Origin of the sequence: Arcticibacter eurypsychrophilus, from assembly GCF_001730525.1 — a bacterium.
Taxonomy (GTDB): domain Bacteria; phylum Bacteroidota; class Bacteroidia; order Sphingobacteriales; family Sphingobacteriaceae; genus Arcticibacter; species Arcticibacter eurypsychrophilus.
In genome coordinates, this window is the sequence record NZ_MDFN01000016.1 from 57,672 (window position 1) to 113,967 (window position 56,296).

The 56,296-nt window shown below is 38.8% G+C and carries 48 protein-coding genes and 1 tRNA gene (1 of these 49 running past the window's edge); 23 read left to right on the plus strand and 26 right to left on the minus strand.

Annotated features, from left to right (window positions below; genetic code table 11):
* On the plus strand, positions 1–460 hold the end of the coding sequence (locus BFL47_RS10375; RefSeq protein WP_069659726.1) for an FUSC family protein. The gene continues 1,670 nt to the left of window position 1, outside the view; 460 of the gene's 2,130 nt are visible here — the last part of the coding sequence; the start codon falls outside the window, past its left edge; its stop codon occupies positions 458–460.
* A 225-nt stretch (positions 461–685) separates the two neighbouring features.
* On the opposite strand, the gene bioB is transcribed toward BFL47_RS10375, so the two are convergent.
* The 3 genes from bioB to BFL47_RS10390 are packed head-to-tail and all read right to left on the minus strand — an operon-like array spanning position 686 to position 3,737.
* Positions 686–1,696, minus strand: coding sequence for a biotin synthase BioB (bioB, locus tag BFL47_RS10380; RefSeq protein WP_069659727.1), 1,011 nt, complete (start codon positions 1,694–1,696; stop codon positions 686–688).
* Between the two features lie 38 nt (positions 1,697–1,734).
* Complete coding sequence (gene mgtE / locus BFL47_RS10385; protein ID WP_069659728.1) at positions 1,735–3,084, minus strand: magnesium transporter; 1,350 nt, start codon at positions 3,082–3,084, stop codon at positions 1,735–1,737.
* Positions 3,085–3,128: 44 nt separating this feature from the next.
* Positions 3,129–3,737 (minus strand): WbqC family protein, encoded by a 609-nt coding sequence (locus BFL47_RS10390; protein ID WP_069659729.1) that lies wholly within the window; start codon positions 3,735–3,737, stop codon positions 3,129–3,131.
* Between the two features lie 52 nt (positions 3,738–3,789).
* Between BFL47_RS10390 and BFL47_RS10395 the strand changes: the two genes are divergently transcribed.
* Complete coding sequence (locus BFL47_RS10395; protein ID WP_069659730.1) at positions 3,790–4,665, plus strand: lysophospholipid acyltransferase family protein; 876 nt, start codon at positions 3,790–3,792, stop codon at positions 4,663–4,665.
* The gene (locus BFL47_RS10400; protein WP_069659731.1) at positions 4,665–5,690 is read left to right on the plus strand and encodes a glycosyltransferase family 2 protein; all 1,026 of its coding nucleotides are present in this window, start codon (positions 4,665–4,667) and stop codon (positions 5,688–5,690) included. Before BFL47_RS10395 ends, BFL47_RS10400 begins: the two co-directional genes overlap by 1 nt.
* Here BFL47_RS10400 and cobA read toward each other — a convergent pair.
* Positions 5,665–6,408, minus strand: a complete 744-nt coding sequence (gene cobA / locus BFL47_RS10405) for a uroporphyrinogen-III C-methyltransferase (protein ID WP_069659732.1) — start codon at positions 6,406–6,408, stop codon at positions 5,665–5,667. The genes BFL47_RS10400 and cobA overlap by 26 nt on opposite strands.
* Before the next feature lie 109 nt (positions 6,409–6,517).
* On the opposite strand from cobA, the gene BFL47_RS10410 reads away from it, so the two are divergent.
* The gene (locus BFL47_RS10410) at positions 6,518–7,414 is read left to right on the plus strand and encodes an aldo/keto reductase (RefSeq protein WP_069659733.1); all 897 of its coding nucleotides are present in this window, start codon (positions 6,518–6,520) and stop codon (positions 7,412–7,414) included.
* A 181-nt stretch (positions 7,415–7,595) separates the two neighbouring features.
* Here the strand turns inward: BFL47_RS10410 and BFL47_RS10415 are convergent, their stop codons facing one another.
* The 6 genes from BFL47_RS10415 to BFL47_RS10440 form a co-directional block, all read right to left on the minus strand.
* A complete protein-coding gene (locus BFL47_RS10415) occupies positions 7,596–8,957 on the minus strand; it encodes an NAD-dependent succinate-semialdehyde dehydrogenase (RefSeq protein WP_069659734.1) in 1,362 nt (453 codons plus the stop codon).
* A gap of 99 nt (positions 8,958–9,056) precedes the next feature.
* Positions 9,057–9,368, minus strand: a complete 312-nt coding sequence (locus BFL47_RS10420) for a YgaP family membrane protein (protein WP_069659735.1) — start codon at positions 9,366–9,368, stop codon at positions 9,057–9,059.
* Positions 9,369–9,880: 512 nt separating this feature from the next.
* Entirely contained in the window at positions 9,881–11,974 is a 2,094-nt protein-coding gene (locus tag BFL47_RS10425; RefSeq protein ID WP_069659736.1) for a ComEC/Rec2 family competence protein, read from the minus strand.
* On the minus strand, positions 11,971–14,013 hold the full coding sequence (locus BFL47_RS10430; RefSeq protein ID WP_069659737.1) for a helix-hairpin-helix domain-containing protein: 2,043 nt from the start codon (positions 14,011–14,013) through the stop codon (positions 11,971–11,973). Before BFL47_RS10430 ends, BFL47_RS10425 begins: the two co-directional genes overlap by 4 nt.
* Entirely contained in the window at positions 14,003–14,806 is an 804-nt protein-coding gene (locus BFL47_RS10435) for a PorV/PorQ family protein (protein ID WP_139125806.1), read from the minus strand. The genes BFL47_RS10430 and BFL47_RS10435 overlap by 11 nt, the downstream gene beginning before the upstream one ends.
* Positions 14,807–14,897: 91 nt before the next feature.
* A complete protein-coding gene (locus BFL47_RS10440) occupies positions 14,898–15,671 on the minus strand; it encodes a queuosine precursor transporter (protein ID WP_069659739.1) in 774 nt (257 codons plus the stop codon).
* A gap of 126 nt (positions 15,672–15,797) precedes the next feature.
* Between BFL47_RS10440 and BFL47_RS10445 the strand changes: the two genes are divergently transcribed.
* The 3 genes from BFL47_RS10445 (at position 15,798) to BFL47_RS10455 (ending at position 22,388) form a co-directional block, all read left to right on the plus strand.
* Complete coding sequence (locus tag BFL47_RS10445) at positions 15,798–16,577, plus strand: amidohydrolase (RefSeq protein ID WP_069659740.1); 780 nt, start codon at positions 15,798–15,800, stop codon at positions 16,575–16,577.
* Positions 16,578–16,653: 76 nt separating this feature from the next.
* Entirely contained in the window at positions 16,654–19,098 is a 2,445-nt protein-coding gene (locus BFL47_RS10450; protein WP_069659741.1) for a penicillin-binding protein 1A, read from the plus strand.
* A 47-nt stretch (positions 19,099–19,145) separates the two neighbouring features.
* Positions 19,146–22,388, plus strand: a complete 3,243-nt coding sequence (locus BFL47_RS10455) for a DPP IV N-terminal domain-containing protein (RefSeq protein ID WP_069659742.1) — start codon at positions 19,146–19,148, stop codon at positions 22,386–22,388.
* A 67-nt stretch (positions 22,389–22,455) separates the two neighbouring features.
* On the opposite strand, the gene BFL47_RS10460 is transcribed toward BFL47_RS10455, so the two are convergent.
* Positions 22,456–22,800: a GIY-YIG nuclease family protein gene (locus tag BFL47_RS10460; RefSeq protein ID WP_069659743.1), complete on the minus strand. Its 345-nt coding sequence runs from the start codon at positions 22,798–22,800 to the stop codon at positions 22,456–22,458.
* A 90-nt stretch (positions 22,801–22,890) separates the two neighbouring features.
* On the opposite strand from BFL47_RS10460, the gene BFL47_RS10465 reads away from it, so the two are divergent.
* The 6 genes from BFL47_RS10465 to BFL47_RS10490 all read left to right on the plus strand — a co-directional run bounded on the left by BFL47_RS10465 (position 22,891) and on the right by BFL47_RS10490 (position 28,153).
* Positions 22,891–23,670, plus strand: a complete 780-nt coding sequence (locus BFL47_RS10465; protein ID WP_069659744.1) for an XRE family transcriptional regulator — start codon at positions 22,891–22,893, stop codon at positions 23,668–23,670.
* Positions 23,671–23,729: 59 nt separating this feature from the next.
* Positions 23,730–24,131 carry a Spy/CpxP family protein refolding chaperone gene (locus BFL47_RS10470; RefSeq protein WP_069659745.1) on the plus strand — a complete coding sequence of 134 codons (402 nt, stop codon included), beginning with the start codon at positions 23,730–23,732 and terminating at the stop codon, positions 24,129–24,131.
* 74 nt (positions 24,132–24,205) lie between these two features.
* The gene (locus BFL47_RS10475; protein ID WP_069659768.1) at positions 24,206–25,330 is read left to right on the plus strand and encodes an aminotransferase class I/II-fold pyridoxal phosphate-dependent enzyme; all 1,125 of its coding nucleotides are present in this window, start codon (positions 24,206–24,208) and stop codon (positions 25,328–25,330) included.
* Positions 25,327–25,935, plus strand: a complete 609-nt coding sequence (gene bioD / locus BFL47_RS10480) for a dethiobiotin synthase (protein WP_069659746.1) — start codon at positions 25,327–25,329, stop codon at positions 25,933–25,935. The genes BFL47_RS10475 and bioD overlap by 4 nt, the downstream gene beginning before the upstream one ends.
* 47 nt (positions 25,936–25,982) lie before the next feature.
* Entirely contained in the window at positions 25,983–27,179 is a 1,197-nt protein-coding gene (locus tag BFL47_RS10485) for a pyridoxal phosphate-dependent aminotransferase (protein ID WP_170827304.1), read from the plus strand.
* On the plus strand, positions 27,176–28,153 hold the full coding sequence (locus BFL47_RS10490) for a bifunctional heptose 7-phosphate kinase/heptose 1-phosphate adenyltransferase (protein ID WP_069659747.1): 978 nt from the start codon (positions 27,176–27,178) through the stop codon (positions 28,151–28,153). Before BFL47_RS10485 ends, BFL47_RS10490 begins: the two co-directional genes overlap by 4 nt.
* A 27-nt stretch (positions 28,154–28,180) precedes the next feature.
* Here the strand turns inward: BFL47_RS10490 and BFL47_RS10495 are convergent, their stop codons facing one another.
* On the minus strand, positions 28,181–29,428 hold the full coding sequence (locus BFL47_RS10495; protein ID WP_069659748.1) for an ABC transporter permease: 1,248 nt from the start codon (positions 29,426–29,428) through the stop codon (positions 28,181–28,183).
* A 331-nt stretch (positions 29,429–29,759) separates the two neighbouring features.
* Here BFL47_RS10495 and queA point away from each other — a divergent pair, with 331 nt between their 5' ends.
* Positions 29,760–30,809 carry a tRNA preQ1(34) S-adenosylmethionine ribosyltransferase-isomerase QueA gene (queA, locus tag BFL47_RS10500; RefSeq protein ID WP_016194404.1) on the plus strand — a complete coding sequence of 350 codons (1,050 nt, stop codon included), beginning with the start codon at positions 29,760–29,762 and terminating at the stop codon, positions 30,807–30,809.
* Positions 30,810–31,484: a 2-C-methyl-D-erythritol 4-phosphate cytidylyltransferase gene (locus BFL47_RS10505; protein ID WP_069659749.1), complete on the plus strand. Its 675-nt coding sequence runs from the start codon at positions 30,810–30,812 to the stop codon at positions 31,482–31,484.
* A 53-nt stretch (positions 31,485–31,537) separates the two neighbouring features.
* Here the strand turns inward: BFL47_RS10505 and BFL47_RS19610 are convergent, their stop codons facing one another.
* The 6 genes from BFL47_RS19610 to BFL47_RS10530 form a co-directional block, all read right to left on the minus strand.
* Positions 31,538–31,690, minus strand: coding sequence for a lmo0937 family membrane protein (locus tag BFL47_RS19610; protein ID WP_131676076.1), 153 nt, complete (start codon positions 31,688–31,690; stop codon positions 31,538–31,540).
* Positions 31,691–31,829: 139 nt separating this feature from the next.
* Positions 31,830–32,051 (minus strand): DUF2795 domain-containing protein, encoded by a 222-nt coding sequence (locus BFL47_RS10510; RefSeq protein ID WP_017258669.1) that lies wholly within the window; start codon positions 32,049–32,051, stop codon positions 31,830–31,832.
* An 85-nt stretch (positions 32,052–32,136) separates the two neighbouring features.
* Positions 32,137–32,682 carry a cob(I)yrinic acid a,c-diamide adenosyltransferase gene (locus BFL47_RS10515; RefSeq protein ID WP_069659770.1) on the minus strand — a complete coding sequence of 182 codons (546 nt, stop codon included), beginning with the start codon at positions 32,680–32,682 and terminating at the stop codon, positions 32,137–32,139.
* Between the two features lies 1 nt (position 32,683).
* Complete coding sequence (locus BFL47_RS10520; protein WP_069659750.1) at positions 32,684–33,445, minus strand: ABC transporter ATP-binding protein; 762 nt, start codon at positions 33,443–33,445, stop codon at positions 32,684–32,686.
* 36 nt (positions 33,446–33,481) lie between these two features.
* On the minus strand, positions 33,482–33,775 hold the full coding sequence (gene gatC / locus BFL47_RS10525) for an Asp-tRNA(Asn)/Glu-tRNA(Gln) amidotransferase subunit GatC (protein WP_069659751.1): 294 nt from the start codon (positions 33,773–33,775) through the stop codon (positions 33,482–33,484).
* A 43-nt stretch (positions 33,776–33,818) separates the two neighbouring features.
* Positions 33,819–34,544 (minus strand): lysophospholipid acyltransferase family protein, encoded by a 726-nt coding sequence (locus tag BFL47_RS10530; RefSeq protein WP_069659752.1) that lies wholly within the window; start codon positions 34,542–34,544, stop codon positions 33,819–33,821.
* A gap of 41 nt (positions 34,545–34,585) precedes the next feature.
* On the opposite strand from BFL47_RS10530, the gene trpS reads away from it, so the two are divergent.
* The 4 genes from trpS to BFL47_RS10550 all read left to right on the plus strand — a co-directional run bounded on the left by trpS (position 34,586) and on the right by BFL47_RS10550 (position 38,473).
* Positions 34,586–35,581, plus strand: a complete 996-nt coding sequence (gene trpS, locus BFL47_RS10535; protein ID WP_069659753.1) for a tryptophan--tRNA ligase — start codon at positions 34,586–34,588, stop codon at positions 35,579–35,581.
* Between the two features lie 25 nt (positions 35,582–35,606).
* A complete protein-coding gene (locus BFL47_RS10540) occupies positions 35,607–36,221 on the plus strand; it encodes a deoxynucleoside kinase (RefSeq protein WP_069659754.1) in 615 nt (204 codons plus the stop codon).
* Positions 36,222–36,256: 35 nt separating this feature from the next.
* Positions 36,257–37,027, plus strand: coding sequence for a 3-deoxy-manno-octulosonate cytidylyltransferase (gene kdsB / locus BFL47_RS10545; protein WP_083257116.1), 771 nt, complete (start codon positions 36,257–36,259; stop codon positions 37,025–37,027).
* A 144-nt stretch (positions 37,028–37,171) separates the two neighbouring features.
* The gene (locus BFL47_RS10550) at positions 37,172–38,473 is read left to right on the plus strand and encodes a M23 family metallopeptidase (RefSeq protein WP_069659772.1); all 1,302 of its coding nucleotides are present in this window, start codon (positions 37,172–37,174) and stop codon (positions 38,471–38,473) included.
* A 40-nt stretch (positions 38,474–38,513) separates the two neighbouring features.
* Here BFL47_RS10550 and BFL47_RS10555 read toward each other — a convergent pair whose 3' ends face one another.
* Positions 38,514–38,852, minus strand: a complete 339-nt coding sequence (locus BFL47_RS10555; protein WP_069659755.1) for a hypothetical protein — start codon at positions 38,850–38,852, stop codon at positions 38,514–38,516.
* A 112-nt stretch (positions 38,853–38,964) separates the two neighbouring features.
* Between BFL47_RS10555 and purU the strand changes: the two genes are divergently transcribed.
* Genes purU through BFL47_RS10570 form a run of 3 tightly spaced genes read left to right on the plus strand, consistent with a single transcriptional unit; the run spans position 38,965 to position 43,387 of the window.
* A complete protein-coding gene (gene purU / locus BFL47_RS10560) occupies positions 38,965–39,804 on the plus strand; it encodes a formyltetrahydrofolate deformylase (RefSeq protein WP_069659756.1) in 840 nt (279 codons plus the stop codon).
* An 8-nt stretch (positions 39,805–39,812) separates the two neighbouring features.
* Positions 39,813–40,994 carry a nicotinate phosphoribosyltransferase gene (pncB, locus tag BFL47_RS10565; RefSeq protein WP_069659757.1) on the plus strand — a complete coding sequence of 394 codons (1,182 nt, stop codon included), beginning with the start codon at positions 39,813–39,815 and terminating at the stop codon, positions 40,992–40,994.
* A 41-nt stretch (positions 40,995–41,035) separates the two neighbouring features.
* On the plus strand, positions 41,036–43,387 hold the full coding sequence (locus BFL47_RS10570; RefSeq protein ID WP_069659758.1) for a mechanosensitive ion channel family protein: 2,352 nt from the start codon (positions 41,036–41,038) through the stop codon (positions 43,385–43,387).
* Between the two features lie 275 nt (positions 43,388–43,662).
* Here the strand turns inward: BFL47_RS10570 and BFL47_RS10575 are convergent.
* From BFL47_RS10575 to BFL47_RS10590, 4 genes are all read right to left on the minus strand, one after another.
* Positions 43,663–43,739, minus strand: a tRNA-Ala gene (locus tag BFL47_RS10575).
* A 323-nt stretch (positions 43,740–44,062) separates the two neighbouring features.
* Positions 44,063–45,235, minus strand: coding sequence for a glycoside hydrolase 100 family protein (locus BFL47_RS10580; protein WP_069659759.1), 1,173 nt, complete (start codon positions 45,233–45,235; stop codon positions 44,063–44,065).
* Between the two features lie 10 nt (positions 45,236–45,245).
* Positions 45,246–46,388 (minus strand): glycosyltransferase family 4 protein, encoded by a 1,143-nt coding sequence (locus tag BFL47_RS10585; protein WP_069659760.1) that lies wholly within the window; start codon positions 46,386–46,388, stop codon positions 45,246–45,248.
* Positions 46,366–47,019, minus strand: a complete 654-nt coding sequence (locus tag BFL47_RS10590) for a PIG-L deacetylase family protein (protein ID WP_069659761.1) — start codon at positions 47,017–47,019, stop codon at positions 46,366–46,368. Before BFL47_RS10590 ends, BFL47_RS10585 begins: the two co-directional genes overlap by 23 nt.
* A gap of 331 nt (positions 47,020–47,350) precedes the next feature.
* Between BFL47_RS10590 and BFL47_RS10595 the strand changes: the two genes are divergently transcribed.
* On the plus strand, positions 47,351–51,649 hold the full coding sequence (locus tag BFL47_RS10595) for a hybrid sensor histidine kinase/response regulator (protein WP_083257118.1): 4,299 nt from the start codon (positions 47,351–47,353) through the stop codon (positions 51,647–51,649).
* Positions 51,650–51,733: 84 nt separating this feature from the next.
* Here the strand turns inward: BFL47_RS10595 and BFL47_RS10600 are convergent, their stop codons facing one another.
* From BFL47_RS10600 to BFL47_RS10610, 3 genes are all read right to left on the minus strand, one after another.
* Positions 51,734–52,126 carry a pyridoxamine 5'-phosphate oxidase family protein gene (locus BFL47_RS10600; protein ID WP_245681349.1) on the minus strand — a complete coding sequence of 131 codons (393 nt, stop codon included), beginning with the start codon at positions 52,124–52,126 and terminating at the stop codon, positions 51,734–51,736.
* Between the two features lie 167 nt (positions 52,127–52,293).
* A complete protein-coding gene (locus tag BFL47_RS10605) occupies positions 52,294–54,225 on the minus strand; it encodes a DUF3857 domain-containing protein (protein WP_069659763.1) in 1,932 nt (643 codons plus the stop codon).
* A gap of 2 nt (positions 54,226–54,227) precedes the next feature.
* The gene (locus tag BFL47_RS10610; protein WP_069659764.1) at positions 54,228–56,195 is read right to left on the minus strand and encodes a DUF3857 domain-containing protein; all 1,968 of its coding nucleotides are present in this window, start codon (positions 56,193–56,195) and stop codon (positions 54,228–54,230) included.
* Between the last annotated feature and the right edge of the window lie 101 nt (positions 56,196–56,296).

Below are 56,296 nucleotides of genomic sequence, written 5' to 3' on the forward strand. Positions count from 1 at the left end.
ACTTGCCGGCAAAGAGCTAAATATTACCGAATACAAATTGATCAGGAAAGAGTTATATGTAAGATCGGCCAATCTGGCATCTGCCTATCAGCGCATGTTATCGGAGCCGAAGAGTAAACAGATCAAAGTAAGGGAGGCCAGTAAGTTCATCGTTTTGAATCATATGCTATCTTCATATAATGCTACATTGATAGCGGCTATGCGGAGTGATCGTCCGGTGAAGATCAATAATGGACATGTCAAGTTGATAAAAAGGGCTCTGTATCAGTTATGCGAAGGGATCTCGCAACTTAAAGACAAGGAAGAGGATTTCATGGAAACGGATGTATCGATTCAAGAACCTACGCTACACCCTGATGTGGAAAACAGGGACAGTAAACTAATTACAGAGCAGCTTGGGTTTATTGAAAAGTCAGCTGGTGATATTCTAAAAACGACTAAACGAATTACAGAAAATTAGATATTTATTGAAAGGGGTTGATTCGTAAGCAATTATCATCTTCTATGTGATAAAAATGGACTTACGAATCAACCCCTTATTTTGTTTAAGAACTTTTGCGTTAAGTAAATGAGGCTTAAATGAAACCCTGTTATTACCAGATAATTATCACGTTCTTAATTAGTTGAATCATGCTTAATTCATTCCTGATACAATATTGCTTACCAAGTAAGAACCAATTAGCGCTTAAATAATTGAAGATACAATTTCTTTTTGTTCAGTATTTGCAGGTCTTCCCTTTTTAAATGCCTCACGAGGTTTTAGTCCCAGTATTTCAAACATCTTCATGTCTTCGTTAAACTCAGGATTAGGGGTAGTCAGCAATTTATCACCTGCAAAAATAGAGTTGGCACCGGCCATAAAACACAGCGCCTGATCGGTCATACTCATTTCATTTCTACCGGCTGATAAACGAACCACGCTCTTAGGCATAATAATCCGCGCTGTTGCAATCATACGAACCATATCCCAGATAGGCACTGGCTTCTGATCTTCAAGCGGTGTCCCCTTAATCGCTACAAGCGCATTAATAGGAACGGATTCGGGATGTTTAGCCATATTGGAAAGCGTCCGAAGCATCGAGATCCGGTCGTTGTCTGTTTCGCCCAAACCTATGATTCCACCACTGCAAACAGTTATTTTAGCTTTTCTTACGTTTTCAATAGTTTGAAGACGATCGTCAAAAGTACGGGTAGTGATAATGCGTTTGTAATCGTCTTCTGAAGTATCTATGTTATGATTATAGGCATAAAGCCCCGCATCCGCTAGTTTTTGAGCCTGACTTTCGGTCAGCATACCAAGGGTAGCGCATACTTCCATATCCAATTCGTTCACGGCTTTAACCATCTCTATAACCCTGTCAAAGTCCCGGTTATCGCGTACTTCTCTCCAGGCGGCACCCATACATAAACGGGATGCTCCACCCTCTTTGGCTATTACTGCAGCATTAGTAACCTGGTCTACGGAAAGCATGGCATGAACCTGAACGCCTGTTTGGTAACGCGCAGACTGTGGGCAGTAAGAGCAGTCTTCGGAACATCCTCCTGTTTTGATCGATATCAGACTACTGATTTGAACTTCAGCATAATCCTCATTCAAGCGATGTATAGTACCTGCACGGTATATTAAGTCCAATAAGGGACTGTGATATATTGCTGCAATTTCTTCCTTGGTCCAATCGTTTCTGATCTCAATCATAAAACAAAAGTATACTAATTTATAGAAATTAAAAGACTTTAGAGAAGAAGTTTGGTTGCTAATCCTAATAATAGTAAGAAGCCAAATACATCGGTAAACGTGGTTATGATGATGGAAGAAGCAATTGCAGGGTCTATTCCTATTCGTTTTAACACCAATGGAATTGAAGCCCCTGCTATCCCAGCTATAACGAGGTTACCCGTCATGGCGATAAAAATAACCAATCCCATTAAAGGATTTTTATCATAAAATATAGCGAAGAGTAATACGATTAATCCGATACAGGCACCATTAATCAGTCCGACGGTAAATTCTTTTAATACGGTTCGGTAGGCTTGATTATCGGTCAGGTCAGTTAAAGAAATACGTCTGATAGTCACCGCAAGTGCTTGAGTAGCAGTATTTCCACCCATACCTGCAATCATAGTCATATATCCGGAAAGCAATACCAACTTACTGATAGTGGGTTCAAAATAACGGATTACGGAGGCGGCAAGAAAGGCGGTACCCAGGTTAATGACTAACCAGGGAAGGCGACTTTTAACCGCTTCTTTCCAATTACCAGAGAGCTCTTCATCTTCGGATACCCCGGAGATCTTTAAGATGTCTTCGGTATTTTCTTCTTCCATTACGTCAATCACATCATCAAAAGTGATCCGCCCCAAAAGGTGCATTTCGTCATCTACGACTGGAATACTGGTCAGATTATATTGCGAAATAAGTTTCGCTACCTCCTCCTGATCCGTGTTTGCTTTTACGTAAACGAAATCTTCTTTTATAAGATCATGAATAATAACGGTATTTTTTGATTTGATGATATCCTTGAGCGATACGATTCCCTGAAGATGGTTATGATCATCAACCACGTTGATGGTATAGAACTCCTCCATCTCTTCAGATTGGCGAATAACCTCTTCTAATGCTTCGGTCTTTGTCAGTCTGCTATTAATCTTGAGCACCTGGGTATTCATCAGTCCCCCGGCAGTATCCTCATCATAAGTTAACAGATTACGGATATGACTGGCATTTTCCTCATCCAGATCACTCAGGATCTCATTCTGCCTGTCTTCGGAGAGCTGACTTAATATATCGGTAGCATCATCATAATCGAGCTCTTCCATAATTTCAGAGAGCCGTTCAGGATGAAGATTTTCCAGAATACGTTCTGGGTGAATCTCAGCATCCATTTCTGAAATGACTTCAGAGGCAAGCTCAGAAGGAAGCATGCTGATAATACGATCACGTGATTCCTGAGACAGACTGGAAAACAAGATGGCAATTTCTGTTGCATGGTATTCCAAAAGCAAGGCCTTTAAGGCCTTATCATCACCCTCTAACGCTTGTTTCAGGCGTAGAATATCTGTTTTGTTCAGTTCAAATGATTGCATTGCCTGCTAAAATAATAAATGTATTGCTTATTGTATCCTTAAACTTAAAGATAAGAGGAACTTTGTGGTCCCTGATTAAACAACAGATCAACGACAGTTAAGTTGGGTATAAAACCATTTCTATCATCAAATACTTGAAAATAGGGTTTAAATTCAGGTATCGGGGCTTTTTTGGGATGGATAGAATCTCTGTAATCATCCAGATCATCATAATTATCTTCGTAAGATGCTGAAAATGTATAAGATAAGTTCAACTTCAGATTGCGAATCAGGAAGTCGAGTAATTCGATATTATAATCAAAGAGAAATTCCCATTTCCGGGTATAAAAAACTTTGAAGTCGTCTTCATAAAATTCGAAATAAGCGGAACGGCGATAGGCTGTTTGGATACTTTGCCAGTGCAGTCGTTGCCAATCGAAGTCATAACTAATTTTTACGTCTCTGATGTCCGTTTGAAGATTTGCACCTTTGAGTACGGGAATGATAAGATCAAGTTTGCCTTGTGGCGAATGTATAGTAGCCCTGCTGCGAAAGGTTTGCTTTTTATAATGTTCGCATCCTTCCACTATAATTTGGTCATTATGGGCTTTCAACTGGGAAAAGTATTCTACTGGTGGAAGGTAAAATGAAGAAAATATTGCGCCTTTGTGCATGCTATATACTATGTTTGTACTCAATTGCACGAAATTAACTATAATTATACAGATGAAGAAGGGTCTTAAGAACCTTGCCAGATATCCTTTATATATTCTTTCCTTACTTCCTTTCAGGGTGTTGTATATTATTGCTGACCTGCTTTACTTTGTATTGTATTACATTGTTAAATACAGAAGGAACGTAGTGCATGATAATTTAAGAAATTCTTTTCCTGAAAAGAGCGAAAAGGAATTGCTTAAGATTACGAAGAAGTTTTACTTAAACCTGGTTGATACCATGGTGGAAAGTTTAAAAATGGCATCCATGACAAAGGCTTGTGTTTTAAAGCGACTCGTGATCACAAACACCAGTGAGATTAGAAAATATTACGATAAAGGGCGCCCGGTGATTATTGTAACGGCACATTACGGCAACTGGGAATGGGGAACACCCATAATAGCATCTGTGTATCCTGAGCCAGTAATGGTGGTATATAAACCTGTACAGAATAAAAACTTTGAAGCTATATTAAATGGCTGGCGCTCTCGTTTTGGTGGAATAATGGTTCCCATGAAACAAACCTTACGCGCTATATTATCCTGCAAAGCGAAAACTTTTGCCGTTGCTTTAGTGGGCGATCAAACCCCTGTGAGACATGAAGCGCATTACTTTACTGATTTCCTAAATCAAAGAACAGCCATATTTTTAGGAGTGGAGAAAATTGCGGTAAAAACAAATATGCCGGTTATTTATGCGCATCTGAACCGACTGAAAAGGGGTTATTACGAATGCACGCTCACCACTTTATTCGAACACCCAAAGGACACTAAACCTTATGAAATAACGGAAGGTCATACCCGGTTTTTAGAACAAATTATCAGGAAAAGACCAGAGATGTGGCTATGGTCGCACAGGCGCTGGAAATTCAAGGAGGATGATGTATAATGTCTGATTTTCCAAGTGTAGCTGTTATTATATTAAACTGGAATGGAAAAGATTATCTGGAGAAATTTCTTCCTGGAGTAGTTCGTTCTTCTTATTCGAACTTAAGGGTTATTGTGGCCGATAATGCTTCTACTGATCAATCTGTAGTGTTTTTAAGAACTTCATTTCCAAAGGTTGAAATCATTTTAAATACCAGCAACGAAGGATTTGCCGCCGGATATAATACTGCTCTTGCTCAAATTCAATCTGATTATTTCGTATTGCTTAATTCTGATGTTGAAGTAATTTCTGGATGGATAGAGCCAGTAATTGCCTTGATGGAGCGGGATCCTTTAATTGCGGCTGCACAGCCTAAAATAAAGTCCTATCAGCACAAAGACAGATTTGAACACGCCGGTGCGGCTGGTGGATATATAGATCGATTTGGATATACATTTTGCAGAGGCCGGATTTTTGACACCGTTGAAGAAGACTGTGGGCAATATGAAAGTGCATCAGAGATATTTTGGGCAAGTGGAGCCGCATTTTTTATTAAAAGTACGTACTGGAAGTCCATAGGAGGTTTTGATGCCGATTTTTATGCCCACATGGAAGAAATTGATTTGTGCTGGAGGTTGAAAAACAAAGGATATAAGGTTATGTATTGCCCAGCCTCTACCGTTTATCATATCGGAGGAGGAACCCTACAAACAGAGAGCCCATTTAAAACGTATCTGAACTTCCGTAATAACCTGATCTTACTGACTAAGAATCTGGATCCTCAGAAACGGATATTTATTTTATTTATTCGCTTTTGGCTTGATTTCACCTCTTTATTAAAGTTTGTCGCTGATGGGAAATTTCAACATGCACTGGCCATAAGCAAGGCGCACCGCTCATTCCTGACGAACATTCAAAGAAACTGGTCGAAGGGAACTCCGGATGTATCTTCTTTCAATAACACTGGCTTTTATACTGGAAGTATTGTCTGGCAGTATTTTATTAAAGGTCGAAAATACTTTAAAGATCTGATGCACTGTCCTTAAGAGCAACCACGCCTCCTATAATAATAATTGAAGGATGTGTAAGGTGATTCATTTCGGCAATAGCTGGAAGATCTTTCACTAATCCACTTCCCGATTTTTGTTTAATATGCGTAGCATGCTGAATTATTGCAGCGGGAGTATCTCCTTTCCCTTCCTGGATATAGGTATCCGCTATTTCATGCAACTTTTTCATTCCCATATAAACCACTACGGTTGCATTGCTGTGCATGGCTAAACGAAGATCTGAAGATAGTCCGCCATCTTTTTTTGTTCCGGTAAGAACCCAGATGCCTTCACTTATAGTGCGGTGTGTAAGTGGAATATGGCTAAACCCAGATGCCTGCATACTGGTAATTCCAGGAATATAATAGGTTTTAATTCCTATTTTGCTAGCAAAAAGTACTTCTTCAAAGCCTCTTCCGAATATAAAGGGATCGCCTCCTTTTAACCGGACCACCATACCTTTTTCAAATGCCTTCTCTTTGATCAGTTCATGAATAGCATCTTGCGAGGTGTATTCGCCATAAGGTGTTTTTCCTACGTATATTTTTTCGCAGCTGTCCTGGGCGTAACCAAGCAACTCTTTATTGGCTAAATTGTCATACAAGATAATAGGTGCGCGCTGTAAAACCTTGAGTCCCTTAAGGGTAATAAGTTCCGGATCACCTGGCCCTGCTCCTACTACATACAATTCCGGTGTAAACTTAATCTCCCCCATAGTTATTCTTCAATATAGGGGGAAATTAGTAACACTTTTTGGAATTAACACATAAAATGGCTCAATCGTAAAAATAAACATTATTTTAGAGCATAGATTTAGAGCAGGAATGAAGTATAATCAAATTGGTCAATCGGATATTCAAGTAAGTGAAATAGGGTTTGGTTGTATGTCTTTAGGGATTGATGAACGAAACAATAAGTTTATTATTGACCAGGCACTGGATTATGGAATTAACTTTTTTGATACGGCTGATCTGTATGAGAAAGGATTGAATGAAGAGCAGGTTGGAAAAATACTAAAAGAGAAGAGGTCTGATTGTATCCTGGCAACCAAAGTTGGGAACCAATGGAGAGCAGATGGAAGTGGTTGGGATTGGAACCCGCGGAAGGAATATATTATTAAAGCGATTGAAAGCAGTTTAAAGCGCCTGGATACCGATTATATAGATCTCTACCAATTACATGGGGGAACTCTGGAAGATCCCATTGATGAGGTTATAGAGGCATTCTCGACATTAGTAGATCAAGGGAAGATCAGGCAATACGGCATTTCGTCTATTCGTCCGGAAGTGATAAGAGAATATGTAGAACGTTCAGCCATTGTGAGTGTCATGATGCAATTCAGCTTACTGGATCGCAGGCCTGAAGAAAGCATGATGAAATTGCTGGAAGAAAATGAGATATCAATTATTGCCCGTGGAGGTATTGCTCAAGGTTTATTAGTGAATAAACCAGCACGAGAATACCTCAATTATACCGCTAAGGATGTAGAAGTGGCAGCAAAAGCAGTCAACTTTGTTGCAGGTACAAAAAGAAGTCCTTCGCAAACTGCTCTTCTTTTTGTATTAAAAAAACCTCCGGTAGCGTCTGCTGTTGTAGGAATCCGCACCATTGAACAGCTCAATGACGTAGCTAAAACTGCAAATGTTCCTGATTTAACTGCCGCTGAATATACTTTTTTAGGGGAGTCGGTTAAACCTAATCTCTACGAGAAGTTTAGATAGCTTTTAAAGAATATTCAATTTTAATTATGCTGGACGACACGGTTATTTAAAGATTAGCAAACCCAATGTTGCCCAATGAATTCAGCGGAAAATAAGATCACAATATTTTTGGATAAAAGTGCAATAAATCCATATTATTGATATGTTGGCAAAGACAGAAACACCTTCAATATACTCTGTTTTAAGCGACGTATACAGATTTGATATTTACAAATTCCTTAATTCCATATGCACCAAGCTCCCTTCCATATCCTGATTGTTTGATGCCACCGAAAGGAAGATCCGGACTTGAGCGAACAAAATCATTGATGAAACAGCAACCAGCCTCAATCTGCATGGAGGCTATGTGATTTGCCCTGTCTAAATCAGTTGTAAACAATGCGGAACCTAAACCAAAGGAAGAATCATTGGCTACACGGATAGCTTCATCCTCATCTTTCACCACAATAACGGATGCCACCGGACCGAAGAGTTCTTCATCATAAGCAGGCATTCCTTTCGTTACATCCATTAAAATTGTAGCCGGGTAAAAGGCATGTTCGCCGGCTTCTACCTTGCCCCCCAGAATACATTTTGCTCCCATTTCAATACTCTTCAGAACTTGTTGATGAAGTTCATCGCGAAGAGAGGTTTTTGCCATAGGACCCATTGTGGTATCTGGAAGCATAGGATCACCTGAAAGTTGACTTGCCATCTTCTCCTTAAATAATGCAATAAACTGATCTGCGACTTCTTCTAATACAATAAAACGCTTAGCTGCAATACAGCTCTGTCCGCTATTGATCAATCTGCTTTCTGCACACTTCGAAGCCGCTAGCTCTAGGTCCGCATCCTCAAATATGATATAAGGGTCACTCCCTCCCAATTCAAGTACTGCTTTTTTAATTAGTGAAGCTGCTTGTCCGGCAACTTTCATCCCAGCCTCTGTACTCCCTGTTATGGTTACGGCTTTGACTAATGGATTTGCAATAACCGATTCAATGGAATCACTTGAAACTAGCAAAGTTTGAAATACATGTTCAGGAAATCCTGCTTCCCTTAACAGATCTTCAATAATTAAAGCACAACCGGGAACATTGGAAGCATGCTTTAGGAGAGCTACATTTCCAGCCATTAGTCCAGGGGCTAAAAACCGGAACGTCTGCCAAAAGGGAAAGTTCCAGGGCATCACTGCAAGTACAACTCCCAAAGGTTGAAATGTAATATAGCTATTACTGGCATCGGTCTTCACTACTTCATCTTTTAAAAATTCGGCCCCATGCTCAGCATAGTAGATACAGGCCTTTGCGCATTTTTCAATTTCGGCACTTCCTGCTGTTATTGGCTTCCCCATTTCTTCTGCCATCAATTGAGCGAGCTCCGTTTTTCTCGTTGTTAACGCTTCTGCTAGTTTTTTCAGAAGATCTGCCCGTTGATCAAAACCTACTGTTCTCCATGTTTCAAAGGCCTTTTGAGCGTTATGGATTTTATAAGTGACTTCTTCAGCAGTATGGAGCGTGTATTCTTTAACTAATTTACCATTGTATGGATTCGTAGTGTGCATGCTTGTATAAATTAAAAAGAGGCTGTAATCTTTTTTGATTCAGCCTCTTTAGGTGTAATTCAATATGACTAACCAATCTATTTTATATCGTCAAACTGACTAAGATACAGTGAAGCTTTTAGGAGAACTGATTAGAATTGTTTCGTTTTCTTCTTCTAAATCTTCTTCAAGTGCTGCCTTTAACGGACAGTATCCTGTTAACCCTCTTTGCATTAAAGCACCTCCTGCAACTATTTTCCCTAAAGCAAATACAGGATGAGAGAAAATACTGGTTATACCACTAAATAAAATGAAAGCGCCTGTAGCTAAGGAAATGATTCGCTCTGATTTACTCACATTAGCATTTGGATTATCCTGGAGTAACGGACCCTGAAGAGAATCCTTTAAAGTGTCAATTATTTCGTTATTCATGATAAATTATTTTATTTTTCTAAGCCTTTTATTCAACAACACGATTATTGACACAGTGTTTCCACGAATTTCAAATCATTTTGAGCGTACAATTAGGGTTCTAAACCCTTTATTTTATGGAGGTAATGATAAAAGATTGAAGAAGGGGTCGTAACAACTGTTTTTTTAAAATTTTAACACTTTATAAGGTTGGCAAATTATCAGCCTAACTATCATTAATTAAACTACTAAACTGCTAATTTTCTTAGAGATTTTGCAGGTAACAAGCACTTCTATTGAAACTCAAAAATGACTTAATTTTACGCTTATTTCTATTCAATAATATATTTTCATTTTAGCACAATAAAAGTTTGTTGGTATGAAATTTTACATATATTTGATGGAGCTCATCTGGCAAAATTATAAACCAAGCCCTTATCTTAACCAAGATAAGGGTTTTTCTTTTATCGCATTTCCTAGAGATTAATAAGCCTAATTGTGTTGGGATCAAGACACGGAGAAATTTTCAATTACTACATATTTTCCATATTTAATGCCTTCTGATTTTTCAGTATATAATATGTTAAACCCAGCTGTTCTGCATCTTTGGTCCATTGTTCAATTTTATAATTGGCATTCTTAGATCCGATGATCAGATAGCTGAATTTATAATTTTTCATTAATTCAGCCAGCTTGACAGATGGATTATCATGCAGTAATATCGCATTTACAACCACCGGCAAACGGGATACACCCGGATGATAAGATCGATCATAAATAATGAGCTTCCAGCTTTTAAACTGACAAATATGACCTTTTAAAAAAAAGTCAGTGGTTTTATACGTAGTCGGAAATAGAATAAAACTTTCTAAATTCAGGTTTTGATTGTTTATCAGGGGCATGATCGAATAGCTAGTTAATTGATCATCCTTTTTCAGGTCGCTTAGAACAGTTACCTGACCCCTTCTTATGAAAGCAATTGCCATCTGGTTTCTAAGGGAATAAAAAACAACACTTGTCTTTCCTTTTAGCAATAGATTATTGGTACTATTTACGCTGACTAAAACCAACATGATAACTACTAGCAACCAGACTGTATGTTTAATCTTGCTTTTAAAGGCGACATAGAAACCAATTAAAAAACAATAAAGGAGCAGATAGTACCAGATCCCAAAGTGAAATCCATGGAGATTAGCATAGGGAAGGTTTTCTATGATCCGAAGTCCCCCATTAAGAACCAGGATACTTCTCTCCAATAGTACACCTAAAATGCGTACTGCAAAATCAAATGGAATCAATAGAAAGCAGATTCCTGCGTACATAATGATCACAACAGGAATAAGGATGAACAGGTTGCTGATCAGAAAAAATACCGGGAATTGATTAAAATAGTATAAACTCAAAGGGAAAGTAGCTATTTGAGCGGCAAGTGACACAGCTATGCATGACCAGATTTTGCCCAATAACCAATTCTTTATTTTCACTCTTTTATATATTTCCGGGTAAAGCAGGATAAGTCCCATCACTGCGAGATAAGACAATTGAAAGCCGACATCTAATAACAGCACGGGTTGAATCAATAATTGAAAGAATGCGGACGCTGCAATGCAGTTAAGCATCTTCTGGTCTCTGTTCATCGCTTTGCCAACAATGACAAAGCTAATCATGATGGCTGCCCTACAAGCTGCTGCCGAAAATCCAGAGAGCAAAGTATAGGACCAAACAATCAGGATGAATAACAAAGTTTGAACTATCTTCAGTTTATTTCGGTTCATGAACCCTAAAAGATAGCCTGCCATGGTCATAATCAAGGCGACATGCATTCCCGAAACAGACAATACATGCATGGTGCCGGTCTTACTGTATGTATGGAGTACATCTTTACTTAAATCTGCTTTATATCCAAGTAATAGAGTAGAAACCAGAGCAGAGGCCTCTTGATTAGGTATAAACTTATCCAGCTTTCTCACCATGTTTTTCCTTTGATCAATTAGGAAAGAATTGAAGCTCCAATGTGTTCCCTCAAATTGCACTTGTGCTAAAGTCAAATACGCCTGGTGATAAATCCCATGATTTGCCATGTAGGTTTTGTAATCAAATTCATAAGGATTACGAGGGCCTTCGATCAATTTGTATCTTGCAGGAATCAACAGTATTGCTCCTTCTTTATATGGATCCGTATTTGCAGAGTCCGCTTTTAGCGTTACCAGCATTTTACCACTTACAACTTGTATTTTTTCCCGTTTGATACTTTGCCGAACGGACACTTCAAATCGCAAATGGTTATTCTTCAGTTGTGGCTCTGATGTAATTTCTACTAATAGGGCATCTGAACGATGATGAGCAAAATAATTCTTAGAATATACCTGAAAGTTGAAAAGCGTATATGTTGCAAAAAAACATAGTATGAACAAAAAAACACTTAATCCAGGCATCCAGGCATATAAATACAGTTCATATCGCTTATACTGCATCTGCATTGCAAGCATGAGCAGAAGCAACATTCCAGTAATAAAGGGCAAAATAAAATACAGCCATGTCGAGGCCTGAAAGCTTAAAGCAATGGAAATACCTATTATTAATGGAATAAGCAACCTTATAAAAACGTGCTGGGTGCTGTATTTCATTTTAAGCTGTATCTGACCTGCATTTTAATATCCGATTTATGTCGACCTTCTATTAAATCCAGTCCACTTCCGATATCTTCTCCCGCAGAGTATTGTGTAATTGAATATCTAAGCCAGGCATCTATAGATTTGCTTAAGCGGTATCTGGTGTTCAGGTAAAAGCGATATCCTTTATCCTGATAAGCAGGAATAGAGTAACTGTAGAGCACATCATTTTCAAAAGCATAAATACGCGAATCATAGGCATCACAATGAAAGAATGCAACTCTAAAATTGCCGCTCAGCTTTGAACCCATCGGTTTGTATAAAACATCCTGATAAGCCAATAAACCTATTTGACTGTTTGAAGCTTTTTTATACTGCACAACTTCTACCCTATTTCTAAACTGAAAGTTAGAATTTAGTTTAGTTAAAAAATCCAGCCTATAGTTATCCTTGTTTACCGGTACCAGATAGTTTATGGTATTTTCACCCGCATCATTCTGCTCTTTGACATTGGATTTGTACCGGAAACTCACTTTGGTACTTTTTTTAGGAGACCAGCTTGCCTGGACTAAAATCTCTCTTCCTGAAGATGGTACATCCACACGATAACGGAGCCATGGGAACCTGAAAAAATCGGTATAAAACGACACCTCCGTTTTTGGCGTAAACGCAACAGATAAACCAGAGTAAAAACCACTTTCATTGGAAGCATTACTTCCTTCATTGATCGCTTTATTAAAGAATGAGTAATAATTTTTCTGATAATTTCTATAAAATAGCACCGCCGATACCTTGCTGGAAAGACTACCCATTAAACCACTTATTAAAGCAAAACCACTATTCAGACTATGCGAAACCTCAGCGAAAGAATAAAGGTTATTCCAGGTGTAATTGTAATAAACGGAACTGTTGGTCAGTGTTGAGCCTGCAAATTCAAATTTGTTATACAGGAATTGTCCAGCCTCCAGATTATAATTATATCTAGTTTGATAAAGAATAGCGCCTGAACGCAATGCTTTTCCATTATATTGGATCACCGATCCATATGCGAGCTGACTTGCTGCACCTTTATTATCTAACTCTGATGATGTCCGGTGCAATCCTGTAATGCTTAGGGAGCTGATCTGTGACTGGTTTATTAAGGTATCTGCAGTAAAAACAGAGGCGTCGAGATGATGATAGGATATAAAAGGAGTCAGTTCAAAATGTTTAATAGCTATTGTAGCCGCGACTCCTCTAAAAAACTCGGTTTCGTTAGTAGAAGAATATGGTTTTAATCCTGACTGCAACTTCGCAATGCCCGCAATATTTGCCCCTTTACCAAAACTTAGACCTGACCATAGACTTAAACCTTGTCCAAATTGCAAAGAGTAGTCGCCCAAAGCTAGCTTTTTAACATACCGTCCGTTACGAATAAACAGACTCGCAGAGTAAAAATCAAATCCATAAGGTTTAGCAGATGAGCCAAAAGGTTCGCCTGCATCCTTTTCCATCGTAACTGCTCCGGAAATATTTTTACCAAAATGATATCTATACCGGTTTAAAAGCTTAAAAGGTGAACCTGTATAATGAGAAACCGTATCAGGAACCAGATAACCTTTCTGCTGCTCTAAAGTACGGGAGTAGGTGGTCATCAACTCATGTGTACTTTTTGCCTGACTATTTTTAATTTCCAGCATTCCCGGTTTAGTAATCATGATAAAAGGAATCATATATTGTAGGGTTTCCTCTGTAAATAAATCGATCAGCTGCAGTTCCTGAATTTCAACAAAAGGGCCATTATCACTTCGGTAATCCAAAAAACCAGTTATTTGTAAAGGGCTTAAAAACACCAGATCAGTTAATTGTTCCGGAGTAACTGTATTCAGATCATAAGGATGCTGCTTTATGAAATACAACCTTTCTGAGAGTTCCGAATAGTCTGTTTCCGACTGATTATTTTCAGCAATAGATTCCAGCAAAGTTTCAATGAAGGGATCACTTTCTGTTTGAGCATAGCCTGACTGAAAGCTGATCACTAAGACCAGCAGCAGTAATTGATGTTTAAAACTCATAGGCTAGCGAAATCTGTGGAGAATAACCCAAAGCAGGATGACTACTTATTGCACCGTCAATACATAAATGATCAATAGCATATCCAAAACCTGCGTACTGCTTAAAGGGACGTGTGGAGATGCCCCCACGAAACGCAAGCTGAGGAATAACACTGTATTCTAATCCCGTTCTAAAATCGGCAATTCGCTTTGAGGATACAACAAGAGCAGTACTGATGAGGACCTTATCCGAAAACATGTAAGAAGAACCTGCTTCAGCAAAAACAGGCAACACATCATCAACAGATGTATCATAAGAGCTGGCGGAAGGGTTCACGACATGAGCACCAATAATCAGGTTTTCGGAAGGCTTAAATTGTAATCCTGCCTCTAGGGAATAGGTACCAGCATTCCCATAGCCAGCAATACTCAGCTGATGATAATTAAAATTTAAAGAAGCATAAAGAACATCGTTAAAGTTGCAGGCATATGCGAAACCAAACCGGCGTTCTTTATAAGCAGAAAAGCCAAAACTCTGCATACTCCATCCGAAGGTTTGATGCCGGTAAGGATAGGCAAAAACAATAGACTGCGTACTTATTTCAGTACCTTGAATGCTGCTTAAATAAGATATAGCAGCTATCGGTTTATGCAATGAAGCAAGGCCGGCCTGGTTGGATTGAATAGACCATACCTCCTGCAGGGCCACTCCGGTTTGACCCATAGCGGTAATACGTGCTCCGGCATTCATATTTTGAGCAAACAACCCTTTCGTACTGAGAATTAGAATGACTGAAAGCCATAACATTTTCATACTTAAGAAATAAGCAACCAGGTTTATGCCGGAAATGTAGTGTTTTTTTTCGCTGCAGAAAAAAACTTGTAATTTTTATTAAAATTATTATTTAATCTACTTTTGCGGCCTCCTCCCGTAGGCTTAAGGACAACTCTTTTCCTAAAAAGCGATCTATGATTCCGTGAAGTAAATATAGGATTGGGGTCATTCCTACTGCAACAATAAATTTATAGGTATAATTGACCAGTCCAATTGCAGCCACCATCTTCCAGCTCCAGTGATACTGAGGATTCAAATAAAAAGCGATAAAAATCACTACAAAACTATCTATAAATTGAGAAACCACTGTAGATCCGGTTGCTCTTAACCACAACCTTTTTTCCCCTGTTATTTTTTTTATCCTGTGAAAAATGGCGACATCAACAAATTGTCCAAGTAGAAAAGCAGCAATAGAACCTGCAATGATCCACATACCCTGACCAACAACACCCAAAAATGCACGGTTCATATCGATTACTTCACCCTGAACAGTTTGTTTAACCCAGAAATCTGCGGGACTCAAACCCATTGCAAAAGCAATCACAAGAAAGGCATATGCAATCAGAAAAGCGGTAATCAAAGATAAAAACCGGACTTGCTTCATTCCATAGTATTCATTAATAAGGTCTGTAGTTATAAATACAAGTGGCCATGTCAGCACCCCTGCCGACATGTTGAAAGATAATCCAGGGACACCAAATAAGTCAATATTGAACTTAGGCAGCCCTAAAGAGGCCTCTACGCTAAAAATTTTGACCCCTATTATTTCTGCTAAAATGGTATTAGCAACCATAAATGTTCCCAGAATAAAAAAAAGTCTGCTTTCCTGGCTCTTTAATATCATATAAAAGTATTTTTAGACAGTAAAGCTATTATTTTTCATCATTTTTACACTTTGAAATTTAGATTAGACCAATTATTAGAATACAACGTTTGCATAGTTATTACTTTTACGATCTGATTAGAATTAATGAGTATTTTAAAAATCACCACATTCCAGGCATACTTATTCTGGGAGAACATAGAAAAGAATCTAAAGAACCTTGCTTTAAGGCTTTCTTCAATTCGCGAAAAGACTGATTTGATCATTCTCCCTGAGATGTTCAGCACAAGTTTTACCATGAATGCCGAGATATTGGCTGAAGAGATGAACGGGATTACCATGCAATGGATGCACCAACAAGCGATTCGCTTCAATTGTGTTATTACAGGAAGTCTCGCCATTAAAGAAAACGACAAGTATTATAACCGCCTGATCTGGATGCGTCCTGACGGAACCTTCGAGAAATACGACAAAAGACATCTCTTTAGTCTTGGTAAAGAAGACCATGTATATACGGCCGGTACCAAAAAACTTTTTGTCGAACTAAAGGGTTGGAAAATCTGTCCTGTCATCTGTTATGACCTTCGTTTCCCGGTTTGGCTGCGTAATGTGAATGCAGAATACGACATTTTAATTGTGGTGGCCAACTGGCCTGATAAACGCGCTTCCCATTGGAAAAGCCTTATCCCTGCCCGTGCAGTAGAAAACCAGGCCTTTGTTATTGGTGTTAACCGTGTTGGGCACGATGGAAATGAAGTCTATCATAATGGTGATTCAATGTGTATAGATCCCAATGGAAATACCGTTTATTATAAACCAAATGATGAAGACCTCTATACCTTTTCCATATCGGATGAGGACCTTCATAAGGCTAGAAGAACGCTACCTTTTCTTAAAGACGCAGATAATTTTAACTTTACAGACTAAATTAGGCTGTTCATTATATTCATTTTCATATTACCCTAATTTTTAAATAGAAAGGATAATCTACTCCGACCACTATATGTTTAAAGAGATTAAAAATAAGCCACTACGTTATATTCTAATTTGCATCTATTTTTCTATTATTTTCTTTTGTGCTATTGAAATAAATTTCCTGTGGCTATTCGGTTACTCCCCTACTATCAGAGATATTGAGGCTCCGAACATGCGGATTGCTTCAGAACTCTACACTGCTGATGGTAAATTAATTGGCCGTTATTACAAAGAAAACCGAAGTCCGGTTGAGTTCAACAAAATATCACAGGGAACCATTGATGCACTCGTTGCAACGGAAGATATCCGTTTTTTTAGCCATTCAGGCGTAGATATCAGATCTTTATTCTCCAGTTTAGCCTCCACCGTATCTGGTGATAAAAGAGGAGCCAGTACCATCACACAACAGCTTGCCAAAAATCTGTATCGTACCAGAAATATTAAACAACAAGGTCTGATTAAACATGTGCCCTTATTAAGGACTGTTATTTACAAATTTAAAGAATGGCTAACTGCTTTGAAGATTGAAGGAAAATATTCGAAACAGCAAATCCTTACTATGTACCTGAATACGGTTCCTTTTGGAAGCAATACATATGGCATAAGGACCGCATCCAAATTGTACTTTAATAAGGAACCTGAAAAATTGCAAGTGGAGCAGTCCGCACTGTTAATTGGTATGCTTAAGGCTACTACTACCTATAATCCTGAAAACCACCCTGACAAAGCATTTGAAAGAAGAAATGTGGTGCTTTCACAGATGGAAAAGTATAAATATATAAGCCCACAAGAATATAATACACTTAGCAAGCGTCCTTTAAACATCCGAAAGGGACAAATTACAGAAGAAGAACGAGGTGATTCGTATTTGCGTTCCGCAGTGGAACGGTATTTAAGTAAATGGTCAGAAGATAATGGATATGACTTATATGAATCCGGACTAAAAATTTATACCACAATTGACTCCAAGCTTCAGAACTATGCCGAAGAGGCTGTTAATGAACAAATGAAGTCGTTGCAAAGAAGATTTAAAAATATATGGGGAAATGAAGATCCATGGAGAACCTCCGATGGTAAAGTAATTGAAAACTTTCCTGAAATAGCTTCGCAGCGACTTCCCATCTATGCCATGCTTAAAAAGCAGTACAATGGCAATCAGGATTCTATTGACGCCTACTTCAATAAGCCTAAAAAGATGAAGGTCTTTAGCTGGGATGGAGATAAAGAGGTTGAATTTTCAACCATGGATTCCATAAAGTATTACGCCAGCATATTAAATACAGGAATGATGACTCTTGATCCTTTCAATGGGCACATTAAAGTATGGGTAGGTGGTATTGATTTTAAACACTTTAAATATGACCATGTAAATCAGGCCAAACGACAGGCAGGATCCACATTTAAACCATTTGCCTACCTTGCGGCATTGGAAAGTGGAATGTCTCCTTGCGACAAGTTTACTGACAAACCAGTTCGAATTAAGTATCAGGAAGACGATTCAACCAAATACTGGGAACCTAAAAACTCAGACTATTCCTTTTCAGGGAGAGAAATGAGTATGCGATGGGCAATGGGTAAATCGGTAAACTCAATCACTGCACAGATCACAGAAAAAGTAGGTTGGGACAATGTGGTAAAATATGCACACGAATGTGGTATTGAAAGTCATCTTAAATCTGTTCCCTCAGTAAGTCTCGGTTCCAATGATGTTTCCGTATTTGAAATGGTTAAAGCTTATGGCACCTTTTTAAATAAGGGAGTACGAACAGACCCTATTTTAGTGGAAAGAATTACAGATCATGATGGAAAAATTATTGAGCAGTTTAAAGCTGAACAAAAAAGAACATTAACTGAAGAAATTGCCTGGCTCATGTTATACATGTTCCGTGGAGGTATGGATGAACCCGGAGGTACTTCACAATCTTTATGGGAATGGGACCTTTGGAAAAAAGGAAACCAAATTGGTGGTAAAACAGGAACATCATCCGATTTCGTTGATGGCTGGTACATGGGTATTACCAAAGATCTGGTAACAGGCATATGGGTAGGTTGCGATGAGCAAAGTGTTCATTTCAGGTCATCAGGTACTGGTGAAGGTGCCCATACTGCTTTACCGATATTCGGAAAATTTATGGAAAAAGTTTATCACGACGCATCTTCAGGTTATACTTATGGTCCTTTCCCTGCCCCCGGTGTGGAAATTACCCGTAGTTACAACTGCCCGTCCCCTCGATTTGTTATCGACACCACTAAAGTGGACTCTGTAGATACCGATTCACTGTCTGTTCCTGATACCTTGAATATTGACGATACTAACCTTAGCGATCCTCCCGTACTTGTTCCCGCGGAAAAAGGTGCAGCAGTTTTACCCAAAAGCAGCCAAAATGTAGCTGAGGATAGCCGTGCAGAGAGAAAAAGAAAAAGACAAGAAAAAAGAGAAGAGAAAAAACAAAACAAAGACCAAAACAATTAAATTTGAGTACAATAACTTTTCTGGATATCCGTATATAACCTACATATATGAAAAATTTCTATCTAAACTTGACCACGTTAAAAAAAGGAGTTTTTTATTCACTTCTTTCTTTAACCCTTATTCTAACAGCCAGTCCATCAAAGGCTCAATATTTCGGGCAAAATAAAGTCCGGTATAAAAATCTTAAGTTTCAGGTTAACCAGTCCCCTCATTTTGAGCTGTATTCTTATTTAAAAAATGATTCACTGGTAAAGCGCTTTATGCAGGAAAGTGAGTTGTGGTATGACCTGCATCAACAGGTATTCAGAGATACATTTGCAAAAAAAAATCCAGTAATATTATATAACAATCATTCAGATTTCCAGCAAACAACCGCTATATCAGGGGAAATAGGTATCGGAACAGGAGGTGTAACTGAAGGTTTAAAAAACAGGGTAATCATGCCTGTTATGCAACTTAACCAGCAAACCCGTCATGTTCTTGGTCACGAGCTCGTGCATGCCTTTCAATATCATTCCTTAATTGAAGGAGACTCAACTAACCTGGAAAACATTGGAAACCTTCCCTTATGGATGGTGGAAGGAATGGCCGAATACCTTTCTATTGGAAAGGTCGATCCTTTTACTGCCATGTGGATGCGCGATGCCTATTTGAATAAGGACATCCCTACTTTGAGGGACTTAACGGAGACTAATAAATACTTTCCTTATCGCTATGGACAGGCATTCTGGTCCTACGTTGGCTCAACATATGGGGACACCATAATCGTCCCTTTCTTTAAAGCTACAGCAAAATTGGGCTATCAAAATGCAATCCAGGCTACCTTTGGTTATGATGAGCGCACATTATCCAATTTATGGCGCACAAGCATAGAGAACACCTATAAACCTTTCTTAAAAGACACTTCACAGATCCCTGTAGGACGTCGCTTGATTGACAATAAAAATGGGGGAGACATGAATGTAGCCCCGGCAATTTCACCCGATGGAAAATATGTTGCATTCCTATCCGAAAAAGAACTTTTTAGTATTGATCTTTTTCTGGCAGATGCGCAAACAGGTAAAATAATCCGCAAATTAAGCAGTCGAACGAACAATACCCACATAGACGAATTCAGCTTTATAGAATCTGCAGGTGCATGGTCTCCGGATAGCAAAGAATTCGCATTTACAATTTACAATCAAGGTCAGAATAAACTGATGGTGGTGAACATCGCAAATGGGAAAGTCCTGATGAGCGAAGGTATGGGAGCTGTCAGGGAGTTCAGTAACCTGGCATGGGCACCTAATGGTGATGACATTGCATTTACTGGTTTAAAAGAAGGATTTAGCGACCTTTACATCTACAATACAAAAACGAAAAACCTGACACAGCTTTGCAATGATAAATATTCAGATTACCAACCCAACTTTTCAGCGGATGGGAAATACTTGCTTTTTACCAGTGACCGGACCACGCTTGACAAAAGTTCCCAGACGGCTAATATAACCTACAATCTGGCAATAATGGATTTGGCCACAAAGGCAATCACTAATATTGATGTCTTCAATGGTGCTGATAATCTAAATCCTCAGTTTTCTGCCAATGGGGAACAAATTTATTTTCTATCAGACAGAGATGGGTTTAGAAATTTGTATAGGTATACTTTAAGTACCAGGGTTGTAGAGCAGATGACCGATTATTTCACCGGAATCAGCGGTATTACAGCATACTCACCAGCCTTAAGTTTATCCCGCAACGACGATGTATTATACTCCTATTACAGATCTCAAAAATATACTATCTACAACGCTAAAGCCAGTGAATTTAAACCAGTAGTTGTACAGGGAAACGCCCTAAACTTTGATGCTGCTAATCTTCCACCACGAAAACAAACCGGTGTGGATCTAATTAACGCTAATTTAAGAAACTTCGAACGTTTTGAAACGATTAACAGCAATCAGATAGAGGCAGTCAAATACCGTCCTCAATTCAAACTCGACTACTTGTCAAGTAATGGTGTCGGCGCATCTGTTGGTCGCTTCGGTACAGGTCTTTCAAGTGGAGTTCAAGGTATTTTTAGTGATATTCTAGGTCGAAACCAGATCTTCGCTACTGCTGTAGTCAACGGTGAAATCTATGATTTTGGTGCCCAATTTGCCTATATTAATCAGCAGAGCCGAATTAATTACGGAACTTCTATTTCTCATATCCCTTATTTGTCCGGATTTTATGTAAGTCAGTTACAGGCAGGTGAAAACCCTGGTGGAACGGGCTACAATTATGTAGAAGGAACTGACTTGCTTCGTACGTTTGAAGATAAGGTCGATTTTTTTGGAATATACCCCTTCTCCAGGATCTTTCGTTTTGAAGCAGGTGTAAGTGCTGCTTATTACAGCTACAGAATTGACCGGATGGCTAATTATTATCAGGCCTATGTCACAGAATCTTCAACCGGAGAACTCAGCTATACAGGAAGTGATTATTATCCTTTTGATTCAGACAAACGAAAACTTAAAGGAGATGAATTAGCTGCAGCCTATCCAGGAAGCACCTTCAATGCCTTTACCATTTACCAAACCAACGCTTCTTTTGTTGGCGACAACTCCTTTTCAGGAGTGACTTCCCCATTAAGCGGTTTCAGGTTTAGATTAGGAATAGAAAATTATATTGGCGATTATAATTTCCAGGCTTTTACTGCCGATCTGCGCAAATATGTGCGGCTAAAACCAGTCACTCTTGCAGGAAGGTTCTATAGCTATACCCGTTTCGGAGAAGACCAAAGTGCTTTATATCCTTTATATATTGGGTATCCTTATTTGATCCGCGGTTATGAATCTGCTTCCCTCTATTCAAATAACGGGACTAACAACACAGGAATCACTATTGACCAGCTATCAGGATCAAAAATTGCTGTTGCTAATTTTGAAATCAGGTTGCCATTTACCGGTCCGGAGAAACTCTCTGCTGTCGAATCTAAATTCTTATTCAGTGACCTCAATTTGTTTTTCGATATTGGTATAGCTTATAATCAAAATTCAAAATTAAGGTGGAAAGCTACTGAAGATCAACAGGTCATTGATATTCCCTCTCCTACTCCCATTGGAAACAATGGAAATACGGGTGGTTTTATTGGAGGTACAAACAGTTCATCCTCTATTATAGAACGCATCCCAGCTATGAGTGCGGGTATTTCTCTTCGCGTGAATATGTTTGGCTATTTCGTTCTTGAACCATACTATGCATTTCCATTTCAAAGAAAAGATATCAAAGCAGGCGTATTTGGATTAACCTTCGCTCCCGGCTGGTAAACGAGCTAACTCCATCGTTACGCTCAATTTTTTATCAAGGATCTTATATCAGGAAAAGCGGCCAGTTTTAAGCCGCTTTTCCTATTTTTACAGGTTCCATACGCTCATCCTGCAGCATCATTTCCTCGTAACTTAATCCAATAGCAAGATCTAACCAATCTGGATTTACATCCCGGATTAACTTCTCCTTTTGTGCCCTGGTAAACTTGCAGATCAGGTTAAAACGATGTAAAGCAACCTCTTCAGTGCGGAGCTCCTCGAAATAGATTAACCTGCTTAGCTGACTTGCACTGTCAAAAAACAGGTTAGGCATTTCCTTGTAAAAATTTATTGTCTTTAATAAATCAGAGCTCATGCCCACATGCAATGAAGTCCGGTTTCTGTCTGTAATTACATAAACAAATCTTTTCATGACTTTAATGTTTTATATGTTAAAATTATTTGCTAATTTTATTGGCATAAAGATACTAATAATATTAGTAAAACAAAATATATTTTTAATATGCGCAACATTTCTAATAATTTAAGATATTTAAGAAAGAACAAGAAGCTTACACAGCAGCAATTCGCTGATACAATGGAGATTAAAAGATCCCTTGTTGGAGCTTATGAAGAAGACCGGGCGGAACCAAGATATGATTTGCTAAAAAAATTCGCAGAGTTCTATGAATTAAGCATGGATGAGCTGATCAATGAAACGATCAATGAAAAATGGAAGCCTAAACCTAAACTAGATGCTTCAGGGATCCGGGTGCTGAGTATATCTGTCGATTCTGAAGACCGCGAAAATATAGAACTCGTACCTGTAAAAGCTAGCGCAGGCTACTTAAATGGCTATTCTGACCCTGAATTCATAAGTGAGCTACCCAAATTTCGACTTCCCTTCCTGTCTCAGGGAACCACTTACCGCGCCTTTGAACTAAAAGGAGATTCAATGCTTCCCCTACAGCCCGGCTCCTTAATCATAGGCGAGTATATTGAAAACTGGACCGATGTAAAAATTGGTGATACCTATGTCTTTATTACTAAATCTGATGGTATTGTATATAAAAGAGCAGGGAATAAATACAAAGAGAACAAGACTATAAAGCTTATCTCCGACAACCAGGTATATGAGCCCTACCCGGTGCAAGCCGAAGACATCCTGGAAATCTGGAAAGCAAAGGCCTATATTTCTACATCATTCCCGGAACCTTCACCCGAGCCAACCATGGAAAGCCTCACCCTAATGATGGCCCAAATGCAAAAATCAATTGCACAGATTAACAAACCAAAAAATTAATTAATCGCCTCATTAAACCTGTTGAACTTCCTTGAGTCTTATAAGGAAAAACCAATAAAATGAAAAAGAATTTATTGTTTATCGCACTATTAGCAGGAGCTGCTTCTTTTAGTCAGGCTCAACAAAGACCTCAGAGAAACTCTGGAGAAATGGTACAGGGAAATATTGAAATGCTTGACAAACAACTTTCTCTTACTGCCGAACAAAAAACACAGGTTACTGCTATTATGGTGACTCATAGCAAATCGATGGATAGTCTGAGAAATACTATGGGAGACCAAGCAGACCGAATAGCTATGCGTACCAAGATGCAGGAGTCCCGAAAGGAAAATCAAACAAAGATTATGAGTATCTTAACAGACGACCAGAAAAAGGCTTATAAGAAATACATTGCAGACCGTCAAAGCAGAATGGGAAATGGCCCTGGAGGTAATGGACCAATGGCAAACCCTAATAATTAAAAAAATATTTTCTTATTCCAATAAAAAAGCGGCTTTATTCAGTCGCTTTTTTAATTTTGGGACGGGGAACACCAGTGAATAGCATAACAACATTTTTAGAACAGAAACTTGAGGTTAGAAAACAATCTAATGCTTACAGGAAACTTATAATTAACAAAGGTCTGATTGACTTTTGCTCTAACGATTATCTTGGCTTTGCATCATCTGCAGAGCTTCGAAATATGATTAGTGCAAAAGCACATTTAACCACTCCTCAACCAACAGGCTCCACCGGTTCCCGATTAATATCAGGAAACAACAGAATAGCCGAACAACTGGAGTCGGATATCGCACAGTTCCATTCCGCAGAAAACGCTTTACTTTTCAATTCAGGTTACGACGCCAATATCGGTCTTTTTTCATCCCTTGCACAAAGAGGCGATACCATTATAACAGACGAATTAGCACATGCATCCATCATTGATGGTGCCAGACTAAGTTACGCCACCCGCTTTTCATTTAAACACAACGACCTCGAAAACCTCGAAGCAAAAATTAAAATCTCCAAAGGAAATATTTATATTGCAGTTGAGAGTATCTATTCAATGGACGGAGATGAAGCACCTTTGCAGGCATTAGTGGAATTGGCTGAACAATATGGCGCCGCACTTATCGTCGATGAGGCACATGCAACGGGGATCTACGGACAACATGGAAGTGGTCTCATCTCTCAATATAACTTAGAGAAGCGTGTTTTCGCCCGGGTAATCACCTTCGGAAAAGCCTTAGGCTGCCATGGGGCCGCAGTAGTTGGACCCACGCTTCTAACAAACTACCTGATCAACTTTGCCCGCTCCTTTATATACAGTACAGCTGCACCATCCCACTCTCATCTATCAGTGAGTACGGCTTATCAATTACTTCAAAAAGAAGATTTCCAAAGTAAGATTCAGAAAAAAATTAAGTTCTTTAAAAAAGAGGCAGCAACGATTGCAGATCGGTTTATTCCATCCAACTCGCCCATTCAATCTTTTATGGTACCCGGCAATAATGAAGCAAAACAGCTGGCACTCTTATTAAAAGAGCATCGATTTGACATCAGGCCAATCCTTAGTCCTACTGTTCAGGACGGTAAAGAACGTCTACGGATTTGTCTGCATACCTTCAATTCTGATCAGGACATCAAACATCTCCTCACTCTATTAATCAAATCAGCATGAAACCATTGTTTATTACAGGTATCGACACCGGCATAGGAAAAACCGTTGTGTCGGCTATATTAACCGAAAAACTTCAGGCGGACTATTGGAAACCCATCCAATCTGGCGATCTGGAATCATCTGACACCCTTAAAGTAAAATCATTGGTATCTAATAGTAAAACGGTCTTTCATCCAGAAGCATACCGTTTAACACAACCTTTTTCTCCTCATAAATCCGCAGACCTTGATGGGATACAGATTTCTCTAGATCAGATCAATATACCTGATACCCTTAACCGGCTTATTATAGAGGGTGCGGGCGGACTTCTTGTTCCCTTAAATCAAAACCAATACATGGTTGACCTGATCAAAAAGTTTGACGCCGAAGTGATTCTTGTTGTTAAACATTACCTTGGAAGTATCAATCATACTCTGCTCAGTCTGTCGCTGCTGAACAGCCTAAATATTCCTGTAACCAGAATAATCGTAAATGGACCAAACGATGAATATGCAGAAAAAGCCATAAGAAGTTACTCCAACAACATAATAATTAACACGATAGCACAGACCGATATCCTCGATAACGACTTTATAATCAGTCAGGGCGAACACATTTCCATTTAATTGGCTTACACTTTAGCTTTAAACCACTTTTAATATATATTTGTACTATGAGTATTTTATCTAACCGCATAAACAATCTCGACGAGTCGGCTACTTTAAAGATGTCAAAACTCGGTCGGGAATTGTCAGCAAAAGGCATTGATGTGATCAGCCTGAGTCTTGGAGAAACAGACTTTTACACTCCCGATTTTGTAAAGGATGCAGCGAAAAAGGCAATTGAAGGAAACTTTTCTTACTACACACCCGTACCTGGATATCCTGAATTGAGAAAAGCGATTGCTGAAAAGTTAAAGCGTGAAAATAATCTGGATTATACTTTCGATCAAATTGTGGTATCTACAGGTGCAAAACAATCACTAACCAATATCATACTTAGTCTGGTAAACCCTGGAGATGAAGTTATTATACCAACTCCATACTGGGTATCTTACTCTGAAATTGTGAAGTTAGCAGAGGGGGTATCCGTATTTATTGATACTACTTTAGAATCTGATTTCAAGATTACTCCTGAAGAACTTGAAGCAGCGATAACACCGCAAACCAAGCTCTTCATGTTCTCCTCTCCAAATAACCCTACAGGAACGGTTTATACAAGAGATGAACTTGCCGGTCTGGCTAAAGTATTTGAAAAATACCCCAATATTTACATTATCTCCGATGAGATCTATGAGCACATCAATTTCCTTGGCGAACATGCTTCTATTGCGCAGTTCGCTGAAATTAAAGATCGTGTGATTATCATTAACGGCTTATCTAAAGCCTATGCAATGACCGGATGGAGATTAGGTTTCTCAGCCAGCAACAAAACTATCGCTGTAGCAAATGAAAAGCTCCAAGGTCAAACGACTTCCGGAACCTGTTCCATCTCCCAAAAAGCCGGAGTTGCCGCCTATAATGGTACCCTGGACAGTGTAAACGAAATGCGTATTGTATTTGAAAAACGCCGAAATCTTGTTTATGATCTATTAAAAGAGATTCCAGGAATGAAGGTAAACCTTCCAGGCGGCGCATTTTACTTCTTCCCTGATGTGAGTTCTTTCTTTGGCAAAACTACAGAGAGTGGCGAAGTAATTAACACTTCCGATGAACTGGCCTTATATATTTTGAATACAGGACATGTGGCTGTTGTGAGTGGCGATGGATTTGGAGATAAAAATTCTATCCGCATATCCTACGCTGCCTCTGAGGATAAATTAATCGAAGCAGCATCACGTATTAAGAGCGCACTAGCAAAACTGAAATGATAGATCTCTTCAGAAAGTTCAATGAATTGAACATTCTAATCATTGGAGACGTCATGATGGATTCATACCTTTGGGGAAATGTTGACCGCATTTCCCCAGAGGCTCCTGTCCCTGTAGTTTCGGTACATAAGCGTGAAAATCGCCTTGGCGGTGCAGCTAACGTGGCACTCAACATTCAATCCCTTGGCGCTACACCATTAATCTGTTCCGTGATCGGAAATGATATGGAAGGTGCAGCCTTTCTGCGTTTACTGGAAGACCACGAACTCTCAGCTGAAGGAATCATTAGTCTGAATGACCGCCCTACCACCGTTAAAACCAGGGTAATTGGTCAGAACCAACAGATGCTCCGGATAGACGAAGAAACCGACGCCCTGCTTAGTCAGGAACACTCCGGGCAGCTCATCGATAAAATTAAAACACTCATCAACAGCAAGGAGATTCACGCCATCATTTTTCAAGATTACGATAAGGGAGTGATCAGTCATCAGCTAATTATCGAAATCGTAGAAGAGTCAAAGAGGAAGAATATCATTACCGTTGTTGATCCCAAAAAAAGAAATTTTCTTAAATATGCCAATGTAACCCTATTTAAGCCCAACCTGAAAGAATTACGTGAGGGACTAAAAGTAGAGATTGACATGCGCCAGATGAAAGATCTGGAATCCGCTGTCGAACAAATAAAGGGACATTTGAATGCCGAACATATTATGGTTACTCTTTCAGAGTTAGGCGTATTTATGCAGTCAAATGATCAGAAAAGACTTATTCCAGCGCATATCAGAAAGATAGCCGACGTTTCAGGTGCCGGCGATACAGTGATCGCTACAGCAGCAGTATGTTTGGCCAGTGGTCTGGATGTATTCACAACTGCCGCCGTTTCCAATCTGGCGGGTGGACTGGTTTGCGAACATGTAGGCGTCGTGTCAATCGACAAAGAGCATTTACTAAACGAATCCCTAAAGCTTAAATAAGTATATTAGAACAAGAGAAACCCTTATTTATTTGCTTCTTATAGCTTCAACAGGATCAAGTCTGGATGCCATAAAAGCCGGAATAATACCCGAGATCAGTCCTATTGCGGTTGAAAGTATAAACATTAAAACCACTTTACTCATATCAACTATAATATCAACATCCGTTATTATATTCAAAACAAAGGCCAGCAGGTAAACAATCCCCAATCCAATTAAACCTCCCATCAAACAAAGGGCAACAGCCTCGATGAGGAATTGAAGCAAAATAAAGTAGTTTTTAGCACCTAGAGACTTTTGAATTCCAATAATATTCGTACGTTCTTTCACAGATACGAACATGATATTGGCAATACCAAAACCACCAACCAGAATCGAGAAGATTCCTATTACACCGCCCGCAAGGTTAACTACAGCGAACATGCCATCCAGTTGAGCCGTAAGGATAGTCGATTTATTCAGTGCGAAATTGTCATCCTGTTTGGGACTTAAACGATGAACAGAGCGCATAATACCTTTAAGCTCACTTTCCAGTTCTTCAACCGGCACGCCGGATTTACCACGAACAGCGATCTCAGGACCATATTGTTCACTTTCAATGTCAATCAAATTTTTTGCAAAATTAATGGGGAGCAATATCGTTTTATCAGCGGACGTTCCAAGCATATCTTCCCCCTCCTCTTTAAAAACACCTATAACTTTGAGATTCCTGCCCATCACCTTAATGGTCTTTCCTACTGCCCTTTGATTCGGAAATAGGCCCTCTGCTAATGAGTACCCAATAACGGCAATAGGACTACCCACCTTTGACTCCGCTTCTGAAAAATAGCGTCCGTCTTCCAGGTCGAAGGTCCACGTTTTATAATAATCGTGTGTAACCGCCGAAACCTGAGCTCCTTCAACACTATTACTTTTATATTTTAAAGTACGATTACCTGCCCAAACAAAATAAGATACTGCGTCAGCATTTGTGACACGTTCTTTCAGCTTTTCAAAGTCGCGCAATGTAGGTGTCGGCCTGTTCATATATTTCCACCATTGATAATCGCCTCCGAATTCCCATGGCCACTTCTGAATATAGATCGTATTGCTTCCTAATTTGTCTACACTGCTCTGCAGATTATTCCGAAGTGTATCAACAGCCGAAAAGACACCTATAATGGTCATGATACCAATAGTAATGCCTATCAGGGACAAAAATGTCCGTAACTTGTTTTCCTTCAGAGAAGAAAAAGCAAAGTTAAAACTCTCCAGAATTAGTTTTAATACGATCATATTGCAGGTTAGATAAATTTACAAATTAAAAGTTACAAAGGCTGATAAATATAGCTTCATGAGAGACATGTCATAACATGGAGGGATCAGTTGGAAGTCTACATCGAGGTAGCACCCTTGCTCGTTCGTTGCTTGTCCGTTGGTCAACGCATAAAACAGGGGAATTCAGGGAGAACGAAGCTTCAAAGGGCGAGTAAAATGCACACTTACCCCTTTGTTGGGAAACAGTTGGTCCCCAGCCATTACTCACGTTATAAGACCATTATGAAAAGATTAAATAATAGAATTAATTTTCATTAACTTTGCGCCCTGAAATTAGTATTACTTGTATATGAAATTATCCCAGTTTAAATTCGATCTACCTGATTCATTAATAGCAACTACTCCTTCGGATCAGCGGGATGAAGCACGTTTAATGGTACTTGACCGCAATACTGGAGCGATAGAGCACAAAATATTTAAAGACGTCATCAATTATTTCGATGAAAAAGACGTCATGATTTTAAATAACACCAAAGTTTTTCCTGCCCGTATGTATGGCAATAAAGAAAAAACAGGTGCAACTATTGAAGTATTCTTACTACGTGAGCTGAATAAGGAGTTACGTTTATGGGATGTTTTAGTAGATCCGGCACGTAAAATACGTGTTGGTAATAAACTTTATTTTGGAGACAACGATCTGTTAGTTGCCGAAGTTGTGGATAACACGACATCACGCGGACGTACGATCCGGTTCCTTTTTGACGGAACAAACGAAGAGTTCAGAAGGAATATTGAAATTCTTGGAGAAACACCTCTTCCAAAATATATAAAGCGTAAGGCAACCGCAGAAGATAAAGAACGCTACCAAACGATATTTGCAAAAAATGAAGGAGCTGTTGCAGCCCCTACAGCAGGTATGCATTTTAGTCGCGAACTGATGAAACGTCTGGAATTAAAAGGCGTTGAATTTGCAGAGGTAACTTTACACGTTGGTCTTGGTACCTTCCGTGCCGTTGAGGTGGAAGATTTAACCAAACACAAGATGGATTCGGAGCAATTTATTATCGATCAGCCTACTGCTGATATGGTTAATAATGCTTTAGATGAAAAACGCAAAATATGTGCCGTTGGTACAACCAGCATGCGTGCCGTTGAATCAGCTGTATCTGCAGGAAAGAAACTTAAACCAGCAAATGACTGGACCAGTAAATTTATTTTTCCTCCTTACGAGTTCAGTATTGCCAACAGCATGATTACTAATTTTCATACTCCTGAGTCCACTTTATTAATGATGATCTCCGCTTTTGGAGGTTACGAAAGTGTGATGAACGCCTATGAAGTTGCGGTAAAAGAGAAATACCGTTTCTACAGTTATGGTGATGCCATGTTGATTATCTAAATGCACTATTACGCAATAATTGTTGCTGGTGGATCAGGAAAGCGAATGCATGCTGACCTTCCCAAGCAATTTCACTTATTGCTTGGAAAGCCTGTAATGATGCATACCATTGCGGCCTTCTATCATTCATCCTTTCAGCCTGAAATTTTGCTTGTGCTGAACACTGATTATATTTCCTATTGGAAAGATCTTTGTGTTCAGCACAATTTTTTTATACCCCATACTATTATACCGGGAGGTGCCCAGCGATTTGACTCGGTTAAAAATGCAGTTCAGGTAATTACCAACGAAGATTCAATTATTGCTGTGCACGATGCAGTACGACCTGTAATACACGAAGAACTGATTGCCCGATGTTTTGAAGAGGCTACACAGAAAGAAGCAGTAATACCTGTAATTCCAAGCAAGGACTCCTTGAGGAAAATAAGCGGCTCAACGACGGTGTCTATTTCAAGGGATGACATACTGATTGTACAAACACCACAGGTATTCAAATATAGGATACTTAAGAAGGCCTACAGTCAATTATATTCACCTCTATACACTGATGATGCATCTGTTGTTGAACATGCGGGATATACCATATTTACTACCCCAGGCGATGCTTCCAATATAAAAATAACATACATGGAAGATTTGGCCGTTGCTTCCTTGTTTCTAAGTTCTAAAGCATAAAAAAAGACCCATGTATTCAACGGGTCTTTTTTTATGCTTGTTAAACTAATTTATTAAGCGGCACCTCTGATGACCCGCAGTAGAACAGCAATAATTGCAATCACTAATAAAACATGAATGATTCCGCCCGTAGCGTATCCTCCAAAAAAGCTTACTGCCCAGATGATAATCAAGACAACTGCAATCAAATAAAGTAAATTTCCCATAGTAGTATTTTTTTCGTGATGAGTGAATCAATAATACCATAATAATGTAAAAATTGCTGCTTTGTTTATTTTTTTAGAAATTATTTTCTTTCAATAAAAAGACCTTAAAAAAAAGCCTTGCTTAAGGGCAAGGCTTTTTTTAGTACTCATCTTCGTTAAAGAAGAAATCATCTTTAGTCGGATAGTCCGGCCAGATCTCCTCAATATTTTCATATGGCTCGCCGTCATCTTCCAGCGCCTGCAAATTTTCTATCACTTCAACTGGAGCTCCAGAACGGATTCCGTAGTCTATTAGTTCATCCTTAGTTGCTGGCCAGGGAGCGTCTTCCAAGTGGGATGCCAATTCTAATGTCCAATACATATTTCTTAGAATTTAAGTTTTTATTATTTTCGCAAAAGTATAATAAAATTTATTACTTTTTCAAGTATTTTTTTTTGACCTGTATTTACCTTGGAAACCACTTGTTTTCGGGTATTTGATTATCCATAGCTGCTTTCCTTGCTAAGACGAACAAATAGTCGCTTAAACGGTTCAAATAAATCAACACAAGATCTTCTACAGCACTATTTTGTGACAAATGAACGATAATTCGTTCGGCACGCCGACATACACATCTTGCTATATGGCAAAATGAAATAAGTGTGGAACCGCCTGGCAATATAAAGTTTTTTAAAGGGGCTAAATCCTGTTCCATGGCGTCAATTCCCTGTTCCAGGTGTTCAACATCTGATGGATAAAGGCCTGGAAGTTTCATTCTGGATTTTTCATTATCAGCTGCCAGCAAGGCACCCATAATAAACAGATGTTCTTGCACGTCTTTTAAAGCCTCTTTTTGGTCTGCAGTAAGTTCCTGATCCCGAATTAATCCAATGTAGGAATTCAATTCATCTACCGTGCCATAAGCATCGAGACGTATATCTGCTTTAGAAACGCGTACTCCGCCAATAAGCGAAGTTTGACCCGCATCTCCGGTCTTGGTATAAATCTTCATTTTAATTAATTTGTTCAAAGTCAATGCCATTATTTTCCATGTCCTGCAAACGCGGAGACACATTTTTAATATGTTCGTTTGGATAATCGCTTTCAATTAAACCATCTCTCATCCGAACAATCCGATGCGCATGCTGCGCAATATCTTCCTCATGGGTAACCAGGATAATCGTATTTCCTTTGGAATGGATCTCTTCCAGAAGTCCCATTATTTCTACCGAAGTACGGGTATCCAGATTACCGGTAGGCTCATCAGCTAAAATAATAGATGGATTGTTAATCAATGCACGTGCAACCGCTACACGCTGGCGCTGACCACCCGAAAGCTCATTAGGCTTATGATCTACTCTATTTCCTAATCCAACGTTCTCCAGCGCCTTATATGCCCTTTCATTCCGCTCATTCTTTGATACACCGGCATACACTAAAGGTAAGGCTACATTATCCAATGAACTGGCTCTGGGCAAAAGATTAAAGGTTTGAAAAACAAATCCGATTTCTTTATTGCGAACCTCAGCAAGTTCGTTTTCAGTCATTTCACTTACGTGAATACCATTTAATATATATTCACCTTTGCTGGGGGTATCCAGACAGCCTAATATGTTCATCAGCGTGGATTTCCCAGAACCAGAGGGTCCCATTAGTGCCACAAATTCACCTTTGTTGATGTTCAGCGTTACTGATTTCAAAGCATGAATAATTTCGGAACCGATTACATACTTTCTTCCAACTTCTTTGATGATGATTAGCGGCTCATTTTGCATATAGGTTAGATTCTTTGGATTAAAATATGTTACATATCAATTTCTCTCAATTACTTTGGCTACTTTAAAATAGACATCGTCATGAAGAGGAGCATTTTTCAAAGCATCAGCAGGACAAATATCATTCTTCTCCATGTCTTCCCTTAAAACATTCACTTCATCGTTTAGATAAATAAGTGGTTCTATTCCACTCGTATCCAACTCGTTCAGCTTTTCCATAAAGCTCAGGATGTTTTCCATATCTTTCAATAAAGAAACCTTTTCAACTTCATTTACTTCTAGCCTGGCCAGGTGGGCCATACGTTCGATAGTTTGATAGTCTAATTTCATGTATATTCTATTTTTCCTGCCGTATTTGAACAGGTCTTGTAATTTATAATAACCCGCTGTTTATTAAATTATATACTTTCAACTTTAAATCATCTGCATCCAGAGAAGTTAAGCCTTGAGTTAAAACGGGAGTATGCACACAAATATGGCAAATTCCCGGTCTACTTCCATATTTTGATCCATCATCCCACATATTTTTATAATTATCTGAGATACTAACCGGAATTATAGCCAGATTATATTCAATAGCTAACCGAAAAGGTCCATTTTTAAATTCACCAAGCTGCGGCGGATAATGTTCAGATATCCCTCCCTCAGGAAAAACAATGAGCGAAATGTTTGATTTTACGTAAGTTTCTGCACGTTTAAAGGCCCTGAAAGATGACATTTTACTATCTCGCTTTAGGGAGATATCAATTGTTTTAAGGAAGAGTCCGGTAACCGGATTATGCAGCAGTTCCTCCTTGGCCATAAAAGCATAGTTGCCTTTCACCAGAAAAGCCATTGCAGGTATATCTAGGTTGGAACTATGGTTAGCACAAATAATGTACGGAATAGACCAATCAATAGGCGTTTCAAAATGATATTTATATCTGAATCCGGAGGAAAGGGTTGCCAGGTAGGCAAACGCGCGTCTCCATTTATTTAATGTCGGAAACCGCTCCTGCTTTCTGGAGAAATAATAAAAAAAAGGATAGAACAGTATAAAATAGAAGAATACGTTAACAAAATATAAATATCGGTGTGACCGCTTTAAAAATCGTTTCATTTCGGGTCAAAATTATAAAAAATACTTACTTTCGCCCAGTTATGGAAACAGTTGTAAGCGGTATTCGCAGCACAGGTAAACTTCATTTAGGCAATTATTACGGAGCAGTACAAAATTTCGTAAAAATGCAGCATGAGTATAATTGCTTTTTTTTTATTGCAGATTTTCACTCATTGACCACACATCCTATTCCTAAGGATCTTCATGGAAATGTAAAACAGGTACTTGTGGAGTATCTGGCTTGCGGAATAGATCCTGAAAAAGCAACGATCTATGTCCAGTCTGACGTTCCTGAGGTGACCGAATTATATCTTTATCTCAACATGAACGCCTATATGGGTGAACTGGAAAGAAGCACTTCTTTTAAAGATAAGATCAGGGATCAGCCGGATAATGTAAACGCAGGTTTGCTTACCTACCCCGTTTTAATGGCTGCTGATATCATTATTCATAAAGCAACCAAGGTACCCGTAGGTAAGGATCAGGAACAGCATCTTGAAATGTCACGTACTTTTGGTAACCGTTTTAACCGGTTGTACCAGGTAGATTATTTCCCCGAAGCTTATGCTTTTAATTATTCCACCAACCTGGTTAAGATCCCCGGATTAACAGGAAAAGGGAAGATGGGTAAGTCTGAAGGAGAAGGTAATGCTGTATTTCTTTCTGATTCACCTGAAGAAATCAGGAAAAAGGTAATGCGCGCTGTAACGGACGGAGGTCCTTTAGAAATGAATCAGATAAAACCTGATGTGATTCAGAATTTGTTTAGCTTACTCTCAGTGGTATCATCAGTAGATACCTATACTCATTTTGATGATTTGTACAATAACTGCCAGATCCGGTACGGCGACCTGAAGAAACAACTTGCAGAGGATATGATCATTGCTACTGCCCCTGTAAGGGATCGTATTAATGACATTGCATCCAATTCAGAATACCTGAGAAAGGTATCCAAAATGGGCGCCGAAAAAGCACGTGAAAGTGCCAGTAAAACAATAAAAGAAGTCAGGGAGATTATTGGGTTTAAATCATTTTAACCCCATTTACCCATTAATCATAAATATGCATATAGCGATAGTTGGAAATATTGGTGCTGGAAAAACCACACTAACCGAATTACTTTCAAAACATCTGGGCTGGGAAGCGCAGTATGAGGCAGTTGATCATAACCCTTACCTGGAAGATTTTTATAACGATATGAAACGCTGGAGTTTCAATTTACAGATCTATTTTTTGAATAGCCGGTTTAACCAGATAAAAGAGATTCAAGGTTTAAACCATCATGTAATTCAGGATCGTACAATCTATGAAGATGCGTATATCTTTGCAGAGAACCTGAATGAGATGGGATTGATGACAGAAAGAGATTATCAAAACTACCGGGCTATATTCGACAATATGACCTCTTTCATTAAACCTCCTGATTTATTAATCTATCTTAAGGCTTCTATCCCAACGCTGGTGAGTAATATCCAACGTCGTGGAAGAGATTATGAAGCGGGAATCCGTCTGGATTATTTATCAAAATTGAATGATAAATACAAAAAGTGGATCGACAATTATAAGGAAGGAAAGTTGCTGGTGCTGGATAAAGATAATCTTGATTTTTCAAACAACCCTGAAGATCTGGGTTTTATTATTGAAAGCATTGAAAGAGAAATTCATGGTCTCTTTTAATATTTGTGTTTAACCCATTATTAAATCAAGAGGACATGTCAGAACCAGTTCAGAAGAATTCAATACGCATTTTAGGTCTTATTCCGGCTCGGTATGCGTCAACTCGTTTTCCGGGAAAACCGCTTATTGATATTCATGGAAAAAGTATGATTCAGCGCGTATACGAGCAAGCCCTGAAATCATCCACTCTAAGTGATGTTGCTGTAGCCACGGATGATGACCGGATTCTAGAACATGTAATGAGTTTTGGTGGCAAGGTGATCATGACTTCATCTACCCATCAAAGCGGAACAGACCGATGTGCTGAAGCGGCACAAAAGCTTCCTGGTTTTGATGTAATCATAAATATTCAGGGAGATGAACCGTATATAGACAGCAGGCAAATAGACCTATTAGGACACTGTTTCGCTGATCCTCAAACGGAGTTAGCCACCTTGGTCAAAATTATTACCTCAACAGAAGAACTCAACAATATAAATTCTCCGAAAGTTATTTTAAATAAAAATTTGGAAGCGTTGTATTTTAGTCGTACTCCTATTCCATATTTAAGGGATAAAAACAATGACACCTGGTTATCGCATCACACGTATTACAAGCACATTGGGGTATACGGATACCGTTCAGATATCCTTAAAAAGATTACTGCTCTCCCTGTATCTCTCCTTGAAAAAGCGGAGTCATTGGAGCAGTTACGATGGCTTGAAAATGGGTATAAAATCAAAGTAGCAATTACCGACATTGAAACTAAAGCCATTGACACTCCGGAGGATTTAATGAATATCTTAAAGGAAAAAAAAATTCTATAGCTCTTCAAAATAAAGGAATAGATTTTAAACCAAAAGTTAAATCATCGTTATCAGAGTCCTGGATGCATAAAATATTGGGACTCCTTTTTTTATAACAGTCCAACAATGTCAGATGATAACTGTTATTTTTTTCTATACTCTACTATGAAAATATATTATCTGGCAATCATCTCGGTTTTCCTCTATGCATGCAGTCCCACGGGAACTAATGGATTATTTAAAAAAGCTAGTCCCCATGACCAATATGCATCAAATCTTGAAAGTGCCGGACTTCATGAAACTGCTTTAGGAAAGGAATGGCTCAGTGCAGCAGTAAACAGTTTAAATAAACCATTATTTATAGCACTTCCATATAAAGAGACCGGTTATTTCCCTGACAATAAGGCGATGGCTACTGCACTTCGATTCGAAGCAAAATTAGGTTCGAAAATTTTAATCTCTTTTACTAAAAAGCCTGTAGCTGGATTTACTGTATATATTGATTTATGGGAGCAAAGAGCTAATGAAAAGAAAAAGCTATTGGCTTATGCAGACTCTTCAGGCAACCCTTTTGAGTATGAAATTGATAAGAAAGCCACTTATGTCATCCGCCTGCAGCCTGAATTATTAAGCGCGGGCGAATATACTTTGACTATTTCTACAGGCCCTTCTCTTGCCTTCCCTGTACGTGATGGTAAGAGTCAGAGCTTTTGGGGAGCCGTTCGTGACAATGGATCCAGAAGCCATGAAGGAATTGACATATTTGCCCCTTTACGTACTCCTGCGCTAGCCGCTGCAAATGGAATAATAAGACATGTTGGTCTGAATAACCTGGGTGGAAAGGTTGTTTTTCTGAATCCTGACGCTAAAGATTATAGTCTGTATTATGCTCATTTAGATGAACAATTGGTTCAGGAGGGGAAAGTGGTGCATCTGGGTGATACGATTGGCTTAATAGGAAATACGGGGAACGCGCGCGGAGGACCCACTCATTTACATTTCGGTATCTATACCCAAAATGGAGCAGTAGATCCATATCCATTTATTAATCAAACCAATACAAAGCCTGCTTTAATCAAGGGTTCAAATGATTATTTAGGAAAGGGAATGCGTACAACCACGAGAACTTTACTTTATAGTGGCCCTTCTAAATCATTTCCTGAATTAGCAAACCTGCCTAAAAACACCTACGTAGAGGTATTAGCTGCGAGTTCATCCTGGTACAAGGTTTTACTTCCGGATGGACAGGAAGGATACCTGGGAATAAATAACACAAGATCACTGACTGAATCAATGGACAATTATCGTTTATCAGCAGACCATCGTTTGTTAGATAGACCGAGTGATTCCACTGCAAGTAAAAAGCTTCTATTGAGAGGAAATACGGTACCTGTCTATGCTAGTTTTGGAGCATATCTGTACGTCAGAGATGAAGATACAGCAGGCTGGATAAAAATAAAGCCGTAAATAATTTACAGCTTTATTTTTTTTTCGGTATTGAATTCTATTATAGAATAAGAATCAAAAGAAGAATGATAATAATGATAGCACCTACAGAGAGATAAACACCACCAGCGCCAACAGCGTTAGCCTGTTTTTTCATTTCCTTAAGTTCCTTTCTCAGCTCTTTGCGGTCTTGTTTAGTCAACTTGGATTTATCCATTGATTTGATCTCTTCCACACGTCGCTGAATATCTTTTACCTTAGCATCACGCTGTTCTGCAGTCATTGTATTTTCCATTTTAGCTGGATTAATACTTGGATCTGTTGCAGCATTTGCTGATGAAGAAAACATAGCCAGTGTCATTGCAACTGCTAGAGATAGGGAGTAGACTAACTTTTTCATACTATATTGTGTTAATTATGTATATCAGTAACACTCGTTTCCATATAAGTGTTTGTTTTTTATACACATTTAGATCATTTAACATAAATAAAAGGTTTTATTATATTAGGCCATGAATAAAACATTGGTCCTCATCCAGTGCCGGGATGAATTGGGATTAGTAGCAATTATTTCTAAAGTACTTGTTAATCACCAATTAAACATTACGGCTATGCGTGAATTCGTTGACGAGATAGCCAATCAGTTCTTTGCCAGAATTGAATGTGATGGTTTATCTTTTGACCAAAATAACTTAAATACAGAATTAAGGTCCGTTTTACCTGAATATTCCGAAGTGATTATTAATCCTAAAGCGGAGAAACGTATCGTTATAATGGTGACTAAAGAATACCATTGCCTTGGTGATGCTTTGATTCGAAATTACTTCAGTACGCTCAATGCTAGCGTTTGCTGTGTCATCGGCAATTATGATACCTTAAGGGAACTGACTAAAAAGTATGAAGTCCCCTTTTATCATGTTTCGCATGAGAATAAAACAAAACTGGTTTTTGAAGAGGAAATTAAGAAGATAGTTAATGAATATGAGCCTGATTATGTTGTGCTAGCTAAATTTATGCGGATTCTTTCTCCAGAATTTGTATCGCAATACGAAGGCAGGCTCATTAATATACACCATTCCTTTTTGCCTGCCTTTATTGGAGCGAGTCCTTATCGCAAAGCATTTGAGCGTGGAGTGAAACTAATTGGGGCAACGGCGCATTATGTAACCAATGATCTGGATGAGGGACCTATAATTGTTCAGCAAACAATTCCCGTAAATCATACCTTTACCGTTTCCGATATGGTTATTTCAGGAAAAGAAATAGAAAAATCAGTTTTGAATAAGGCTATGCAGCTTGTCTTTCAAGACCGTGTTTTTAGAAGTGGAAACAAAACAATAATTTTTGAATAAACAAACAAATGACTCCTAATTTTCCCTATATAAAATCATTGCTGGATAATGACTTTTACAAGTTCACCATGCAACAAGGGGTAATAAAACTTTTTCCTCGTTCGATGGCCCGTTACGAATTCATAAATCGTGGGAAACATATATTTCCTGCAGGATTTGCAGATTTACTTAGAAAAGCGATAGACAATTTGGTTAACCTTTCGCTAAGTCTTGAGGAGAAAGATTATCTGGCAGAAACCTGTCCCTATTTGGAACCCACATATTTGGATTTCTTACAAGGATACACTTACAATCCTGCAGAAGTGATCATTGAACAGAATGGAAATGATTTATCCGTAAAAATTGAGGGATACTGGTACCGTACGATATTATGGGAGGTTCCGATAATGGCCCTTATTTCTGAATTATTTTATTATACGAATGATTCAGAGGCTGCTACCTCTGAAGAGATCATTTCGATCAATAAGGAAAAGATTGAAAAGTATGCTAAACTAGGTGTAACGATTGCAGATTTTGGTACCCGCAGGAGGCATTCCTACCTGGTACACCGGATGGTAATTCAAGCGCTCGAGGAATATGGCTCAGGAACCTTCGTGGGCACAAGTAACGTTCACTTTGCAATGCGTTACAATACAAAACCTATTGGAACCCACGCGCATGAATGGTTTATGTTCCATGCTGCAAAATATGGGTTTAAGATGTCGAATTCTTTAGGTTTGGAACATTGGACAGCTGTTTATCGTGGCGATCTTGGTATTGCGTTAACAGATACCTACACGACAGATATCTTTTTTGAACAGTTTGATAAAAAGTTTTCCAAGCTTTTTGACGGAGTGCGTCATGATAGTGGAGATGCCATTGAATTTGCTGAGAAGACCATCAGTCACTATAAAAAAATGGGTATTGATCCTTTATCCAAAACAATCATTTTCTCTGATGCCTTGAATTATGATAAAGTGGAAAGGATTGCTAATTTTTGTAAAGGTAAAATAGGGATGTCATTTGGTATAGGTACCGACTTTACCAATGATGTTGGGTTGGTGCCCCTCAATATTGTTATTAAGATGACTGCAGCGCTGCCAGAGAACCAATCGTGGATCCCTGTAGTGAAACTATCAGACGAAAAAGGGAAGTATACTGGCGATCCTAAAATGATCAGCCTTTCAAAAGAAATCCTGGGGATTGATTAAGAGCTGAAATGAGTTTAATATTACTTGAACGTTAATGTACTATGTTACTTCTTTTAAATTTAAAATACAGCTATAAACTTTGTGCCGGGCATCTTATTCTTCTGTTTTTTTTAACGACTCAGGCTTTCGGACAAAGGGCTGCATCTTCTTCGACCGACTCCATTCAGCAGATCCCGGATACACTATTAATCCGCATTGAACGGGCACAATCTACAATCAATCAGATAAATAGCGCTAATGAGGGAAGCTTTCAAACGGGAACAATAATAAAAGATCTGCCCGAAGTACAGCAAAACATAGAAGAGATCAGGCAGGATATCCTCCATTCAGGGAAACTACCTGATGCCAGAACGTTGCTTAGTTATCAGGTCCTGTTAAAAGATCATCAAATTCTTTTAGGGAACTGGAAAAAAACACTGACTAATTACAATGTTACTTTACAAAAGTATTCCTCGCAATTAGTTGTATTCAGTAGTGATTCGCTTTTATCAAACACCACACGTGATACTACCCAAAAGAGACTTTATGGAACGGAACTAACAAATCTTCGGTTAAGACTTCAAGAATCGGGCCTAACGACCACTGCAAATCTGGATAGTATAGGTACTCTCCTGGCATCCGTATCCGGCTTATACTTTTCGACAAATGAACTTCAAAGCGTCATTATAGACCGGCTACGTCAATCTGGGAAAACCTCCTTTGGCAGGGAATCTCCCTATATATGGTCTGCCTCAAAACAATCCGAAAAGGAAAGCTTAAGTACCATGTTATCTGATGCCTGGTCTGGACAAAACAGGGCACTTCGTTATTTTCTTTCCAGCTCATGGGACAACCGGACACTGCTCCTATTATTAGGTTTAATTTTCTTTGTATGGGTTTACAGAAACTATAAAAAAGCATCACAGCCACCGATAAATGAACAACTCTCCGATTTAAGACTTGATTTCATCAATCCGGTACCACTGCTTTCAAGCGTTATATTTTTACTTAACCTCGCTCCCCTATTTGATCCTGATTCGCCATCACTCTACTTTGAGATCATTGAGTTTTTACTCCTGATCACTTTGACCATATTCTTTAGGAAACACTGGAAAAAGGAACAGTACTACATCTGGCTTGTGATTGTATTGATCTATATTATCACTGTTTTGACCAATGCGGTAATGAACCAGGGCCTTCTGCTGCGTTTATGGCTCATCGCACTTAATATAGTTTCCATTTATTTCGGCTTGCATTTTTATCGGGAAATCAGGAATGTGCTATTATTAAAAAGCTTTATTAAGCCAGTATCCATACTTTACATAGGACTTCATATCTTATCAATCGTATTTAATGTATTTGGTAGAATAAGTGTTTCAACCACTTTAAGCCTCACTGCAATTGTTGGCTTAACACAAATCATAGCACTTTCAGCATTTGTACAAATCCTAACGGAAGCGACAGATCTTCAAATTAAAATAACATCCTGTTCCAATAGTTTATTTGCCAGGATTAATCTACAGCGGATCAGATCAACTGTTAAGGAAGGATTAACCGTTATTGCAGTCCTGATTTGGAGTATTGTATTCGTAATCAACCTGAACATCTCAGGAATATTATATGAGTTCATTTCGGGCGTATTCACGCAAACAAGGACCTTTGGAAGCGTTAAATTCACGATTGGAAACATTTTGCTATTTGGGCTGATCCTTTATCTTGCTAACCTGTTCCAGAAATATACAGGTATTCTTTTTGGAGATGAAAATGCCACGTTTGGCAATCAGACCGAGCGTAAGAGCTCTAAGCTCCTGCTTATTAGACTAGTTATCTTTGTTGTCGGATTTCTATTAGCCATCACAGCTTCCGGCTTTTCGTTGGATAAACTGACGGTAATCATTGGAGCTTTAGGAGTAGGTATTGGTTTGGGGATGCAGAATATTGTTAACAACTTTGTCTCCGGGATCATATTGATCTTTGAAAAGCCTTTTCAGATTGGTGACTTTATCGAGCTTGCCGATAAAAAAGGAAGAGTAAAAGATATTGGAATCCGCTCCAGTAAATTATTGACGCCACAGGGCTCTATAATCATTGTACCCAACGGTGATTTACTCTCTGGAAGGTTGGTTAACTGGACGCTGAGCAATAGTTTTGTTAAAACAGAAATTACCTTTAAGATCGCTTCAGAGTCTAACCTCGAATTAGTTCAAACTATAATCAAGGAAGAAGCTCAAAAAGCGGAATATACTTTACCTAATAGCACGCCTGAAACATTCTTTAATTCATTTGCTGGCGATACGGTAGAACTTAAGTTAGAGTTGTGGATCAACAATATTTATAATGAGAGTAGCTTTAAAAGCAATTTACTTCATGCAATCTATAAACGACTAAAAGAAAACGAGATAAAAATGTTATAAGACTGTATTGAACTGGCCAACTGTAATATCTGAGTCTTCTATTGTTTTGTCATTTATTATGTGTGTGTGCGTTTACGAAAGTATTCTTTGGTTGTTATCCAGCTCAAAAGGCGTCATTGCTTGACCCGATAGAAGCGTTACGGTATGAGTAGAGAATTAGAAGGATAAATATTTATTCGTTTTTTTATTTATGCGATACCTAAAGTGTCACCCTTTTTATTATTGAGCATAAAAAAGCCCTCTATGCTATATAGAAGGCTGATTTATATTTTAAGTGGTGGAGAATATCGGAGTCGAACCGATGACCTCTTGCATGCCATGCAAACGCTCTAGCCAGCTGAGCTAATCCCCCTTATTGCGTTGCAAATATAGAATATTAATGCAGTTCTTCAATAAAATATAAAATACTAGCAGAAATTCTTTATTACACTCATAGAACAATACAACATCACAGTCTATTTGAGATGAGCAATGAAATTCCACTCAAAAGACAGTCCTACTAACTAAATTGACATTTTATTAAACACAACGACCCTTCTTCTTTATTAATATTAAAAATTTAAACACCTCTTATTCATCCTATGATTTAAATTTAAAAAGAACCGCTCATAATTAATTATGAAGCGGTTTCTTTTGTTTTAACAAACATTTATACTTAACCAAATATTATCCTGTTTAATGCGTCCTCATTTCATCAAAAAAAGGCGTTTCCTCATCTTCCACGCACTTTACAGCATATAAATAAAGCGCAGCAGACCAAGTTTGCCAATCCTGCCCATGTGTAGTTCCATCCTGAGCCTTGTGCCATTCATTAAAGCCGAATTCAAGATCTTCATTCTGAGAAAGAGTGATTAAATCAGTAAGTATAAACAACTTTTTACGGGCAAGATCAAACCTGCCGGCTGCTACTAAAGCACTGATATAGAACCCCTCAATAAATGGCCAGATCCCACCATTATGGTAATCACCAGGTTTATTAAACCCTTCATACCTAGGCATCCAATCCGGATCTTCAGGACGGGTAAAAGGAAAAAAATTAGGTGGTAAATCAACAACTAAATCACCACTTTTCTTCATTGCGGCACACTCATCCTCTATCCATGTGATCATTTCATTTGCACGTGTAACCGTTGCCAGTCCCGATAAGATCGCAATACTATTTCCCAACAGATCAAAGCTTTCACTATTGTACACCTTATAAGCCCAAAATGCAAAATAAGGTTTATGTTTTACTACAAAACCTTCAATCGCATGATGATTTTGCGTACTACTAGAAATAGTAAAACGCTTCATGTCGTGCCTGACCCGGTCTGCACGATCATGAATCCCAAACATACGCAGATAACTATATACCAGCGTATTTACATATAAGCCATAACCTAACACCCATTGTTCATCTCGCCAGTCGCTAGTAGGCAATTGCGCAACCAAAAAACGATCCGAAGGACTCTGGTATTCCATCCAGGTCATTGCAAGCTGAACGGCCTCTTCCAAAAAGTCCTGCTCTCCGGTAGCCTGCCTGAAGATCCCAACAGCCAATAAAAATAAAGGTGTGCTATCACTGGAGCCACGATCTTCACGGTCATGCACCAAAGAGGTAATATGGCCCTTTTCAGTCTGGTTTTTTGCCAGCACTTTCAACGTTTTGCGCATGCTATCCATCAGTGGTTGACTTCCAGATGTGGCAATACCTAAAATAGAGAGCATCAAATCCCTGGTATATGGTTCCGGATATCCCCATCCGGCAGTACGTGGCAATCCATGAAAGGGACCATGGGCATTATGCAATAATACTTCAATAGCCGCCTTTCTTGCTTTTTCTACTTGTGCCCAATCCTGTGTTTTCATTTTAATTGAATTAACTGATTCCTAATTTTTCGGTTACCAACTTAACAAATCTTTCGGCCACTAAGCGGTAATCAAAATTAGCAGTCACACGTTCCCTTCCTGCCGCACCCATACGCAAACGTAGGTTCGGGTCTTTCATTAAAATCAATAAATCATCCCTGATGTCATTTACATCAGCACGGTAATCCACTGTCCTAGGTTCATTAAAAACAACTCTTCTACCTTCTAAACCACTTGCTTTATCACAAATAGTAACCTCAGCGATTTGGATCCTTTCTGCTACTTTAGCCAATAAAGCTGTTTCGCCATGAACTAAAGTATCAAGCATGCCCATTGCTTTAATGCTGATCACCGGTTTTCCACATGCACCCGCTTCTACTTGTGGCATACCAAACCCTTCCAGGCGTGAGGGTGCAGCATAGATATCGCAGGCCGATAAAAGATAAGGAGTAAACGCTCGGGAAACAATATTGGTGGCATAGATCACCTTATCGGCAATACCTAGTTCTTCGGCAAGCTCCATGTCGGCACGATTCTGACTTTCTGTACGGGGTTGAGGCCATACTTTGCAAACATAACGCCAATCTGGAACTGAGTCATCCAATTGGGCTAATGCCTGCATCACCTCACGGGCACCCTTTGAAGCTGCATCACCTCCTATGGTCAGTATCATCAGCTGATCAGGTTTAATACCTAGTTCTTCCCTGATGTCAAGTACCTTAGGATCATTCCTTTCATAAGGGATAAAGGTATCAGTATCGCAACCAACGGGTAATACTTCAATGTTATCCGGACTTATCCCATCACGGACATACATTTCTTTTACCCAGTTTGAAGTAACCAGTATCAGGGGAAGTTCATTTAGCACATCCTGATAATTTGCAATATATCCATCGGCAACTAACCATGGGACGGCCATCATACCAAATTTCTGAGGATGAAGTACCAAATCAGGCGTATGTCCCCAGTACCCCACTCCTGTTACTACATCCGGCTTAAACCACAAATAGTACCATTCTTTTTCTATGTCAGATGCGACATTACACGCATGGGCATCTATACCCAATTTCAATAATCCTTTGTATAATAAGTCACCCTGTGTTGCCAGCCCTCCTGGGGTTGGTGGATAATCATATAACACTAATACTTTCATTGTTTTCTTGGCTTTTGAGCCAGTTAAGCGCCTTACCTGAATCGGTAAATTGCCAGAATGCCTCATCTTTCGGTGTAGACTGAGACTCCCATGTATCCTTGCCATAGCCATATATCTTGGTCATGATATCATACTTGTGCCGCCAGATATCCGCAGCTAAAGGGAAATAAAGATCGGCGTTTTTGATAGGGGTAGGAAAATATAGCCGGTTACCATCTTCAAAGGCGAAAACCCAAAGTTCAGGAGCTTTAATTTTACCTGCATTCCACAGGTTAATTACCGCCCTGCTCACCTCTGCATGGCGTATATGACTAGTATATTCGCCTTTAGGATGATGTGAAATAATAAGGTCATAATTCATTGCAGGTAATAAACTCATTAAGGTATGTTCCACATCGTTCACATTGAGAGGGAACTGTTCCGGACCATCGTTAAGATCGCCCATTATACCTTCTGCATTCAGCTCCTTTAGTACCCTGCTAAACTTAGGAGCACGATCTGGATCGCTTTTCCTGCAAAGACTAACAATAAAACAGCGCCATTCCGGATGGTTAAGGATGGTTCCGCCTGCCCATAGTGTTTCATCATCTGGATGAGCTACTATAATGGCAATTTGTTTGTAACTGTCCATTTCATATATAACTAAAGGATAGCCATTTTGTTACACTTTTTCTCATTTTAATTTACATTTGGATTAAGAATAGCAAGACAGGTTCTAAATAATCCAGCAATCTTTATTCGATACCTCCCCAAATAATAAAGGACAGTATATGGCATGAAGTAACTGAATAAAAACTAGTAAAATAACAGGTTCTTATACAATTGAATGATGACCTTATCAATTAAAATGTTCAAATTTGATATATAGGCAACTTTGTGTCTCTGTTTTTAGTATAAACAGATATCGCTAAAGCGTTATGGACCGTTTACCATTTTATTAATTACGCTTTAAATATCTAGCAATGGCCCATTTAATGCATTCCTTTAAATTTTTATTTTGTGTTATTGTACTCGGATTCTTTTCGACATCGTTATCCTACAGTCAGCAAAAGATAAAATTCACTCATCTGACAACTGATAATGGACTATCGCAAAGCACAGTACAAGCGATAGTAAAAGATAAGTATGGATTTATGTGGTTTGGTACCGAAGATGGACTTAACAGGTACGATGGATATCATTTCACAGTGTATAGAAATGATCCAAAAGATTCCCACAGCATAAGTGATAACAGCATCACATCGTTATTTGAAGACAAATACGGAACATTATGGATAGGTACCAATGGAGGATTAAATAGATACGACAAGGATAAAGATGCCTTCTTTCATTATAATATAGCGGGCCGTAAGGGATCTATAGACAGCAAATCTGTAACATGCATCTACGAGGATCATAAAGGAAATTTATGGATTGGCAGTTACAATGGTTTGTATACATTAGACAGGCGCCAGAACCGTTTTACTTCCTATTATTCAAACCCCAATGATCCTAACAGCTTAATCAATAAACATGTCAGCGCCATCGTAGAGGATAACAACAAAAATCTTTGGGTTGCTACCACTAAAGGATTGCATATTTTAACTCCCGGAACCAGACAGTTTAGTGTTTTTTTGCACAATGATAAGGTGTCAGGTTCTCTGTCTGACAATCAAGTGACTGGCTTAACTAAGGATTACCGCGGAAACTTATGGATTGGAACAAAAGGAGGTGGTCTTAACCGTTACAATCCGGCTACGCGCAATTTTACAGTTTATAAGGTATCTGCTACAGGAAATAAAACCATAAGCAGCAACACTATTTTTTCGGTTACCGCATCAAAGAATAACTTATGGGTAGGAACTGAGAACGGAATAGATCATTTAAATATCCGCACGGGAAATTTTACGCTTTACCGTAATAATTTGGATGACATGAACAGTATTATGGCTGGTTCTATACGTGCGGTATTTATCGACAATAATGACGCATTATGGGTATCTACCTTTTCTGGTGGCATAAACAAGTATGACAGAAATTTGCCCTTGTTTGATATATACCGAAATAAAGGACGTAACCAAAACACAGGAGTAAGCCATAGGGTTGTTGCAAGTTTTGAAGAGAGCGCACATGGGAACATCTGGATAGGCACCGATGGTGGGGGGTTAAATCTTTTTGACATCAAAACGGGTATCTTCAAAATTTACCTGCATGATCGTAATAAACTAAACAGTATTTCTTCTAATTCAGCATTGACTTTGTTGCGCCACAAAAACAGTGACCAACTATGGATTGGCACATACGGAGGTGGTTTAGATCGTTTTGATCCAGTAACTAATAAATTCACACACTATCCTAAAGGAGATGGGCCAGGTCAGTTAAGTGATGATCATGTCTACGCTTTAATGGAAGACCGTAAAGGCAACTTATGGATAGGAACGAACGAAGGCGGAATAAATGTACTTAACCTAAAGACTGGTAAAATCACCCGTTACCAGGAAGACCCGCAAAATCCGAACAATCCACACGCATTAACAAAAAATGTGATTCGCGCTTTTTATGAAGCGGCAGATGGAAAGGTATGGATAGCCACTTACGATGGTGGTATCTGTATATTTAATCCGGCTGATACTACTTTTAAACGTTTAAATAATGCGAATAGTAAACTAACCAATAACATCGTATACAGTATTTTGGGTGATAGAAAAGGACAAATATGGGTAGGCACTATGGGTGGGGGGTTGAATCTATGGAATCCAAAAACCAGGCAGTTCAGCGCATATACTGTAAAAAATGGACTAAGCAACAACGTCATTAACAGTATTACGGAAGATAGACAAGGCTTTTTATGGCTGAATACTAATAATGGATTAAGTAGGTTTAACCTTCAAAATCACACCTTTACCAATTACGGTCCCGATAACAATTTGCAAAGCCGTGAGTTTTTTTTTCATTCTTCGTTTTGCAGTAGTACTGGACAAATGTATTTTGGCGGCGTTAAGGGATTTAATTCGATCAACCCAACATCCCTTATACGTAATAAGCATATTCCACCGGTATTAATAACCGATTTTCAGTTGTTTAACAAGTCCGTTTGGGTAGGCACAAAAAATTCGCCGCTAAAAAGATCTATAGTGGACACAAAAGAGATAACGCTCGACCATAAACAAGCAGTAATAACGTTTGAATATGCAGCGCTGAACTACACCTCTCCGGAAAAGAACACCTATGCCTATATGCTGGAAGGTTTTGATAAAACCTGGAACTACGTAGGAGATCAACATAAAGCAACCTATACCAACCTTGACCCCGGTGAATATACTTTCAGAGTAAAAGCTGCTAACAATGATGGTGTTTGGAACACAAAGGGAGCTAGCTTGAAGGTCAACATAAAACCTCCTTATTGGGAAACATGGTGGTTTAGGGTTCTTACACTTATAATCATTTTATCAAGTATTTATTTATGGTACAAGAGCCGCGTGTATAGCATACATCGGCAAAAACGACTTTTAGAAAAACAAGTGGCTGAACGCACCATGGAAGTTAATCAGCAGGCAACAAACCTTCAGGAACTCAACATGGAACTTCAGGAGCAGTCAGAAGAGTTGCAGGCGCAGTCTGAGGAGTTGCAGTCCCTTAACGAAGGGCTAATGAATCAGTCGGACGAACTGCACTCGATTAACGATGAACTTTCAAGACAACGTGAGTTTGAACACCAGGCACGAGCAGAAGCTGAACGTGCTAACCAGGCCAAGAGCATCTTTTTAGCTACTATGAGTCATGAGATTCGCACGCCAATGAACGGGGTTATAGGCATGGCCTCCCTCCTTAATGAAACAACACTTGACGAAGAGCAGAAAGAGTACACACAAACCATAATGAGCAGCGGTGAAGCATTGTTGAATGTAATCAATGATATACTTGACTTTTCAAAGATAGAATCGGGTAAATTGGACCTGGACTTGCATGATTTTGATTTGAGGACCTGTGTTGAGGAAGTACTTGATCTGTTTGCTGCTAAAGCGGCGCAAGCTGATCTTGACCTATTGTACCAGATGGATTACCGCCTGCCTGTTCAGATAGAGGGTGATAGCGTGCGGCTACGCCAGGTTCTGATTAACTTGTTAGGCAATTCCATGAAGTTTACGCCCAATGGCGAGATCTTTTTAGGGGTGACCCTTCTCAGCCAAGGTCCTGATAATATGATAGAACTTGGGTTTGAGGTAAGGGATACAGGTATTGGCATCCCTAAAGAAAAATTGAACAAACTGTTTGAGGCCTTTTCTCAAGTTGATTCCTCTACTACACGTAAATATGGAGGAACCGGACTAGGCCTTGCCATTTGCGAACGTTTAGTGAGTTTAATGGGAGGCCACATCAATGTTACCAGTCAACCTGATGTAGGTACAACTTTTACTTTCCAAATAAAAGTGAAAACTAGTGAACAGCAAAAACCATTGTTTGCCCAAATCAACATGTCAGCCGTTGAAGGCAAGAAAATTTTAATAGTAGATGATAATCAAACCAACCGACGGATTTTAGAACTCCAGTTAGAACAATGGAAATTAAAGCCAATAATGGCTCCCGGCGGAAAAGAAGCGCTACGATTAATAGAAAACGGTCATTCATTTGAATTGCTAATAAGCGACATGCAAATGCCCGATATGGATGGTGTTCAATTTTCTACACTTGTAAAAGAGAAATATCCAGAGATGCCTATCATTTTGTTAAGTTCTATAGGCGACGAAACCAGAACAAAATATCCGGAGCTCTTTAACGCTGTGTTGACCAAGCCTGTAAAACAACAACACCTTAGCCGTACCATTTTAATGGCTTTACAGCAGCAGGTGCAGCATTCTGGGCAGGAGCAAAACGCACAGGTGTTGTTAAGTAAGGATTTTGCTAAAAACAACCCGCTAAAAATTCTAATTGCCGAAGATAACAAGACCAACCAGATGCTGATCATAAAGATTTTAGACCGGTTGGGCTACAGTTCAGCACTAGCAAATACAGGTGTTGAAGTGATAAGAATGTTGGACAAAGAACATTACGATCTTATATTGATGGATGTGCAAATGCCTGAAATGGACGGCCTGGAAGCTTCCCGCTATATCAGGCATCATTATGCCAAACAACCTTATATCATCGCACTTACTGCTAATGCAATGATTGAGGACCGCGAAGCCTGCTTCAGCGCTGGCATGAATAATTATATCTCAAAGCCCCTAAAACTTGAATCGCTTATTAAGCTATTGCAGGAAGCGGCTGATGCCAGTAGGTAATATCCTATTACGAAAATTTAAATCATTAAAAAAGCCCTGTTGAACCACGCTCAACAAGGCTTTTTGCTTATAACTCCAACCCTACTATTCCATCTCCAGCTTTCCTTCAATTGAATCATCGTGAGTTGGATTCCAAAGTTCTTTAATCTTTTCTTTATCCGTACTTACTTCTGCGATCCCATAAACATTCAAAAAATCAGAATAGGACGATCCCTGAAACAACAAGTGAACAAAGGGGTCGCGACTAATTTCTTCGTTTTTCTTACTGCCATTAGAGCTTAAAAAACAGAAATTTCCTTCATCGTCTACTTTCAACACCGACATAGGACGAGTTAAAAAAGGGATCCCGGTCTTGATGTTAGAACAAAAGAAACAACTGTTAGCATTTTCAGCCAGTGTTTTCATCTTTTTTGCAGCGTCACTGCCTGCTAAGTTTTCAAAATTATCTTCAGGCTGTTGTTGATTGATGCTATCCATAATAAAAATTAACTAATCATAAGTAAATGCAAGATGTCGTTAATTTAGAATGCCCGATTCCAATTGATATAAAACCTTAGGCAATTCGCCACGCTTAACAACAACTCTTTATTTTAGATTTAAATATTCTATTATTTCAATCTCTTACATCATCCTGGAACCTGTTCTTAGATTCTGTTGACAATAATCTTTTTATTCATTGACTTTGAGATAAGATCCATGAACTCCTGCATTTCCTTATACTTACCTGCCGGTATCACATGTTTGTTCAGCTTAAAAACGCTGACACAAGTGATTTTATTTTTAGTCTTATCCAGAGAATAACTGGCATTAAAACTTCCATAAGAAAACTGAATAGAAACAGTCGCTGGTACAGATTCCACCTCGAAATTCGATGCAAAACCAAATTCAGTAGTATTCTTTTTAATACAAGGCATAGAGAAATAAACATCAGATTTCCTATGTTCAAGCACAGGAAAGGTAGTCTTCCAAAGGTCAAGCAATCTTGGCCGGTAAAAAAATTTCTTTCCCGTATTCATGTCACTCAATTTCTCATATTCAAGATGAAGATCTGTAGTCCGCACTCCCTCCACATCGCTTAGCTCCGTAATGGAAAAAACATCAGGTTGTTTCAATTTTAAACTGGAAATCAGCCGCTCCTTCTGTTCATCAATCTTTTCACTGGAAAGATCAACGAATGAATCCCGATACCCTCCAGTAGTTTTTAATCGGATACTAGCTTTCGCAAAGCCCATAGAATCGATTAGGACCTCCGCTTCTGTGTCAAAAACATGATCTTCCATTCTACTAGCCGGCGTACGGACCAACTCCCCTCCTGATTCAGTAATCAACAACCCTTTTCTATTTTCAGTGAAGGTTCCTAACTTGCCAAATTGAGCCGTTGAGCTTGTACATTCCAGCCACACCGAATCCTTTGCAAAAGGGATACAAAGAATAACATGGTTAAAAGGGGAACATACAAAATCATTATCAGCAGGCATCTTATTATCCCCTGCGTTTATTAAAGTATAATATGAACGGATGCCAGCTGCCTTTAAAACACTGTACATATAATTGGCTAATGCTTTACAATCCCCATATTTTTTCTCATCAACAAAGCTCGCAGGAAATGGCCTTAACCCTCCAATACCCAACTGAATACTTACATAACGCATATTCTTTTGCATGCTTTCATATAAAAAGCGAGCCTTTCCCTTATCTGTAGGCAAATGAGCTACTGACTGCTTAATCTCTTCTACCCGTTTCGGCGACAAGTCACAAACCTCCTTATTAAGCGTTTGTTGCCATAAACCAAAGCCCTTCCAAGAACTAAAATCACCAGCTTGATTATAGTATTCTATTTTATCCGTTGCAAATGAAATGGATGGAAGTACTGCCCAGCTTTCACAATCCTCCTCCAATTTTTGTGCTTTTAAGTTATTCACTTTCCAGGTATACACCTCCATCCCCTCTTTTAAAGATTTCTCAGGCTTTAAATGAATATTCCTTTCCTTAAAACGAAAACCTAAACCCGGACTAACGATAATCTGATACGTAGCCTGTTGTACAGCTGTCTCTACTGGTTGAATATCCCAATCCGAAAGATCCAGGTAACCATTTAAAGAATACTCATAGCTCATCTCAATCGTAACAGGGTAAGCGGTTACCGTATGACTGGCTATCAGCATTCTACTATCAGATATGATAGAAATGCCATCAACAGCAGACCGGTCATACATATCACTTTTCTTATATCTTTTAATAAGAGCCCCCGAAGCGTCATAAACGATCATTTCTGGATTATTTACAGTAGAAAATTTCCTATCATATGACATCACCGTCATGGCCTCATCTTCCGCCTTTTGATTCAGGATGGTCAGAATCCTATGCGATTTCCATACTACTTTTCCCGGATTTATTATTTCTATTCGGGTATCATCTAAACGAATCACAGAATTAGCATCCTTTTTCAAAGAATCAGGAATGTTTGCTGCTATATAATAATCAGCTGCAGCAGTTTTTTTCTGTGCGGAAACAAACAAAGGAAAAATGAAAGCAAAACAGAATATCACATGCCAAGCCGATCTTAAAGTCCTCATCCTTAAATCTTTTTAAGAACAATCTGCTCATTCCACATATCGAACATCTGTTTATAAAACTGGCGCAGCTCAGGATACTCTTCAGGAGTGAAAATACTTTTTTTGAATTCAATAAGGTAACGCACGAAAATTTTATTATCCTGCTCTGCAATAACTCTTTTAAAAGAAATACTACGGTCTGTCATCAATAGCGTAAGTGATTTAGGCAGTACATCAGCTTTAAATCCGCTGGGAATAGAATATGCACCTGTAACATTATATTGGTCCCTGAAGCCCATATCGATCATTGTCTTTCTATTTTCGTTAAGAAAGGGATTCTTCTTCATGGAGCAAAAAAGATTAGGAGTAAAAAATATATAGTTATCATCAGATCCACTTATATCCACATCAAAATTAAAATGCTGTTTCACATATAACGAATCGCTGTGATTGTCTTCTGTTTGCAAACTATCTACCTTGATTGTATTGTTGCTATTTATAAAGTAGTCCTTTTCTTTTGCTTCCCCATCTTTAAGGAGACGCTTGATCACTTCAGATCGATGATAGGTGGTATAATGCAAGTTTGCCATTCCTGTCATTTTTCCGTCTGGTTTGATATCCGCAACCAGGTTTATATATTCCATAGATGGAACGTCTGTGGAAATAAACATCGTTTGGCTATTTTTCCGATCTTTATCCAACAGCAAGCCAAAATTATTCAACAAATTTGAGGGTATAACATTGTACTGGTTTGATTTTTCGGTTGCATCAAGAAGATAATATCGGGTGCTATCAATTGGAATATGGATGGCTGTCCGGTTAAATTGATAAAGCCAGGGGAAAGACAAAAAAACTTTTCCATTGCTACGGGTACTCACAATCATTGGTGAGGCCTCCTTTACACCAGATTGAACCAGTAGCCGATACAAAATTAAGTTCACTTCAGTGGAATTACCCGCTTTTTTTTGCCATGCTTTCGCAATTCCATCGTTCGTATACCAGCTGTCATAGCTGTTCCATTTCATCTGATCCCTTACCGTATTAAACAGGTAAGCAATTTTTTCATTCTGACTCTTCATTGCTACGGCCTTGGCTATAATCTCCTGTTCGCCCTCAAGCTTCTTTTTAAACTGAAGACCAAAATCTTCATCTTCTCCAAGCATCACTCCAATCTTTCCCCAGGTATTACTGGCCGATGTAATAAACCCTCCTACCGGTCTGATCTCTGATAGCTGATGTGCAATTGATTGCAAATTATCTGATTCGCAAGTCATAAACGATTCATCAGGAATGGAAGGAACATCTTTTAACGCCAGTGTTTTCACATTCTTAGTATAGTTAATAGCTTGTCCATCATACAGGTAGGTTCCGTTTTCTAAACTACTCAGATTTTTAAAGAAAGCCTGTTGAACTCTGATAAGAGGTTTATATATAAAAATATCAGGAATGGAAGTGCTTAATTCACTATAACCTACTGGAATGTTGCTTTGAAATCGCCATGAAGGAAAATTACCAATGGAACTGGTTTGCAAGGTGTATCTGTACTCGATAACAGAACCCGCCTGCACATCGGGCATACTAAATACAATAGCGGAACGATATTTATCTATTTGTTCGGTAAATTTCTGATCGTTATTTAATTTAGTTATCACAATCTTACCATCTTTTAGATTGATGGTCTGCGCCTGAACGCTTATTAATTTTTCATATCCTTTTAAAGAATAAAATTCAATCCGGATATTTCCTTTATCTTTTGATTTTTCATTAAAAATCTTTATGCGCCTGTGACGATCCATTATGATATCGAATTTATCATCAAAATAAACTCGTCCCTTATCAAAAAGAACCATCGCATTGGCGTCCTTTTCGAATGGACATTCTTTTAGGTCCATGGAAGCCTGATCGACTTTTCCATAGGGCTGGATGACATTTTGTGCTTGAGCTAGCTGCAGCGAGAAACAAACAAATGATAAGGAAAGAAACATTTTCATTTAGATAAAGTTAGGTGATCTAAATGTATGCAAATTGTCAACAAAAGAAAAAAATAATATTTAATTATTTATCATTGTTGTCCGATAAAAATAAACGGACT

Bases quoted from the DNA above. Each gene is read 5' to 3' on its own strand.
- bioB (WP_069659727.1), bottom strand. From the start codon at position 1,696: ATGATTGAGATCAGAAACGATTGGACCAAGGAAGAAATTGCAGCAATA.
- mgtE (WP_069659728.1), bottom strand. From the start codon at position 3,084: ATGCAATCATTTGAACTGAACAAAACAGATATTCTACGCCTGAAACAA.
- BFL47_RS10390 (WP_069659729.1), bottom strand. From the start codon at position 3,737: ATGCACAAAGGCGCAATATTTTCTTCATTTTACCTTCCACCAGTAGAA.
- BFL47_RS10395 (WP_069659730.1), top strand. From the start codon at position 3,790: ATGAAGAAGGGTCTTAAGAACCTTGCCAGATATCCTTTATATATTCTT.
- BFL47_RS10400 (WP_069659731.1), top strand. From the start codon at position 4,665: ATGTCTGATTTTCCAAGTGTAGCTGTTATTATATTAAACTGGAATGGA.
- cobA (WP_069659732.1), bottom strand. From the start codon at position 6,408: ATGGGGGAGATTAAGTTTACACCGGAATTGTATGTAGTAGGAGCAGGG.
- BFL47_RS10410 (WP_069659733.1), top strand. From the start codon at position 6,518: ATGAAGTATAATCAAATTGGTCAATCGGATATTCAAGTAAGTGAAATA.
- BFL47_RS10415 (WP_069659734.1), bottom strand. From the start codon at position 8,957: ATGCACACTACGAATCCATACAATGGTAAATTAGTTAAAGAATACACG.
- BFL47_RS10420 (WP_069659735.1), bottom strand. From the start codon at position 9,368: ATGAATAACGAAATAATTGACACTTTAAAGGATTCTCTTCAGGGTCCG.
- BFL47_RS10425 (WP_069659736.1), bottom strand. From the start codon at position 11,974: ATGAAATACAGCACCCAGCACGTTTTTATAAGGTTGCTTATTCCATTA.
- BFL47_RS10430 (WP_069659737.1), bottom strand. From the start codon at position 14,013: ATGAGTTTTAAACATCAATTACTGCTGCTGGTCTTAGTGATCAGCTTT.
- BFL47_RS10435 (WP_139125806.1), bottom strand. From the start codon at position 14,806: ATGAAAATGTTATGGCTTTCAGTCATTCTAATTCTCAGTACGAAAGGG.
- BFL47_RS10440 (WP_069659739.1), bottom strand. From the start codon at position 15,671: ATGATATTAAAGAGCCAGGAAAGCAGACTTTTTTTTATTCTGGGAACA.
- BFL47_RS10445 (WP_069659740.1), top strand. From the start codon at position 15,798: ATGAGTATTTTAAAAATCACCACATTCCAGGCATACTTATTCTGGGAG.
- BFL47_RS10450 (WP_069659741.1), top strand. From the start codon at position 16,654: ATGTTTAAAGAGATTAAAAATAAGCCACTACGTTATATTCTAATTTGC.
- BFL47_RS10455 (WP_069659742.1), top strand. From the start codon at position 19,146: ATGAAAAATTTCTATCTAAACTTGACCACGTTAAAAAAAGGAGTTTTT.
- BFL47_RS10460 (WP_069659743.1), bottom strand. From the start codon at position 22,800: ATGAAAAGATTTGTTTATGTAATTACAGACAGAAACCGGACTTCATTG.
- BFL47_RS10465 (WP_069659744.1), top strand. From the start codon at position 22,891: ATGCGCAACATTTCTAATAATTTAAGATATTTAAGAAAGAACAAGAAG.
- BFL47_RS10470 (WP_069659745.1), top strand. From the start codon at position 23,730: ATGAAAAAGAATTTATTGTTTATCGCACTATTAGCAGGAGCTGCTTCT.
- bioD (WP_069659746.1), top strand. From the start codon at position 25,327: ATGAAACCATTGTTTATTACAGGTATCGACACCGGCATAGGAAAAACC.
- BFL47_RS10485 (WP_170827304.1), top strand. From the start codon at position 25,983: ATGAGTATTTTATCTAACCGCATAAACAATCTCGACGAGTCGGCTACT.
- BFL47_RS10490 (WP_069659747.1), top strand. From the start codon at position 27,176: ATGATAGATCTCTTCAGAAAGTTCAATGAATTGAACATTCTAATCATT.
- BFL47_RS10495 (WP_069659748.1), bottom strand. From the start codon at position 29,428: ATGATCGTATTAAAACTAATTCTGGAGAGTTTTAACTTTGCTTTTTCT.
- queA (WP_016194404.1), top strand. From the start codon at position 29,760: ATGAAATTATCCCAGTTTAAATTCGATCTACCTGATTCATTAATAGCA.
- BFL47_RS10505 (WP_069659749.1), top strand. From the start codon at position 30,810: ATGCACTATTACGCAATAATTGTTGCTGGTGGATCAGGAAAGCGAATG.
- BFL47_RS19610 (WP_131676076.1), bottom strand. From the start codon at position 31,690: ATGGGAAATTTACTTTATTTGATTGCAGTTGTCTTGATTATCATCTGG.
- BFL47_RS10510 (WP_017258669.1), bottom strand. From the start codon at position 32,051: ATGTATTGGACATTAGAATTGGCATCCCACTTGGAAGACGCTCCCTGG.
- BFL47_RS10515 (WP_069659770.1), bottom strand. From the start codon at position 32,682: ATGAAGATTTATACCAAGACCGGAGATGCGGGTCAAACTTCGCTTATT.
- BFL47_RS10520 (WP_069659750.1), bottom strand. From the start codon at position 33,445: ATGCAAAATGAGCCGCTAATCATCATCAAAGAAGTTGGAAGAAAGTAT.
- gatC (WP_069659751.1), bottom strand. From the start codon at position 33,775: ATGAAATTAGACTATCAAACTATCGAACGTATGGCCCACCTGGCCAGG.
- BFL47_RS10530 (WP_069659752.1), bottom strand. From the start codon at position 34,544: ATGAAACGATTTTTAAAGCGGTCACACCGATATTTATATTTTGTTAAC.
- trpS (WP_069659753.1), top strand. From the start codon at position 34,586: ATGGAAACAGTTGTAAGCGGTATTCGCAGCACAGGTAAACTTCATTTA.
- BFL47_RS10540 (WP_069659754.1), top strand. From the start codon at position 35,607: ATGCATATAGCGATAGTTGGAAATATTGGTGCTGGAAAAACCACACTA.
- kdsB (WP_083257116.1), top strand. From the start codon at position 36,257: ATGTCAGAACCAGTTCAGAAGAATTCAATACGCATTTTAGGTCTTATT.
- BFL47_RS10550 (WP_069659772.1), top strand. From the start codon at position 37,172: ATGAAAATATATTATCTGGCAATCATCTCGGTTTTCCTCTATGCATGC.
- BFL47_RS10555 (WP_069659755.1), bottom strand. From the start codon at position 38,852: ATGAAAAAGTTAGTCTACTCCCTATCTCTAGCAGTTGCAATGACACTG.
- purU (WP_069659756.1), top strand. From the start codon at position 38,965: ATGAATAAAACATTGGTCCTCATCCAGTGCCGGGATGAATTGGGATTA.
- pncB (WP_069659757.1), top strand. From the start codon at position 39,813: ATGACTCCTAATTTTCCCTATATAAAATCATTGCTGGATAATGACTTT.
- BFL47_RS10570 (WP_069659758.1), top strand. From the start codon at position 41,036: ATGTTACTTCTTTTAAATTTAAAATACAGCTATAAACTTTGTGCCGGG.
- BFL47_RS10580 (WP_069659759.1), bottom strand. From the start codon at position 45,235: ATGAAAACACAGGATTGGGCACAAGTAGAAAAAGCAAGAAAGGCGGCT.
- BFL47_RS10585 (WP_069659760.1), bottom strand. From the start codon at position 46,388: ATGAAAGTATTAGTGTTATATGATTATCCACCAACCCCAGGAGGGCTG.
- BFL47_RS10590 (WP_069659761.1), bottom strand. From the start codon at position 47,019: ATGGACAGTTACAAACAAATTGCCATTATAGTAGCTCATCCAGATGAT.
- BFL47_RS10595 (WP_083257118.1), top strand. From the start codon at position 47,351: ATGGCCCATTTAATGCATTCCTTTAAATTTTTATTTTGTGTTATTGTA.
- BFL47_RS10600 (WP_245681349.1), bottom strand. From the start codon at position 52,126: ATGGATAGCATCAATCAACAACAGCCTGAAGATAATTTTGAAAACTTA.
- BFL47_RS10605 (WP_069659763.1), bottom strand. From the start codon at position 54,225: ATGAGGACTTTAAGATCGGCTTGGCATGTGATATTCTGTTTTGCTTTC.
- BFL47_RS10610 (WP_069659764.1), bottom strand. From the start codon at position 56,195: ATGAAAATGTTTCTTTCCTTATCATTTGTTTGTTTCTCGCTGCAGCTA.